Origin of the sequence: Paenibacillus sp. FSL R5-0527, from assembly GCF_038008055.1 — a bacterium.
GTDB lineage: Bacteria > Bacillota > Bacilli > Paenibacillales > Paenibacillaceae > Fontibacillus > Fontibacillus macerans.
This window is the reverse complement of record NZ_JBBOYI010000001.1, coordinates 5961911-6019581: the sequence shown is the minus strand read 5'-3', so window position 1 is coordinate 6019581 and position 57671 is coordinate 5961911. Positions and strand designations below refer to the sequence as shown.

The 57671-nt window shown below is 55.1% G+C and carries 46 protein-coding genes and 1 riboswitch (2 of these 47 running past the window's edge); of the genes, 34 read left to right on the top strand and 12 right to left on the bottom strand.

Features of this window, described 5'->3' with window-relative positions; all coding sequences use genetic code 11:
- On the bottom strand, nucleotides 1-1550 hold the 5' portion of the coding sequence (gene ppk1, locus NYE69_RS26715; protein WP_340928802.1) for a polyphosphate kinase 1. 562 nt of this gene lie to the left of the window's left edge; 1550 of the gene's 2112 nt are visible here — the first part of the coding sequence; its start codon is at nucleotides 1548-1550; its stop codon lies beyond the left edge, outside the window.
- Between the two features lie 264 nt (nucleotides 1551-1814).
- Between ppk1 and NYE69_RS26710 the strand changes: the two genes are divergently transcribed.
- The 4 genes from NYE69_RS26710 to NYE69_RS26695 all read left to right on the top strand — a co-directional run bounded on the left by NYE69_RS26710 (nucleotide 1815) and on the right by NYE69_RS26695 (nucleotide 3895).
- Complete coding sequence (locus NYE69_RS26710) at nucleotides 1815-2438, top strand: 50S ribosomal protein L25 (protein ID WP_316561259.1); 624 nt, start codon at nucleotides 1815-1817, stop codon at nucleotides 2436-2438.
- Between the two features lie 98 nt (nucleotides 2439-2536).
- Nucleotides 2537-2659: a hypothetical protein gene (locus NYE69_RS26705; RefSeq protein WP_316561258.1), complete on the top strand. Its 123-nt coding sequence runs from the start codon at nucleotides 2537-2539 to the stop codon at nucleotides 2657-2659.
- A 47-nt stretch (nucleotides 2660-2706) separates the two neighbouring features.
- Complete coding sequence (locus tag NYE69_RS26700) at nucleotides 2707-3426, top strand: DsbA family protein (RefSeq protein WP_240752003.1); 720 nt, start codon at nucleotides 2707-2709, stop codon at nucleotides 3424-3426.
- 19 nt (nucleotides 3427-3445) lie between these two features.
- Nucleotides 3446-3895 carry a disulfide oxidoreductase gene (locus NYE69_RS26695; protein WP_240752002.1) on the top strand — a complete coding sequence of 150 codons (450 nt, stop codon included), beginning with the start codon at nucleotides 3446-3448 and terminating at the stop codon, nucleotides 3893-3895.
- A 277-nt stretch (nucleotides 3896-4172) separates the two neighbouring features.
- Here NYE69_RS26695 and NYE69_RS26690 read toward each other — a convergent pair whose 3' ends face one another.
- Together NYE69_RS26690 and NYE69_RS26685 are read right to left on the bottom strand one after the other, a co-directional pair.
- A complete protein-coding gene (locus tag NYE69_RS26690) occupies nucleotides 4173-6050 on the bottom strand; it encodes a right-handed parallel beta-helix repeat-containing protein (protein WP_340928799.1) in 1878 nt (625 codons plus the stop codon).
- A gap of 683 nt (nucleotides 6051-6733) precedes the next feature.
- Complete coding sequence (locus NYE69_RS26685; protein ID WP_213510631.1) at nucleotides 6734-7615, bottom strand: AraC family transcriptional regulator; 882 nt, start codon at nucleotides 7613-7615, stop codon at nucleotides 6734-6736.
- A 132-nt stretch (nucleotides 7616-7747) separates the two neighbouring features.
- Here NYE69_RS26685 and NYE69_RS26680 point away from each other — a divergent pair, with 132 nt between their 5' ends.
- The 8 genes from NYE69_RS26680 (at nucleotide 7748) to NYE69_RS26645 (ending at nucleotide 24209) form a co-directional block, all read left to right on the top strand.
- Nucleotides 7748-9721: a glycoside hydrolase family 127 protein gene (locus tag NYE69_RS26680; RefSeq protein ID WP_316561256.1), complete on the top strand. Its 1974-nt coding sequence runs from the start codon at nucleotides 7748-7750 to the stop codon at nucleotides 9719-9721.
- A 258-nt stretch (nucleotides 9722-9979) separates the two neighbouring features.
- Nucleotides 9980-15805, top strand: coding sequence for a WIAG-tail domain (locus tag NYE69_RS26675; protein WP_340928796.1), 5826 nt, complete (start codon nucleotides 9980-9982; stop codon nucleotides 15803-15805).
- A 609-nt stretch (nucleotides 15806-16414) separates the two neighbouring features.
- Nucleotides 16415-16503, top strand: a riboswitch (cyclic di-GMP riboswitch).
- Between the two features lie 135 nt (nucleotides 16504-16638).
- A complete protein-coding gene (locus tag NYE69_RS26670; protein ID WP_316561254.1) occupies nucleotides 16639-18834 on the top strand; it encodes a chemotaxis protein CheA in 2196 nt (731 codons plus the stop codon).
- A 26-nt stretch (nucleotides 18835-18860) separates the two neighbouring features.
- Complete coding sequence (locus tag NYE69_RS26665; RefSeq protein WP_051985326.1) at nucleotides 18861-19355, top strand: chemotaxis protein CheW; 495 nt, start codon at nucleotides 18861-18863, stop codon at nucleotides 19353-19355.
- Nucleotides 19356-19383: 28 nt separating this feature from the next.
- Nucleotides 19384-21213: a methyl-accepting chemotaxis protein gene (locus NYE69_RS26660; RefSeq protein ID WP_340928794.1), complete on the top strand. Its 1830-nt coding sequence runs from the start codon at nucleotides 19384-19386 to the stop codon at nucleotides 21211-21213.
- A gap of 3 nt (nucleotides 21214-21216) precedes the next feature.
- A complete protein-coding gene (locus NYE69_RS26655; RefSeq protein ID WP_328272282.1) occupies nucleotides 21217-22032 on the top strand; it encodes a CheR family methyltransferase in 816 nt (271 codons plus the stop codon).
- A gap of 30 nt (nucleotides 22033-22062) precedes the next feature.
- Entirely contained in the window at nucleotides 22063-23097 is a 1035-nt protein-coding gene (locus tag NYE69_RS26650) for a protein-glutamate methylesterase/protein-glutamine glutaminase (RefSeq protein WP_326043840.1), read from the top strand.
- Nucleotides 23098-23252: 155 nt separating this feature from the next.
- Nucleotides 23253-24209, top strand: coding sequence for a 3'-5' exoribonuclease YhaM family protein (locus tag NYE69_RS26645; RefSeq protein WP_036620750.1), 957 nt, complete (start codon nucleotides 23253-23255; stop codon nucleotides 24207-24209).
- Between the two features lie 14 nt (nucleotides 24210-24223).
- On the opposite strand, the gene NYE69_RS26640 is transcribed toward NYE69_RS26645, so the two are convergent.
- Nucleotides 24224-25081, bottom strand: a complete 858-nt coding sequence (locus NYE69_RS26640; RefSeq protein WP_316561250.1) for a M15 family metallopeptidase — start codon at nucleotides 25079-25081, stop codon at nucleotides 24224-24226.
- 156 nt (nucleotides 25082-25237) lie between these two features.
- On the bottom strand, nucleotides 25238-25450 hold the full coding sequence (locus tag NYE69_RS26635) for a hypothetical protein (protein ID WP_340928786.1): 213 nt from the start codon (nucleotides 25448-25450) through the stop codon (nucleotides 25238-25240).
- 419 nt (nucleotides 25451-25869) lie between these two features.
- On the opposite strand from NYE69_RS26635, the gene NYE69_RS26630 reads away from it, so the two are divergent.
- The 9 genes from NYE69_RS26630 to NYE69_RS26590 all read left to right on the top strand — a co-directional run bounded on the left by NYE69_RS26630 (nucleotide 25870) and on the right by NYE69_RS26590 (nucleotide 33138).
- Entirely contained in the window at nucleotides 25870-26046 is a 177-nt protein-coding gene (locus NYE69_RS26630) for a hypothetical protein (protein ID WP_155621114.1), read from the top strand.
- A 179-nt stretch (nucleotides 26047-26225) separates the two neighbouring features.
- Nucleotides 26226-26603 carry a Na-translocating system protein MpsC family protein gene (locus NYE69_RS26625; protein ID WP_155621113.1) on the top strand — a complete coding sequence of 126 codons (378 nt, stop codon included), beginning with the start codon at nucleotides 26226-26228 and terminating at the stop codon, nucleotides 26601-26603.
- A 531-nt stretch (nucleotides 26604-27134) separates the two neighbouring features.
- Complete coding sequence (locus tag NYE69_RS26620) at nucleotides 27135-27917, top strand: ABC transporter ATP-binding protein (RefSeq protein WP_340928784.1); 783 nt, start codon at nucleotides 27135-27137, stop codon at nucleotides 27915-27917.
- Nucleotides 27918-27968: 51 nt separating this feature from the next.
- Complete coding sequence (locus tag NYE69_RS26615; RefSeq protein WP_340928782.1) at nucleotides 27969-28910, top strand: ABC transporter permease; 942 nt, start codon at nucleotides 27969-27971, stop codon at nucleotides 28908-28910.
- Between the two features lie 41 nt (nucleotides 28911-28951).
- Nucleotides 28952-29989: an ABC transporter substrate-binding protein gene (locus NYE69_RS26610; protein WP_124332572.1), complete on the top strand. Its 1038-nt coding sequence runs from the start codon at nucleotides 28952-28954 to the stop codon at nucleotides 29987-29989.
- Between the two features lie 21 nt (nucleotides 29990-30010).
- Nucleotides 30011-30667, top strand: a complete 657-nt coding sequence (locus NYE69_RS26605; protein WP_316561852.1) for a cysteine hydrolase family protein — start codon at nucleotides 30011-30013, stop codon at nucleotides 30665-30667.
- A complete protein-coding gene (locus NYE69_RS26600; RefSeq protein WP_340928779.1) occupies nucleotides 30664-32268 on the top strand; it encodes an MFS transporter in 1605 nt (534 codons plus the stop codon). The genes NYE69_RS26605 and NYE69_RS26600 overlap by 4 nt, the downstream gene beginning before the upstream one ends.
- Nucleotides 32269-32384: 116 nt before the next feature.
- A complete protein-coding gene (locus NYE69_RS26595; RefSeq protein WP_051985327.1) occupies nucleotides 32385-32660 on the top strand; it encodes a hypothetical protein in 276 nt (91 codons plus the stop codon).
- A gap of 64 nt (nucleotides 32661-32724) precedes the next feature.
- Nucleotides 32725-33138, top strand: coding sequence for a hypothetical protein (locus tag NYE69_RS26590; protein ID WP_316561351.1), 414 nt, complete (start codon nucleotides 32725-32727; stop codon nucleotides 33136-33138).
- 96 nt (nucleotides 33139-33234) lie between these two features.
- On the opposite strand, the gene NYE69_RS26585 is transcribed toward NYE69_RS26590, so the two are convergent.
- The 4 genes from NYE69_RS26585 to NYE69_RS26570 form a co-directional block, all read right to left on the bottom strand.
- The gene (locus NYE69_RS26585; protein ID WP_316561350.1) at nucleotides 33235-33951 is read right to left on the bottom strand and encodes a rhamnogalacturonan acetylesterase; all 717 of its coding nucleotides are present in this window, start codon (nucleotides 33949-33951) and stop codon (nucleotides 33235-33237) included.
- Between the two features lie 25 nt (nucleotides 33952-33976).
- Entirely contained in the window at nucleotides 33977-35464 is a 1488-nt protein-coding gene (locus NYE69_RS26580; protein WP_316561349.1) for a UxaA family hydrolase, read from the bottom strand.
- Nucleotides 35452-36891, bottom strand: coding sequence for a tagaturonate reductase (locus NYE69_RS26575; protein WP_316561348.1), 1440 nt, complete (start codon nucleotides 36889-36891; stop codon nucleotides 35452-35454). Before NYE69_RS26575 ends, NYE69_RS26580 begins: the two co-directional genes overlap by 13 nt.
- A gap of 165 nt (nucleotides 36892-37056) precedes the next feature.
- Nucleotides 37057-38052, bottom strand: coding sequence for a LacI family DNA-binding transcriptional regulator (locus tag NYE69_RS26570; protein WP_036620770.1), 996 nt, complete (start codon nucleotides 38050-38052; stop codon nucleotides 37057-37059).
- 164 nt (nucleotides 38053-38216) lie between these two features.
- Here NYE69_RS26570 and NYE69_RS26565 point away from each other — a divergent pair, with 164 nt between their 5' ends.
- The gene (locus NYE69_RS26565) at nucleotides 38217-40472 is read left to right on the top strand and encodes a helix-turn-helix domain-containing protein (protein ID WP_316561346.1); all 2256 of its coding nucleotides are present in this window, start codon (nucleotides 38217-38219) and stop codon (nucleotides 40470-40472) included.
- 156 nt (nucleotides 40473-40628) lie between these two features.
- Here NYE69_RS26565 and NYE69_RS26560 read toward each other — a convergent pair whose 3' ends face one another.
- The gene (locus NYE69_RS26560; protein WP_394373468.1) at nucleotides 40629-41462 is read right to left on the bottom strand and encodes a carbohydrate ABC transporter permease; all 834 of its coding nucleotides are present in this window, start codon (nucleotides 41460-41462) and stop codon (nucleotides 40629-40631) included.
- A 496-nt stretch (nucleotides 41463-41958) separates the two neighbouring features.
- On the opposite strand from NYE69_RS26560, the gene NYE69_RS26555 reads away from it, so the two are divergent.
- From NYE69_RS26555 to NYE69_RS26530, 6 genes are all read left to right on the top strand, one after another.
- Nucleotides 41959-42816, top strand: coding sequence for an ABC transporter permease (locus tag NYE69_RS26555; protein WP_316561355.1), 858 nt, complete (start codon nucleotides 41959-41961; stop codon nucleotides 42814-42816).
- A 51-nt stretch (nucleotides 42817-42867) separates the two neighbouring features.
- On the top strand, nucleotides 42868-44379 hold the full coding sequence (locus NYE69_RS26550; protein WP_316561354.1) for an extracellular solute-binding protein: 1512 nt from the start codon (nucleotides 42868-42870) through the stop codon (nucleotides 44377-44379).
- 27 nt (nucleotides 44380-44406) lie between these two features.
- Nucleotides 44407-45537 carry a glycoside hydrolase family 88/105 protein gene (locus tag NYE69_RS26545; RefSeq protein WP_316561344.1) on the top strand — a complete coding sequence of 377 codons (1131 nt, stop codon included), beginning with the start codon at nucleotides 44407-44409 and terminating at the stop codon, nucleotides 45535-45537.
- 16 nt (nucleotides 45538-45553) lie between these two features.
- Entirely contained in the window at nucleotides 45554-46957 is a 1404-nt protein-coding gene (locus NYE69_RS26540; RefSeq protein ID WP_316561343.1) for a glycoside hydrolase family 28 protein, read from the top strand.
- On the top strand, nucleotides 46951-48540 hold the full coding sequence (locus tag NYE69_RS26535) for a glycoside hydrolase family 43 protein (RefSeq protein WP_340928773.1): 1590 nt from the start codon (nucleotides 46951-46953) through the stop codon (nucleotides 48538-48540). Before NYE69_RS26540 ends, NYE69_RS26535 begins: the two co-directional genes overlap by 7 nt.
- A gap of 148 nt (nucleotides 48541-48688) precedes the next feature.
- The gene (locus NYE69_RS26530) at nucleotides 48689-49603 is read left to right on the top strand and encodes a dienelactone hydrolase family protein (protein WP_340928772.1); all 915 of its coding nucleotides are present in this window, start codon (nucleotides 48689-48691) and stop codon (nucleotides 49601-49603) included.
- Nucleotides 49604-49626: 23 nt separating this feature from the next.
- On the opposite strand, the gene NYE69_RS26525 is transcribed toward NYE69_RS26530, so the two are convergent.
- Nucleotides 49627-50508 (bottom strand): helix-turn-helix domain-containing protein, encoded by an 882-nt coding sequence (locus NYE69_RS26525; protein ID WP_340928770.1) that lies wholly within the window; start codon nucleotides 50506-50508, stop codon nucleotides 49627-49629.
- 111 nt (nucleotides 50509-50619) lie between these two features.
- On the opposite strand from NYE69_RS26525, the gene NYE69_RS26520 reads away from it, so the two are divergent.
- The 3 genes from NYE69_RS26520 (at nucleotide 50620) to NYE69_RS26510 (ending at nucleotide 55197) form a co-directional block, all read left to right on the top strand.
- Nucleotides 50620-53658 carry a glycoside hydrolase family 2 TIM barrel-domain containing protein gene (locus NYE69_RS26520; protein ID WP_340928769.1) on the top strand — a complete coding sequence of 1013 codons (3039 nt, stop codon included), beginning with the start codon at nucleotides 50620-50622 and terminating at the stop codon, nucleotides 53656-53658.
- A 379-nt stretch (nucleotides 53659-54037) separates the two neighbouring features.
- Complete coding sequence (locus NYE69_RS26515; RefSeq protein WP_340928767.1) at nucleotides 54038-54337, top strand: helix-turn-helix domain-containing protein; 300 nt, start codon at nucleotides 54038-54040, stop codon at nucleotides 54335-54337.
- The gene (locus tag NYE69_RS26510) at nucleotides 54304-55197 is read left to right on the top strand and encodes an IS3 family transposase (RefSeq protein WP_340928766.1); all 894 of its coding nucleotides are present in this window, start codon (nucleotides 54304-54306) and stop codon (nucleotides 55195-55197) included. Before NYE69_RS26515 ends, NYE69_RS26510 begins: the two co-directional genes overlap by 34 nt.
- 69 nt (nucleotides 55198-55266) lie before the next feature.
- Here NYE69_RS26510 and NYE69_RS26505 read toward each other — a convergent pair whose 3' ends face one another.
- Nucleotides 55267-55623, bottom strand: coding sequence for a DUF952 domain-containing protein (locus NYE69_RS26505; protein ID WP_340928764.1), 357 nt, complete (start codon nucleotides 55621-55623; stop codon nucleotides 55267-55269).
- Nucleotides 55624-55752: 129 nt separating this feature from the next.
- On the opposite strand from NYE69_RS26505, the gene NYE69_RS26500 reads away from it, so the two are divergent.
- The 3 genes from NYE69_RS26500 to NYE69_RS26490 form a co-directional block, all read left to right on the top strand.
- Nucleotides 55753-56661: an ABC transporter substrate-binding protein gene (locus NYE69_RS26500; RefSeq protein WP_340928763.1), complete on the top strand. Its 909-nt coding sequence runs from the start codon at nucleotides 55753-55755 to the stop codon at nucleotides 56659-56661.
- On the top strand, nucleotides 56643-56909 hold the full coding sequence (locus NYE69_RS26495) for a hypothetical protein (protein WP_340928761.1): 267 nt from the start codon (nucleotides 56643-56645) through the stop codon (nucleotides 56907-56909). Before NYE69_RS26500 ends, NYE69_RS26495 begins: the two co-directional genes overlap by 19 nt.
- Nucleotides 56910-57433: 524 nt before the next feature.
- Nucleotides 57434-57671, top strand: partial view of an MFS transporter gene (locus tag NYE69_RS26490; RefSeq protein ID WP_340928759.1) — the 5' portion only. 1022 nt of this gene lie beyond the right edge of the window; only the first 238 of its 1260 coding nucleotides appear in the window; its start codon is at nucleotides 57434-57436; the stop codon falls past the right edge of the window.

Sequence of the window (57671 nt, the reverse complement as noted above, 5' to 3'; positions counted from 1 at the left end):
AGCGTAAACGCCTGCCACTCGCCGGCGTCCGAGTATCCGGTGATCAGGTTGAACAATTGCGAGGCGTCCTCGCCGATCGCGGTATCGGTCGTAAACAAGCCGATATCGGTATACAGGCGCGCGGTAATGTCGTTGTAATTTCCCGTCCCCACATGCACGTACCGCCTTAAATCACGGCCTTCCTGCCGGACGACAAGCAAAATTTTGGCGTGGGTTTTAAGGCCCACCAGGCCGTACACGACATGGCATCCCGCTTTCTCCAGCGTGCGGGCCCAGGCGATGTTGCGCTCTTCGTCGAACCGCGCCTTAAGTTCCACGACGACGGTAACCTGTTTGCCCGATTCCGCGGCGCGGGCGAGCGCCCGGATGAGCGGCGAATTGCCGCTGACCCGGTACAACGTCATCTTGATCGCCATCACGGCCGGGTCCTCCGAAGCCTGGCTGATAAAATCCGTCACGGCGTCGAAGCTTTCGTAAGGATGATAGACCAGCACGTCCCGTTGCTTAAGCACCTCGAAAAAATCGTCTTCGGCATCGAATTCCCGGGGGTACACCGGATCGATCTGCGGGTAGCGGAGCTTCGGATACCCTTTGACCACGCCCGGCAGCTTGCCGAGGAAGCTTAAATCGAGCGGTCCGTCGATTTCAAATACGGCGTCCGTAATCTCAAATTCCTCCTTCAGCACTTCCAGCGCGTAAGGATGGATACCCTTTTGGATCTCCAGCCGTACGGGCGCTCCCCAGCGGCGTTTCCGCAGCTCTTTTTCAATTTCCTCGAGCAGATCCTCGGCCCCTTCTTCGTCAAACGCCAAATCGGCGTTGCGGGTTACTCTGAACTCGTGCACGGCGAGCGGGACATAACCGCTGAACAGCGTTTGAATATGGTGGCGGATCAACTCTTCGATCAGAATGAAGGATTGCTTTTTGCTGTTGGAATGATGCGGCAGCGGAATGATGCGCGACAGATTGGAAGGAATTTGCACGATCGCGAAATAAGGCTCTCTCTCCTCCTCTTCGTCCGGCTTCTGCGCTTCATTTTCCCGCTTCAGCACAACGGATAAGTACACAAACCCTGTATGGACCAGCGGAAATGGTCTGCTTTGGTCGACGGCCATCGGAGTCAGCACCGGGAAAATAATGTCGTGATAGTACGTTTCCATTGATTTGCGTTGCGTCGAGGTTAGCTCATCGTATTTTAGAAATACGATGTTCTCTTTGGCGAGCTGTCTCGACAGATCCCGGAACGTCCGGTACTGTTCGCCGACCATCGCCGAGATTCTAGCAATCAGGCGTTTGTATAGTCCATCGGGAGTATAGCCGGTGAAATCTTTTTTGGTGTAACCCGCGCGGATCTGATCCTGGATCCCGGCCACGCGCACGCTCATGAACTCGTCCAAATTGCTCGACACGATCGAGAGAAATTTGGCTTTTTCCAGCAAAGGCGTCGCCGGATCCTTCGCTTCCTTCAGCACCCGGCGGTTGAATTCCACCCAGCTTAAATCGCGGTTTAAATATCTTGAACCTTGGTTTTTCGTTTCTGCAAGCGCCATCTCTACCATGACCTCCATTGGCCGAAAAGCTGTCTTAAAATCTTCGTTTTAGTATGGTGTTCCATCTTTTATTTTACAATGCCGATATGCCGGCGAAATACCTCCTTTTGTAAAATCTATGTAAAAAATATAACTCCATGTAAAATCGCGCTTCCTAAAATGATCCGATGCTTGTACACTCCCGGCAAAAATGGAGTAAAATAGAAATGCGACGTCTTTTGACGCCTGCCATGAAGTTTTTATATTTCAAGGAGGTTGTTCAAGATGAATGCAAACCATCACGCGTATTATTTGAATGCCGCACCCCGAACGGAGTTTAACCGTTCGTCGCTGCGCCGGCTGAGACAAGACGGCCGGGTGCCCGCGGTGATCTACGGGGCCGAAACCGAAAATCTGGCGGTTCATGTGGATGTGAAGGAGCTTTTGAGGGTCGTCCGTACCGGAAGAACGGAGTTTTTCGACTTGAAGGTCGAAGGGGGACAGGTTTTTCCGGCGCTGATTAAGGAAATTCAGCAGCATAACGGGAAAATCGTCCATGTCGATTTTCAGCAGGTGACCAAAAACAAGCCGATCCGCGTAAAAATGCCGGTGCACTTGGTCGGTACGGCCAAAGGCACGAAGGTTGGCGGAGTTCTGCAAATCCAGGAGACGGAGCTGGAGGTGGAAGGGCTGCCGGATATTTTGCCGGCCAGCTTGGATGTAGATATTTCATCCCTGGATGCGGGCGATAAATTGCTGGCCGGGGACGTACGGCTTCCGGACGGCGTTGTTTTGCATTCGCAGGCGGACGAGCTGTTGGCTTCGATCGTCCTGTCGCGTTCAGCGGAGGCGGATGCGGCCCGGACCGGTGACGAAGAACCCGCGGGGGCCGAAGGGGCCGGCGAATAAAGGACCGACTAGAAACCGGCAAGATCATGGGCCTGGAGTTCAGGCTGCCGTTAGGCGGGCCGCTCCCTCGCGCGATCACGCAGGAAGCGGCCCGTTTTTTGAAAAATACCGGAAATTATAAAATTATCAGCGAAGTAGAAGATGAGGCACAGGTAGAGAGGGGAGGAGAAGAGGAAAGCTTGACGAAACCCGCTTTTGTAACTAGAATGGTTGCAGGATAACCGGGATTACATAAGTTGCAAGATTTTATTCAGAAAGAAGGGTTCGCATGCCGCCGAAAACGAAAACCAACGCCTTGGCCCAGCGCAAAGCCGAGCAGCTCAAGCAGCAGCAAAAACAAAAAACGAGAAGATTGATCTGGTTCAGCACGGTGGGAGTATTGCTCGTGCTGATTATCGCCGTCCTGGCGATCCAACCGCAACCGAAAGCAAAAACGGCATCGTTTGATTATGCGAACCTCCCTGTGCTTGGGAATGCCGAAGCACCGGTGAAGATCGTAGAATTTGGCGATTTCCAGTGTCCGGCTTGCAAAAGCGTAAATCAACTGATCAAACCGGAGCTGGTCAAAGACTATGTAGATCAAGGCAAGGCCGCGTTTTATTTTATGAATCTGCCCATTCTCGGGACGGATTCGCATACGGCGGCTTTGGCGGCGCAGTCGGTATTTCATCAAAACCCCGACGCTTACTGGACTTATTTCGATGCGATTTATGAACGCCAAGGCGATGAGAATAGCGGATGGGCTTCGGCGGAGTTTCTCGTCGCTCTGGCCAAAGAGCTGAAGCTGCCGATCGATTACGACCAGCTGCAGAAGGACATAACGGAAGCAACTTATAAAAATGAAGTCGATGAACAATACGCCAAAGGGGACAAGCTGGGCGTAAACAGCACGCCGACGTTTTTCATTAACGGTATTGAGTATGCGGGCAACGTTGGCGATTACGCCGCTCTGAAAAAATACATCGATCAGGAACTCCAGGGCAAATAACGAACGGGGAGGAACGGGCGTGCGGGCTTTTCTAAGGGATTACGGCATTTACCTTGCTTGGCTGGTCGCGCTGGTCGCTACGGCGGGCAGCTTGTATCTCAGCGAGGTGCTGCACTATGAACCGTGCCGGCTCTGTTGGTTCCAGCGGATATTCATGTATCCGCAGGTCATTTTGCTGGGCATCGCGGCTTACCGGAACGACCGGAGCATCATTCCGTACGTGCTGCCGCTCAGCATCATCGGCGGAACGATCTCGCTTTACCATTACGGTGAGCAAAAAATTCCGGGATTGGCGCGGCTGGTTCCCTGCAAAGTGGGGGTTCCTTGCAACGTGGATTATTTGGGCAGCGGCTGGCTTGGTTTTATTACAATACCGTTTATGGCGCTGACCGCTTTCGTTCTGATCGTCCTGTGCTTGCTGGCGGCGCGCCGCAAGGCCGAGGCGGAGGAACCGGAAGGGCGGATATAACCAGTAATTTCTATAATCTTAATAAAAAACCTGTCCCTATCACCCTTAGCAGGTTAATAGGGACAGGTTTTTTGACGTTTTACCCCAGCATACGCTGAAACCAATCATTCACCGGTGTATACAGCCAGATGATGAGATAAAGCGGACTGGGCAGCGGAATTATCCTTATCGTATATGGCGTACCCCTGGGCCTGGAGACGGCAGCTTTCGCCATAACTCTGGTGCTGCTGGTCGTTTATTACGTCAGGAAATGGCGGTCCGGTAAAACGCTGGACGTTTAAACAATCGTGTTGCCGATATTGGTGTCGTCTTTATTGAGCAACATTTTGCCATTGATCAGCAGGTTGTTTAGAACCTTGGTTCGTTTCGAGCTTTCGGTTACGATGGCGTTGGGTATAGATTTACCGTTATTGGAATAAATCATGTTTTGAGCGATGATCGCATCCTCGGCGTTATCAGCTAATGAAATACCGTACGCAGCGTCATCCTTTCTTTTGAAGGTGATACGGTTGCCGACAATCTCGGCGCGCTGCCCCCCCTTGATTTGAATCGCCGAATTGCCCGCAATGTCCGAAATTTCGTTGTCGGCGATTTTAACGGCTTTGCCGGCGCTGCTCTCTCCGTAAATGGCGACGGATCGGGAGCCGAGGATATAATTCCCTTTGAGCGTAACATCGCTGTTTTTGTCGAAGCTGATCGCGTAATTATTGGTTTGTTTTCCTGTGTAGCTGGCGCAGTCGATATAATTGCCTTCCGCGAAAACCGATGTCCCCTTTGTCCCCCAGTTTTTGATGGATATGCCGCCATTGCACTGGCCAAACGAATTGCCCCGCAGCACGACATTGGTGGACTTGTCCAGTTCGAGGCCGAAGCGTTCCGAATGGAGTGCCTTGTTGTTCAGGAATTGCACATCATTGCTCTCGTCGACCTTGTAAGGCAGGCCCGCCCCGCGGTGCACGATATTGTCCGCGATCAGCACGTTTTCCGCTCTATATACACCGATGCCCGTTCCTTCGCCGAGATGGGAGACCGCATTTCCCGTCACGACCACGTCTTTGCCGCGGGCGTCGATGCCGCTGCTGAAGCCTTTGATGGTGTTCCCGGTAATCGTCACGTTGTTGCCGTCAAATCCGTTCGACACCTTATCTCCTGCGATAGCTACGTTGATTTTGTCCGTTCGTACCAGCACGTTGTTGGAAATAATCGTATCCGTACCGTTGCTGTAAGAAAACGTATTATCCGAATGATTCCCGTCGATTACAACTTCGTAGCCGCTGAAGTTAAGAACGGACGCTTTCAGGTTTCCGCGGAACAGATTACCGCGAATGACAACTTTGCGCGGCTTTTCGTAATCGATAGCGCCTTCGCCGTATCCTTCTATATCAACCCCGACGCTTGGGTCGGTCGGTTTCACGGTGCCCGTGTTCGTAATTTCATTGTTTTCGACGAAGACGCCTTCGCCGGCCGTAATCGAAATGTTGTTCCGGCGCGCCCCATCCAGCGAGCAATTGCGGACGGTTACTAATTTCGGCTCATCATAGTCGGGGTCTATGCCCAAACGGCCCACCGAGCCAAGCATGACGCAGTCCCCGGTACATTTGCGGATTTTCATATTTTCTATCGTAACTTTTTTGCCTCCATGGACGTAAATGCCGAAGCCCCATTCATGCGTCGAATCCGGAAGTTTGCTGAAGTCATGCTGGTCCAGATCGCCGGTAATGATGCCGCCCGAAATCGTGACATTTTCCACTTTACGCAGATAAATACAGGAGTAACCTTTCGCAGCGTTTGGCTGAACCTTCAGTTCCGCTTCGTGATCCAGAGTCAGCTTCATATGGGATGGGACCTGGATGCCCGCCCCTTTCTCCGGAGTGTTTGGATAGGTGGTTCCAACGCCTTGAATCAAATACGTCCCTTTCGGAATAAACGCTTCGTTATACCCGGCGCTTTTCGCATGGGCGATCGCCTTGTTCAATCCTTCCGTCGTTTTTACCGCCTCGGTGCCGTCGGTTTTAATGCCCCACTGCGCCGGATCGATGACGTAGCAGGTGGTGTTTACGGCGGTAGCCTGCGCGGCCAAACCGTTCACTGCACCCTTTACATTTTCCGCGCTGTTTGCTGCCGGTTGCGTTTTGTTTTCATGCTGGTTGTTCATTATGATTCCTCCTTGTCTTTTGCCTCTTGATTTTTGGCTTGTTTGCCTTAGGGCCGTTTAAGGTATTCCGGTGTAAACTTCATCTCCTTTGCGCAAAGTCTTTAAGTACCCGTACGGTGTTTTCATTCGGGCTCCGAAGGGGGCAATCCCCAAGGTTCCCGTACTACCAAAGTAGCAGAACCCGCGAGCGGCGAAGGGCCATGAAGCGGACAAGGCAAGGACAAAAAGCGGACAAAGAGCGGCCAGGTAATGGATGGGATAAGGCGGGAGGGACAAGAGCAGGGGCCAGGGGGCGAAAGTTGCAAAACCGGTAAAACCGGCAAACCGGCAAAACTAGCAAAATTAGCAAAACCTACAGCTTATGTCGGACGATTTGGGTGTCAGCTCATAAAATAGCGGTACTTTATGTTCTTATTATCCGGATATAAGCATGTTCATCACCGTTAGCGGCATTTTTTGTACTTATTTTCCGGCGAATGACCCGGAACGCGGACATTTTCTTACTAGTCAAGAAAATAGAGACATAAATGGCTCCTATTTCTCTCAAATGGGTGCATAGCGCCGGAATAACGGCGTTTTTTGCCTTTATTTCTGGGGATCTGCTGTCCCGTCGCTCCGTCCCCCGTCGCTCCGCCGCCTCGCCGCCCCGCTATACTCGCGTTATTCTAGGAACCGCCTTGGACTTACGAAGTGTACTGTTTGCGGAACTGCCGCGGCGAGCAGCCGTTTTTGAGCGCAAAGCGGTTGGAGAAATACGGCGTGCTGCCAAACCCGACATAAGCGGCGATGACCGAGATCGGCCATTCGGTTTTCAGCAGCAGCAGCTTGGCCTGTTCGAGGCGGTAATGCAGCAGATAATCGTTCGGCGTCATCCCGTATACCTGCTTCATGCAGCGCGTAATGTAGTTGTAGTGGTAGTGCAGCGCCTCGGACATCTGCCCGCTGCTGATTTCCGCGCGGTAATTGTTCTTGATGAACGCTTCGGCTTTTTCCGCCACGGTGACGACCGGTGAAGCGTACGACTCCAGTTGCCTAAGGTCCATCGTACGCAGCAGTTCCCCGAACAGCTGCTGCCCGGTCCAAAAGGCGCTCGACTGGCGTTCCCCCGAATGATGCAGCAGTTGGCGAAACAGGCGGTAGGCCTGCTCGGGGTAGGGCATCGTCCACATTTTGGGCAACTGGATGGAATAAGGCGAGGCCAGGAACCGCCGATAGTGCTCTTCCGCGCCGGGGTACGGGAAATCCGGTTCCTCCCCGGGAATCTGCTGCCAGGAGCTAACCGTGTGAAAATGCAGCCAATAAAAAGCCGTAGGTTCCTCGCACGGTCCCGACGCATAATGATACTGGTCAGGGAGCAGCAGCAGCGATTGCCCCGCCGTCAAGCTCCACCGCCGCCCGGCTTCGCCGATATGCAGCGTCCCGCTCTCCATAACGAGCAGGTCGAAAATACCGAGATTCCTGCGGCTCGGATGCTCCTCCCCGGGCTCGTAAACGGTATACCCGCATTCGAGAAAATAAGGCAGGGGCGGAGCGGCGATTTGCACGATTTCCGCTGTTTTCAGCATCGGACGATCCCTCCGGGATAAGTGTGAAATATTATAACTTTTAAGTTGCTGACATCCATATTATGAAGCAAATCTATGAGATAGAATAGGGTTGGTTAGTATGATATTTCAAAAAAGAGGAGGATCTCTGGTATGTTCCAAACCGACAAAACGCAGCGGTCCGAAAGAGTGCCGTTAAACCGGGTGCGCATCCGGGACGATTTTTGGAGCTACTATATTGGGCTTGTGCGCGACGTGGTCGTTCCCTATCAATGGGAGGCCTTGAACGACCGGGTGGAGAGCGCCGAACCAAGCGGCGCCGTCCGCAATTTCCGGATCGCGGCCGGGCTTGAGCAAGGGGATTTCTACGGAATGGTGTTTCAGGACAGTGACCTGGCGAAATGGCTGGAAGCGGTGTCTTACTTATTGGAAGCGGATGCAAATCCGCAGCTGGAAGAAACCGCCGACGGGTTAATCGACATTATTGCCCAGGCCCAGCAGGATGACGGGTATTTGAATACGTATTTTACGGTGAAAGAACCGGACGGACGTTGGACCAATCTGACGGAATGCCACGAGCTCTACTGCGCGGGGCATATGATCGAGGCGGGGGTGGCGTATTACCGGGCTACGGGCAAAAGAAAGCTGCTCGACGTCGTCTGCAAGTTTGCGGATTATATCGGCACCGTGTTCGGAAACGAGCCGGGGCAGCTGCCGGGCTACGACGGGCACCAGGAAATCGAGCTGGCGCTGGTCAAACTGTACGAAGTAACGGGCAATGAGCGGTATTTGCGCCTGAGCAAGTATTTTTTGGATCAGCGCGGACAAAAACCGAACTTTTTTGAAGCGGAGCTGCAAAAACGGGGCGGCAAAACGCATTGGCCGGGAAGCGGCAAGCATGTGGACTTGGCCTACCATCAGGCGCATCTGCCGGTGCGGGAGCAGGAGACCGCGGCCGGGCATGCGGTGCGGCTCTTGTACATGCTTACCGGGATGGCCGATGTGGCGGCGCTGACGGGGGACGAGTCCATGCTCGCGGCGTGCCGCAAGCTGTGGGACAACATCGCCGGCAAGCAGATGTATATCACCGGCGGGGTAGGCTCGATGCCGCAGGGCGAGGCGTTCTCCTTCGACTACGATTTGCCGAACGATACGGTATATGCCGAGACATGCGCTTCAATCGGGCTTGTTTTCTTTGCCCAGCGGATGCTGCGGCTCGCGCCCGAATCGAAATACGCGGACGTCATGGAGCGGGCGCTTTACAATACGGTCGTCGGCGGAATGGCGCGGGACGGCAAGCATTTCTTTTACGTCAATCCGCTTGAGGTGGATCCGAAAGCCTGCCATGGCGCCAACCATAAATACGACCATATCAAAACGGTACGCCAGGAATGGTTCGGCTGCGCTTGCTGCCCGCCCAACGTCGCCCGGCTGCTCGCCTCGCTCGGGGAATACATTTATACGGTGCAAGGGGATACGGTGTACGCCCACCTCTACATCGGCGGGGAAGCCGAGCTGCAGGTTGGCGGAAGCCGGGTGAAGCTGGTGCAGGCGACCGATTATCCGTGGGACGGTCTGGTGCGCTTTACGGTCCACCCGCAGGAGGGCGGGGAGTTCGCGCTGGCGTTGCGCTTGCCGGACTGGTGTCCCGAAGCGAGCCTCACCGTCTGCGGTGAAACGGTGCCGCTGAACGGCAGCACGGTCAGGAACGGCTATGCGCGGGTACAGCGGCGCTGGCAGGAGGGCGACGTTGTGGAGCTGCGGCTTTCCATGCCGGTTACGCGCATGTACAGCCATCCGCTTGTCCGCGCAAACGCCGGAAAGGTCGCGCTGCAGCGGGGACCGCTCGTGTACTGCCTGGAGCAGGCGGACAACGGAGCGAACCTGCACGAACTGGCGCTGCCGAAAATGGCGGAGCTTACCGTCCGGAGGGAGGCGGAGCTGCTCGGCGGCGTAGTCACGATCGAGGCTGCGGCTGAGCGCCAGGACGAAGCGGCGTGGACCGGCGGCTTGTACAGTCCGCAGCCGCCTTCGGCCACGCGGCCGGCGGCGCTGAAATTTATTCCGTATTATGCCTGGGCCAATCGCGGGGAAGGCGAAATGACCGTGTGGGTTCGGGAGCAGTGACGATTCCCGCACCGATAGGCGCTTAGCCGCGGATGTCTACGGATTGCCGGACGCATTGCGCGTTTCATGTTGTGCGTTCGTTGTTCCATGTTCAAGAGGCGGATTCGCAAATATACGAGCAGGACGACCCAATAATTTTTTCTCTTTTTTGCCGGATCTTCGGCAGATACGGGGGAAGTCGTCTGTGACGAGTGCCTAAACGTCCGCATATGATACCAGAAGAGACGATCATCTTTTTGGTAAAGGAGCGAGCGGTCCTTGAGAAAAGGCAAAGGCACAAAATCCGGCAGGGCGAGAAAATCCTCACTCTACTATGTGGATAATCCGGATATGAACGAGTTAATGTTGTTGGAAGAAAGGAGAGCGGCACGGCCGGAGGAGCTAAAGGAAATAAAAATTCATCAGAGCGCCTCTTCGCTATTGTCCGCCCCCGAAGAGGAAGAACTGGAACTCCCTTCACCCGAAAAGGAGGCGGTAGAAGACCTTCCGCCCGGGAAGGAGGCGATCGCGGCCCCTCTGCCCAAGAAGGAGGCGGTAGCAGCTCCTCAGCCCGGGAAGGAAGCGATGACATTTCCTCCGCCTTGGCAGGAAGCGCCGGAATACCCTACCGGCGAGCGTGTGCCGCAGGTACAAGACAAACCGGTAGATAAAAACGTCCTGAAACAGGAACTGGGAATTATTTATACGGATGATATTATGGATGCGGCGGTAACCGGGGAAAAAATCGCGCCCCATACGATCGACGCTTCGCGGATTATGCGCGGCAGCATCGGTACCGCCTGGATCGCCGATTATGCAGTGGACACCATCAAATTGGCCGACGGAGCCGTCACTTCGAGCAAGCTTGCCCCTTTGTCCGTAACCGGCAGCCATCTGGTGGACAGCGCGATCGAGGGCAGAGCGATCAAGGATCGCTCCGTCGGCGGGGAAAAGCTGGCGGACGGCAGCATCACCTCGGATAAATTGGCCGACCGGGTCATCGCCGGGGAGAAGCTGGCGGACGGTTCCATCGAAAGCCGGCATTTAAGCGAATGGATCGTCACGACCAATTTGATTCAGAATCAAGCGGTGACAAGCGAAAAAATCCGCAGCGGGGCGATCGAATCGGTCAACCTGGCGAACGGAGCCGTGGATACCTCCAAACTGGGCGATGAATCGGTTACGACGTCCAAGCTGCGCGACGGCGCTGTGACGAGCGCCAAGCTGCGGGAAGGCGCGGTGGAAAGCCGGCATCTGGCGAAAAACACCATAACCGCCAGCCACCTCGCTCCCGGACTGATCGGCGGCGAGATGCTGGCTCCCGCCAGCGTCGGTACCAAGCAGCTGCGGGAGGGAAGCGTCGGCACCGGCCATATCTGCGACCAGGCGGTCGAATCCCGCCATATTCGCTCGGGAAGCGTCGGCACTGCCCATTTGCAGCCCGGCAGCGTCGGAGCGGAGCAACTGGCGGACGGTTCGGTTAAAGGCCGGCATTTGGCCGACAAATCGATCCTGTCCACGAAATTGTCCGATCAATCCATCGGCACCGCGCAAATCGTCGAACAGGCCGTCACTTCGTCCAAAATCGCCGATCAAAGCATTTTGCCGGGGAAAATCGCCGACGAGGCTGTGCAGACCCGCCATCTGGCCAAATCCGCGGTCCATTCGCCGCAGCTGGCGCCATCTTCCGTCACAGGAATGCATTTGGCGCCTGCCTCGGTCCAAGGGGAGCATGTGTTGCCGGAATCTATCCAGGAATGGCATCTGGCGGATGGGGCCGTCACGGGAGAAAAGCTGGCTGTCGGCGAGATTGCCGGACATCACCTGGCGGAGGGGGCGGTTACGGCGGCCCACCTTCAGCCCGGCAGCGTCACCGCCGACAAGCTCACGGAGGACAGCGTGACCAGCCGCAGCCTGGCTCCGGGCGCGGTGACGGGATACGCGATCGGCCCTCGCCAGGTATCGTCGGAGCATCTGGCCCCGGGGGCGATTCAAAACATTCATCTGGCCAAACAGAGCATTGACGGCAGCCTGCTGCAAAACGGGGCTATCCGGGAGGAGCATTTGGGGGCCGGATCGATCTTTTCTCCGCATTTGCAGGATCATGCGGTCACGTCCCTGAAGCTGTCGCCGGAAAGCGTTACGACCGACAAACTGGGCGATCTGGCGGTAACCACCGCCAAAATGGCCGACGGCAACGTGACGGCCGCAAAAATCGCCCCGCAGGCCATCCAGCCCCGGCATCTGGCTCCGGGCGCCGTGCAGTCGGAGTGTCTGGCCCCGGGTGCGGTTTTGCCCTTGCATCTGGCGGATAACGCTGTCTCTTCGGCGCATCTGCAAACGCATGCCGTTGACGAGAATCATCTTGCTTCCGGAGCCGTTTCGCCGCGGGTGCTGCAGGATGGCGCCGTTTCGGCCGGAAAATTGGCCGCCGAAGCGGTCCAGGCGCGGCATCTGGCGGAGGAAAGCGTCGAGGGCCGGCATATCGGCGAGGCGGTGGTCGCATCGCGCCATCTCGCGCCCGAAACGATCGACTTCTGGCATCTGTCGCCCGAACTGCAGCAAAGCGGACTGTTGCCGGAAGACGGTGTCGACGGGGAGGATATCCAGCCGCTGTCGATCGAGCGGTCGCATCTGCAGTCCGGGGCCGTGGATGCCGATGTGCTGGCCGGGGAAGCGGTCGGTTCGGAGCATCTGCAAAAAGGGGCGGTGCAAAGCGGCCACATCGCCAGTGAGGCCGTTCAGAGCGACCACCTGGCGCAAGAGGCCGTGCAAGCGGAGCATCTGGCGGAGGAGAGCGTAGAAGGCCGGCACATCGGTGAAGGGGCGATCGTATCCCGCCATATTGCGGCCGAAGCAATCGACTTCTGGCATTTGTCGGCCGAATTGCAGCAAAGCGGGCTGCTGCCGGAAGACGGAATCGATGGGAAGGATGTAAAACTCTCATCGATAGGCCGGGCGCATCTGCAGTCCGGAGCCGTGGATGCCGATGTGCTGGCCGGGGAGTCGGTTGGCGGCGAGCATTTACAGCGGGGCGTCGTGCAAAGCGGGCATATCGCCGCCGAGGCCGTGCGAAGCGCGCATCTGGCCCCTGAGGCCATACGTTCGCTGCATTTGGCGGAAGCCAGCGTAGAGGGGCGGCATATCGAAGAAGCGGCGATCGCATCGCGCCACCTCGCGCCCGAAGCGATCGAGAGTGAGCACCTGTCGGCCGAACTGCTGCGAAGCGGGCTGCTGCCGGCAGACGGGATCGATGGAAAGGATATTCATCCGTTATCGATATCCCGGGTGCATCTGCAGTCCGGAGCCGTGGACGGCGACGTGCTGGCGGAAGAGTCCGTCGGCGGCGAGCATCTGCGGCGGGGCGCGGTGCAAAGCGGACATCTCGCCGCCGAGGCCGTACAAAGCGATCATTTGGCCTCCGGGACCGTACGTGCGCAGCATCTGGCGGAGGCCAGCGTAGAGGGGCGGCATATCGGCAAAGCGGCGATCGCATCGGGGCATCTCGCACCCGAAGCGGTCGAAGGCTTTCACCTGTCGGCCGAACTGCTGCGAAGCGGGCTGCTGCCGGCAGACGGGATCGGCGGGGAGGATATTCATCCCTTGTCGATAAGCCGGGCACATCTTCAGTCCAGAGCCGTGGATGCCGACGTGCTGGCCGCGGAGTCGGTCGGTGCCGAGCATCTGCAGCGGAGCGCGGTGCAAAGCAGGAATCTCGCCGCGGAGTCGGTGCAGAGCGCCCATTTGGCTCCCGAGATCGTAAGATCGCTGCATCTGGCGAAGGAGAGCATAGAGGGACGGCACATCGAGGATGCAGCGATCGCATCCCGCCACATTGCCGCGAAATCGGTGCAGGGCGCTCATCTGGCTCCTGAAGCCGTAGGGCCGCAGCATTTGGCGGAGGCTAGCATAGAGGGGCGGCATATTGGGGAAGCGGCGATCGCATCGCGCCACATTGCGCGCGAAGCGATCGGGAGTGCGCACCTGTCGGCCGAACTGCAGCGAAGCGGGCTGCTGCCGGCAGAAGGGATCGACGGTGAGGATATTCACCCGCTGTCGATAGGCCGGGCGCATCTGCAGTCTGAAGCCGTGGACGGCGAGGTGCTGGCCGAGGGAGCGGTTGGCGGCGAGCATCTGCGGCGGGGAGCGGTGCAAAGCGGGCATCTCGCCGCAGAGTCGGTGCAGGGCGCTCATCTGGCCGCTGAAGCCGTAGGGCCGCAGCATCTGGCGAAGGGGAGCGTAGAGGGGCGGCATATTGGGAAAGCGGCGATCGCATCGCGTCACATAGCCGCGGAGTCGGTGCAGGGCGCTCATCTGGCTCCTGAAGCCGTAGGGCCGCAGCATTTGGCGGAGGCTAGCATAGAGGGGCGGCATATTGGGGAAGCGGCGATCGCATCGCGCCACATTGCGCGCGAAGCGATCGGGAGTGCGCACCTGTCGGCCGAACTGCAGCGAAGCGGGCTGCTGCCGGCAGAAGGGATCGACGGTGAGGATATTCACCCGCTGTCAATAGGCCGGGCGCATCTGCAGTCTGAAGCCGTGGACGGCGAGGTGCTGGCCGAGGGAGCGGTTGGCGGCGAGCATCTGCGGCGGGGAGCGGTGCAAAGCGGGCATCTCGCCGCGGAGTCGGTGCAGGGCGCTCATCTGGCCGCTGAAGCCGTAGGGCCGCAGCATCTGGCGAAGGGGAGCGTAGAGGGGCGGCATATTGGCGAAGCGGCGATCACTTCCCGCCACATTGCCGCCGAGTCGATCGATGTCCGGCATTTGTCGGCCGAACTGCAGCGAAACGGTCTGCTGCCGGCAGACGGTATCGGAGAAGAGGATATTCATCCGCTGTCGATAGGCCGGGCGCATCTGCAGTCCGAAGCCGTGGACGGCGAAGTGCTGGCCGAGGGAGCGGTTGGCGGTGAGCATCTGCAGCGGGGAGCGGTGCAAAGCGGGCATCTCGCCGCAGAGTCGGTGCAGAGCGCTCATCTGGCCGCTGAAGCCGTAGGGCCGCAGCATCTGGCACAGGGGAGCATAGAGGGACGGCATATTGGCGAAGCGGCAATCGCATCGCGTCACCTAGCCGCAGAGTCGGTGCAGGGCGCTCATTTGGCCCCTGAGTCCGTGCGGGCGCTGCATCTGGCGAAGGAGAGCGTGGAAGGCCGGCATATCGAGGAAGCGGCGATCGCATCCCGCCACATCGGCCCCGAGTCGATCGATGTCTGGCATCTGTCGGCCGAACTGCAGCGAAACGGGCTGCTTCCGGAAGAAGGGATCGACGGTGAGGATATTCATCCGCTGTCGATAGGCCGGGCGCATCTGCAGGCTGAAGCCGTAGACGGCGAGGTGCTGGCCGAGGAGTCGGTCGGCGGCGAGCATCTGCGGCGGGGAGCGGTGCAAAGCGGGCATCTCGCCGCAGAGTCGGTGCAGAGCGCTCATTTGGCTCCTGAGTCCGTGCGGGCACTGCATCTGGCGAAGGAGAGCGTGGAAGGCCGGCATATCGAGGAAGCGGCAATCGCATCGCGTCACATCGGCCCCGAGTCGATCGATGTCTGGCATCTGTCGGCTGAACTGCAGCGAAACGGGCTGCTGCCGGAAAAAGGGATCGGTGGCGAGGACATTCAGCCATTGTCGATAGATCGGGTACACCTTCAGGCCGGTGTTGTGGATGCCGACATTCTGGCCGAGGAGTCGGTCGGCGGCGAGCATCTGCAGCAGGGAGCGGTGCAAAGCGGGCATATTGCAAACGCGGCGGTCGGCAGCGCACAGCTTGCCGATGAAGCGATTGCCTCGCGCCACCTGAAAACCGGCGCGGTCGGCGCGGAGCACCTTGCCTTTACTCCGGTCCAGACGCTGCTGGACCAGCCGGCCAAACAGCTGTTTGGAATGTCGGCGTTTTTGTTGCAGCGCGATGAGGCCGAAACGCAAGTGAAGGTTGAATTTGAAGAGCCGTTTGCTAATCCTAACTTTGTTATCGTTGCAATGACGAACCATTCGGCTTTTTACGCCACGCTAAGCGAACAAACTCAGGAATCGGCCGTCATTACGATTTCCAGGCTGAAGGAAAGCCATGTCCACTACGGCTTCGTCATGTGGATTGCCATCGGAAACGCGCATTAGAGTGTAGGGCCGATAAGATCGTAGCAGGGCCGCCGAGTTTATTCGGCGGCTTTTTGCCGTGCCAGCCGGGCGGGGATTTATTCCTGTCTGTGCCTTATTCGTAGTGGGACTGACGGCATGGGCTGCGTATGCAGCGATGGGCCGTATCCATTGGAAAAATCCAATAGATTGACGGAAATCAAACACAATTTTGAACTCACATTGGAAGTATCCAATAAACTTCGCTTAAATCGCCCATTTTGCACCTTGCCGAGTCTCATCTATTGGAAAGTATCCAATCAAGCCTCCATATTTACGATTGAATTTCCATTTTAATTGGATATATCCAATGAGGTTTCGCCGGGGCTGTTTGTGGCTTCGCTGATCCGCCCTGAATCCGCCCTGAATCCGTCCTGAATCCGTCCTGAAGCTCCTGAAGCTGTCCCTGAAGTTCCTTAAAACTGCCCGGAACTGCGTCGGATTACCTAAGGCCTGGCCGTGATTCCGGCTGGAAAAACGGCTGCATATTTCGCCGGTCAATCGGGCTTTCTCACGGCTCAGACCGGCCGTTTTTAGTATTTACACAGCCTGCTCAGGCGTGTTAGTATGAAACCAACTAAAAAATAGCAAAGACTAGAAGGGCAAACTTGCCGAAAGACAAGGACGCAAAGCCACGGGCCTAAAGTACCAGCAACAGCTACGGCAGCCGGGTTTCTATAGTTGGATAGGCGTCCTCTCTTTCTTCGGGTTCTCTTTCTTCGCTAGAAGGTTCATGAAGAAGGAGTTTTTTTATGTCTGAAATTTGTCGAAAAAGCATCAATAATGTCGAATTATGTAAAACGGGGAGATAGTTTATGGCAGAACGAGAAAATAGCGATCCGTTATTAGAGGTCTATCTTCACGAAAATTCGCAGCTGCTCGAGCAGTTGGAACAGATCATCCTGGAATGCGAAGAGCTTAACGCTTTTCCGTCCGCCGCCATCCACGACATTTTCCGCATTATGCACACGATCAAAGGCTCCTCCACGATGATGAATTTCGATAACATCGCGGCTTTGTCGCACATCATGGAAGATCTGTTTGCGTTTATCCGCGAACATCAGCCCCGCTTGGCCGATTGCACGGCGTTGTCCGAGCTGGTGCTGCAGGGCGGCGATTTCATTAAGCTTGAGCTGTATAAGATCAGGCAGGGCGATTCTCCTGACGGGGACGCATCTTCGCTGAAAAGCAGCATTACCGGATATTTGGAAGAACTAAAAGCCGCACAGCATCCCGGGCCGGCTGTTTCCCCTCTTCGAGGCCCCGAGACCGGCAAACGTCAGGACGGTGAGGATTCCGCTTCCGGGGCTCATTTAAAAGCCGTTCTTTATTTTGATGACGATTACAACATGGAGAATGTTCGGGCATATCAAGTCGTTCACAGCCTGCAGGAAATGACCGAGCAATTCGCCTACTGGCCCGAGGACATTGCCGAAAATCCCGAAACAGCCTCGCTCATAAGAGAGCAGGGCTTCCAAATTCTGTTCCGGAACGGCGAATCCGCGGACACGGTAGCTGCTTACCTGTCGCAGGCGCCATCCTTAAAGCATTTGGAAATGATCAATTTGCCGGAACAAAGCCGGGCAGAGCCTGAGGCTGAGACGGCCGCCGCGGCAGAGACGCTTCAGCCGATACCCGAAGCGGAAGCGCGAACAGGAGAGTCTACGGCGGCACATTCTGCAGCGCACGCTGCAGCACTTTCTACGGACGCTGCACCAGCCTCCCCTTCCGAGCCGGGCGCCGCCGAACCCTCCCAGGTGCCGGGAGCGGCTGCCCGCACTTCGCAGGCGCCGGAGGCCAAAACGCAGGATATTGCCAGAGCTAATGCCTCGCAGCATTCCAGTTTCATCAGCGTGAATTTGGCCAAGCTCGACGAGTTGATGGACCTGGTCGGCGAGCTCGTCATCGCCGAATCGATGGTCACGCAAAACCCGGAATTGGCCGGACTGGAGCTTGAACAGTTTCAGAAGGCCGCTCGGCATCTGCGGAAGATCACCGGCGAAATCCAAGACAAGGTCATGTCGATCCGCATGGTGCCGCTGGTTAATACGTTCCAAAAAATGAACCGCATCGTACGGGATATGTGCAGAAAACAGGATAAGTCAGTCCGGCTGGAACTGCTTGGCGAGGATACGGAAGTGGACAAAAACATCATCGAGCACATCTCCGATCCGATCATGCACCTTGTGCGGAACGCGATCGACCACGGCATCGAAACGCCGGAGGAACGCTTGGCGGCAGGTAAGGAAGAATCCGCGACGTTGACCCTTGAAGCGAAAAACGTCGGCAACGAGGTATTCATTATCGTGCGCGACGACGGCAGGGGGCTGAACAAAGCGAAAATTTTACAGCGCGCCCGCGAGCGGCAAATGCTGTTCAAGGACGAGTCGGAGATGAGCGACCGCGAGATTTACAACTTGATCTTTCTCCCCGGCTTCTCCACGAAAGAGGTCATTACCGAGTATAGCGGGCGAGGGGTCGGCATGGATGTCGTGATGCGCAATATCGAAAGCGTCGGCGGGAATGTGTCGGTGGACAGCGCGGCAGGCGAAGGAACGACGATTACGATCCGCATTCCGCTGACGCTGGCGATTATCGACGGCATGAACGTGAAGGTGGGGAAAGCGAGATACACAATCCCGACGACGGCGATCAAGGAATCATTCCGCGCCGCCCCCGGCAGCGTGGTCACCGATCCCGACGGCAACGAAATGGTCATGGTGCGCGGGCAGTGCTACGGCGTACTGCGCCTTTACGAACGGTATAAGGTCAAGACCGAGATTACCGCGATGGAAGACGGGATTTTGATCATGGTGGAGCAGGACGGCACGCCGTTTTGCGTTTTTGCCGACGAATTGCTCGGGCAGCAGCAGGTTGTGGTCAAGAGCTTGCCGGCGTATATCCGTAAAATTCGGAACATCGGGGGCTTGGCTGGCTGCACGATGCTCGGGGACGGAAGCATCAGCCTGATCCTCGATGTCGGGGGACTCGTCAAGGCATCGGCATCATAGGACAACCAAGCAAAGGAGAGGGAGACATGGCGAATCAAGAGGCAAGCCTGCCGCTGGAGCAGGACGACGACACGCAGAAAGGAAAGTTCCTCACGTTTATGATCGGGAGCGATGTTTACGGCATCGAAATCAAATTCGTCACCGAAATCATCGGCATCCAGGCGATTACCGAGGTGCCGGAGTTGCCGGAGCATATCCGCGGCATCATCAATTTGCGCGGCAAAATCATTCCGGTCATGGACGTGAGGCTGCGCTTCAAAAAGCCGTTCCGGGAGTATAACGACCGGACCTGCATCATCGTCGTGGATATGAAGGACATTTCGATCGGGCTGATCGTCGACAGTGTCGCCGAGGTCGTCACGATTGCGGAAGAGGATATCGTTCCTCCGCCGGAGATCAAAAGCGGCAGCCAGCAAGGTTTTATCAAAGGGGTCGGAAAAGTCGGCGGCGAAGTCAAGCTGCTGCTGGACGGCGACAAGCTGCTTCATCATGATGAAGCGGAAAATTTAAGTCAACTGTAAACGAAAACCGCAACGGGGGTTATGGAAAATGATGAAGCTAACGATCAAAGCAAGATTAATCCTGTCCTTTAGTCTTTTGGTTCTCTCCCTGGTCGGCCTCGGAGTGTATTCGATCAATTCGTTAAACCAAGTGAATCAGCAGTCCACGGTCATCAGCGATACATGGCTCCCGGCGATGGATGCGGCCCATGTCATGAACACGGCCACTTCCGATTACCGGACCACCGAATTGCGGATTATTTTGGCGGAGAACGACCCGCAGGGATTGAAAGAGATGAAAGAGCGTTTAAATAATAAAGTCCAGGAATTGCAGCAGCTGATGACCGGTTACGAGGAGCGGACCCAAAACGACGAAGAGGCCGCCCGGCTGTATAACGTGTTTAAACAGGAGTGGGCCGGTTATTTGCAGATCAGCGACCAAATCATCGGATTGGTCGATCAGCATAAAGAGGCCGAAGCGCTGGAGCTCATGAGCGGAACCTCCGAGAAGGAATTCGATCAGGCTTCAAACGCTTTGCTCGATTTGGTGAAATACAATCAAACGAATTCGCAAAAAGCGAGCGATGATGGTGATAAAGCTTACGCCGGCACGATCACCATCCTGACTACACTTATTATCGTCATCACGCTGATCGCCATCGGCCTGGCTTTCCTGATCGTCCTCGGCATCACGAAGCCGATCCGCAAGCTGTCCGAAGCGGCCGAGGAAATGGCGCTGGGCAATGTAAACATCAACGTGGAGACGAAGAGCAAGGACGAGATCGGTCAATTGATGCAGTCGTTTGCCCGCATGATCGCCAGCATCCGCGAGCAGGCCCAGGCGGTAGAGATGGTGGCGAGCGGGGATCTGACCGTGCAGGTGAGAGTAAGATCGGAAAACGACCTCATGGGTAAAAAAATTCAAGAAATGATCGAACGCAACAACGAGATATTGACCAGCATCAATACGGCCGCGGACCAGGTGGCTTCCGGCTCGAAACAGGTGTCCGATTCCAGCATCGCGCTGTCGCAAGGGGCCACCGAGCAAGCCAGCTCGGTCGAGGAACTAACCGCCTCGCTGGAGGAGATATCCTCGCAGACAAAGCTGAACGCGCAAAACGCGAACGAAGCGAACAAGCTCGCGGCCGACTCGAAAAACAGCGCGCTCCAGGGCAACGAGCAGATGAAGGACATGCTGGCGGCGATGCGCGAAATCAACGACGCTTCCAGCAACATTTCGAAAATCATCAAAGTCATCGACGAAATTGCTTTCCAGACGAACATTTTGGCGCTTAACGCCGCCGTGGAAGCCGCCCGGGCCGGCCAGCACGGCAAAGGCTTCGCCGTCGTGGCGGAGGAGGTCCGCAACCTCGCGGCCCGCTCGGCGAACGCGGCCAAGGAAACGACGGATATGATCGAAGGCTCGATCGACAAAGTGCAGGAAGGCACGAGAATCGCCGACCAGACGGCCGCAGCGCTGCAGTCGATCGTGGGCGACATCGAAAAGGTGGCCAACCTGGTTGGCGATATCGCGATGGCCTCGACGGAGCAGGCGGCCGCGATCACGCAAATCAACCAAGGCATCTCGCAGGTGTCCCAGGTCATCCAAACCAACTCGGCGACCTCGGAGGAAAGCGCCGCCGCCAGCGAGGAGCTGTCCAGCCAGGCGGCTCTCCTGAAGCAGCAGGTTGCGCAGTTTAAGCTGAAGCGCAGCGGGTACGGAGGTTTTGCGGGATACAACGGCAGCCTTGAGGAATTGAATCCCGAAGTGCTTCGCGTCCTGGAAAACATGGGTCCAAAAGAGCGGAATCACGAGCCCTCCGGCGCTTCCGCGGCGCCCAAGATTCTCCTTAGCGACTCGGAATTCGGTAAATATTGAGGTATGATCCGCATTACGAACCAGGAGTTTCGGCAGCTGTCGGATTACATCCGGCTCCATTACGGGATTCATCTCAAGGAAGAGAAGCAGGCGCTGGTGATGGGCAGGCTGAACAACGTATTGATGAGCAAAAACTTCACCAGCTTTAAGGCCTATTTCGAATATATCGTCTCCGACCGAACCGGAGAGGCGGTCATGACGCTGGTGGACAAAATCACGACGAACCACACGTTTTTTATGCGGGAAAACGATCATTTTCAGTTTTTTCGCGACAAGGTGCTCCCTTACCTGGAAGCCACGGTGAAGGACAAGGACCTCCGCGTTTGGAGCGCGGGGTGCTCCTCGGGGGAGGAACCCTATACGCTGGCGATGCTGATGAATGAATATTTTGCCCGGAACAAGCCGCTGTGGGATTCGCAGGTGCTGGCGACCGATATTTCGCGGCAAATTTTGGACAAAGCGCAGAGAGGCGTTTACGCCAATGAAGATATCGCCGTTCTTCCTCCCGCCTGGCGAATGAAATATTTCACCGGGGTGGATCAACTGCACAGCGTCGTATCCGATAAATTAAAAAAAGAGGTTATTTTCCGCAAATTCAATTTGATGGAGCCGGCGTTTCCGTTTAAGCGGAAGTTTCACGTCATTTTTTGCCGGAACGTCATGATCTATTTCGATGCGCCTACCAAGCAGGCTTTGGTGGACAAGTTTTACAGGCATTTGGAGCCGGGCGGCTATTTGTTCATCGGCCATTCCGAATCGCTGCAGCGGGAAACGACGCCGTTCAAATACGTGATGCCCGCAGTTTATCGTAAAGAATAAGATTTGTGAAAATGAGGAGATCGTATGGGAGTGCCCAGGAAATTGCGCGTGCTGATCGTTGATGACTCCATGATGTACCGGGAAGTGCTCTCCCTGGGGCTTTCGTCGGATCCGAATATCGAGATTGTCGGAAAAGCGGTTGATCCGTTCGACGCCCGCGACCAAATCGTCAGCCTTCGCCCGGACGTGATGATTTGCGACGTGGAAATGCCGAAGATGAACGGGATCGAATTTATCCGCCGCCTGCTTCCGCAATACGCTTTGCCCGTCATCGTGGTGAGCACGATCAGCGACGCCGTGTTTGAGGCCATGAACGCCGGGGCCGTCGATTTTGTCGGCAAGCCGGATCCCCGGTCGCCCAGGAGCGTGGAGCTGTTTATCCGGGAATTGATTGAGAAGGTGAAGATCGCCGCCGTCACGAATGTTTCGCGGCCCGGGTTCCGCCCCGCCGGAACCGGCAACATCCCGGAGCAGACGTTCAACTCCGACCGCATTATAGCCATCGGCGCATCAACAGGGGGGACGGAGGCCATTTCGTATATTTTGAAACAGTTGCCTTCGACGTTTCCGGGCATGGTGATCGTACAGCATATCCCGCCGTTGTTTTCCAAAATGTTTGCCGACCGCTTGAATCACAGCACGAAATTTACGGTCAAGGAGGCGGAATCGGGGGATATCGTGGAACCGGGAAAAGTGCTGATCGCGCCCGGAGACCGGCATATGCGCCTTCGCAAGCTGGGCGGCCGGTTCAAGGTCGAATGCTTCGAAGGCGATAAGATCAACGGGCATTGTCCGGCGATTGACGTGCTGTTCGAATCGGCGGCCAAGGAATGCGGCTCCCGGGCAGTTGGCGTGATTCTGACCGGCATGGGATACGACGGCGCCAAAGGGCTGCTGTCCATGCGCCGTAAGGGCGCCCGCACGCTTGGGCAGGATGAGCCGTCGTCCGTTGTATACGGCATGCCTAAGGTCGCTTATGAGCTGGGCGCGGTCGATAAGCAGGTTTCGCTGGAGCGGATGGCGCGGGCGTTATGTTCGGCGGTGGTCGAGGCGGCGGACCAATAAAGCGCAAGAGCGCGGCCGGGCGGCGTTTTGCCTGCGCCGGACGCATTAAGGCAGAGAGTTCCTCCCGGGTGACGGGAGGGCTCTTTTTTTTGCTCCATGCCGGTTACCCGATCCCGTAGTATAATGGATGTATCATTTGGGGGAGGAATTTGGAAGTGACTTTAATCAAGCAGCTCAAGAACCAGGATGAATTCGTAGGCTTTTATCTGCTCAAGGAGCTGGAAGTGAAGCAGACGAACGCGAATCCGCCTAAGGATTATTTGGATATCGTATTATGCGACGCAACCGGGGAAATGCCGGCGAAATTTTGGGACGCTTCGCAGACGGACAAAGAGACGTTTTTTCCGATGGGGCTCGTGAAGGTACGCGGGGTTGTCCAGACCTACCGGGAAAAGCTGCAGGTCAAAATCATGCAAATCCGGCCGGCCAAAGCGGAGGATGGCGTAACGCTCACGGATTTCATCCGCTCCGCGCCGATTTCGCCGGACGATCTGATTTATACGATTCAATCGGTTATCGCGGACATCGACGACGACGAAATTCGCGAGATCGTCCGGTATTGCGTCGGCAAGGTGAAGGAGAAGCTGTCCCATTACCCGGCGGCGAAAACGCACCATCACGCCTATTTCGGCGGGCTTGCTTACCATATGGTGCGGATGCTGGAAATCGGCGATTTTCTGTGCCGGCAGCGGCCGTTCCTGAACCGCGATCTGCTGAAGGCGGGCATTATACTGCACGACATCGCCAAGCCGGAGGAGATGGTCGCGCAGCTCGGCATCGTGTCCGAATACAGCGTGCAGGGCAAGCTGGTCGGGCATATCGCGATGGCCTCGAGCTGGATCACCGAGGCGGCGATCCGTCTTGGCATCGATCCCGATTCGCCGAAGGTGCTGGGGCTGCAGCATTTGGTGCTCTCGCACCACAACCTGGGCGAATGGGGCAGCCCGGTGCAGCCGCAAATGGCGGAAGCGGTCGCGCTGCACCATATCGATGCGCTGGACGCCAAGCTGCAAATGGTGGAGGACGCGTTGAATACGACGCCGGAAACCGAGGAGTGGACGCCGTTCATCCGCGGTTTGGAGAACAAGGCGATCTACCGCTTGAAGTGGTGACGCCTAAGACCCTGTTATTCCACATCAAAATCGAAATAGGTCGAGGGATAAGGTTCGTTTTTTAACGTGTAATGCCACCATTCCTTGCTGTAAGGTTTAAAACCTTGCTTGACCATCGCGGTCTTCAGAATGTAGCGGTGTTTGCGCTGTTCCTTGGTCAGCCCTTTGGCTCCGTGCGCGGAAACCGCCCCCAGGAAATCGACGCGGCCGCCCATATCGACTTCTTCCCCGGTCCGTTTGTACACCATGGTCAGATCGACCGTGCTGCCACGGGAATGTCCGGATTTGGAAGAGAGATAGCCGAGTTTGAACAGGTTTTTCTTGTCGACGTCGGGGTAAAATTTCTCTTTCATCAGTGTGTCCTGCGGTTTTTTGGACCAGGCGATGAAATGGTCGACCGCTTTTTGCGGGCGGTAGGCGTCGATGATCTTGAGCCGGTACCCCTGCTTCTCCAAATCGTCGTTGACCTTTTTTAAAGCGCGGGCCGCCCTTAAGGTTGATATGGCAAAAGGGGCGTTATATCCGTCGATCCGCTCGCCGATAAAGTTGTCCCCGGTATAATAGCGGATGTCGTAAACCGCATCCGGGATCACTTCATCGAGATAGACGAATCCTTTTCCTTTGGGCAGTTGATTCCGCTTTTCGATAGATTTGGGCGGGGCCGTTTCCGCTTGCGCGGCTGCGGCTTTGTCCGGGCTTGCCGCGGTTATCCCGGTTCCGGCGGTATTCCAGCTGATCAACAGCAGCAGGGCGGACAGGCCAAGCAGGATAGTCCGCCGCAGGCTTCGCCGGGCAAATCGGTACACACTGGCGCGAGGTTGAGGTTGGTCGGAAGTATAGGGATCGGTAGAATTGCGGTTACGGGAAAACATTGTATGGCTCCTTTCGTGTCTGCTTTCAATGGGAAACATAATGACGTAATTTTCTTCATATCGTTTTTGTGAAAACGCTTTATAAAAGTGGCCGCTCCGGTTGTTTTTAGGTGGAGGGTTTCTCCTCAAACCGCAAAGCTTCCCGGAACAGCCGATTCAAATCAAATGAAAGACAGGGGAGTAGCGGTGAGATGATCGTTCCCTGATCGACGTATATAATTCCGTCACTAAAATCTGATGGGCTATTTTGGGCGAGGACAGGAAATCGTAACGTACGCCTCCGATAATTTCGAATCGCTCTTCGATCCAATAGCTGCCTGGAGTTTCTTTGACGAAAGTGCGCTGCTTGTCCTGCTTCTTTTCGCTCATGGCAGACCTCCTTAGGGCGTATTTACTTCTATTTTAATGCATGCGGATAAGGGCGTACAGCCTACTTGAAGTGAGGCGTGGGATGTGAGACTTTGATCACTACCACGAAAGAAAGTTCTATTATATTCTCGTAGGAGGGATTGTCTTGGCAAAGATCAGGATCGGGAAAATCAGCTTTTGGCATGTGCATGCTTGGGATTATGAAAGAGGCCGGGAACCATGCGCGGGCCGTTCCTCAGATAATCGCTGAGGCGCGGTCCGCTCCCATGTTCGCTTACGTTTTCATGCTCATGGTTGTGGCGGTTGTCTCCCAGAAAAGAAGCCAATTCAAAACTCCTTGAAAATGCCATTAATGCAAAATGCGGTAAATTGAAAGAAGATGAGATGATTGGGATTTTTTTGGAAAGGGGTTATCGCGTGTGAATGGTTCTTCTCTGGGAACGGACAAAGAGGCTGTTTTGGTGGAGATGAAGCGGTTGAAGCAGAAGGCGGACCGGCTGCTCGCGATGTCGATCAGGCTGGGCCAGCCCGGGCTGGTCGTGGAAGCGGAGCAGTTGTACCGGGAAATCGACAAGCTGTCGGAATATTCGGGATAAAGCGGATAATGTTATATGTATGTAATGTTAAATAACATATATAAAAATATGTTATTTTTTTTGACATAAATATATTGACAAGTCCTCGGAATCGCCTATAATTAAACATAAGATTCATCGTTTTAAGGATCACACCCGATTAATATGACATATTATCTTACATGAAATGGGGTGTGGGGATGATTACTTCGGCGGGCGAACTGAAGCAGGAAATTTTGAGGATTTACAACGCGATCAATAAGCGGATTTTTAACGTGGGTGTAAAACAGCAAAAGGTGGATTTCGTCGGCAACAAAATAGTGATCGTCTCCTTAAATGGACGAGTCCCGGTGTTGAAGCTTTTGGACGAGGAGTACCGTTTTTCGACAAGACAGCTTGATTATTTGCTGTTTCAGGTCTTTAAGCGGGAAATCAAGGCGGCGCTTGAGCAGCAATTTCAATTGAATATTGTCGCAGTACTCAAAGATTACGATGCCGAGACCGAATTTTCCGGTACGATCGTGGTCTTGGATCGCGACGTGGAGCATTATCTGAAGGAACCGCCGGAACTCCGGTAGCGGAGAGCCGGTTAATCGTCAGTTTGGACTCGTGGGCGCATCGAAGGATGCGCCTGCGGACCTGGGCTGGCGATTTTTCTGTACCCGAATTTGTTATTAAAAAAAGGGCTCAACCTAATAATCAGATCAACATTCGCTGTCCGGACGCTTTGCACGATTATCCCGTTTGATCCGAAAAGCAGAGAGGAAGATAAATTCAGGAGAGGAAAAAAGGTTTGGGAGCAGCAGACATGTTCGAGATTGTTAGTTCGAGATCGTTAAGTTCGAGATTGTTAGACAGGTTTGTGAGAAGGAGGATTAGGAGAAGGAGATTTAGGAGAAGTGAAGCAGACCTAACGGGAGGAATGGGGCAGGACACCGGGAAATGAAAGGGCCGTGATCAGCCCCCCCTCCCCCCTGAACAAGAGGGATAATCGTGCAAAGCAGCGTGCAGGGATACCAGGACACGAACGCTATCATAATTTATTTTGTCAAGCACTGATCTCGGCTTTGAGCCAAACAAAGATTTGCACTTTAAGGAGGATGGGGAGCATGCAGCCGAAAATCGAAATTTCCGGGGTCAGCAAATGGTTTCGCCGAAACGGTCAGGAGATTCCCGCGATGCGGGAAACGAGCCTGACGATCGAGGAAGGCCGGTTCGTCAGCATGATCGGTCCGAGCGGATGCGGGAAATCGACCTTGTTCAACATTATCGCCGGCCTGATTCCGCCCTCGACCGGGCAGGTGATCGCGGACGGGCGCAATATCGTCGGTAAAACGGGTTATGTCGGCTATATGCTGCAAAAAGACATGCTGCTGCCGTGGCGGACAATTCTGGACAACATCATCCTCGGCATGGAGGTGCGCGGCATTCCGCGCAAGGAGGCCGTAGAGCGGGCCTTGCCTTTGATGGAGAAGTACGGGCTGAAGGGGTTTGACAAGCATTATCCGCAGGAGCTGTCGGGAGGCATGCGGCAGCGGGCGGCGCTGCTCAGGACGCTGCTGTACGACCGCGACATCATTTTGCTGGACGAGCCCTTCGGCGCGCTGGACGCGCAAACCCGGCTGACGATGCAAAACTGGCTGCTGCAAATCTGGACGGATTTCGGCAAAACGGTGCTGTTCGTTACGCACGACATCGACGAGGCGATTTATTTGTCCGACGACATTTACGTATTTTCCCCGCGCCCCGGGCGCGTGAAGTCGAAAATTACGGTCACGATGGAGCGGCCGCGCAAGACGGAAGACATGACCTCGCCGGATTTTATGGAGCTCAAGCATCATCTGCTTGATGAGCTTGCGGCGGGGCACGCGGAAGAGGACATCGCTTTATAGCCGAGCTTAACATATCACATTTATCCAGGAGATTTAGGAGGCGATTCTACGATGGAAACGGTACGAAAATCGGCTTTTATGGTTCAGGCGCTGCCGGCGGATGCGGCGGAGACGGCGGATGCTGCGGGAAAGGCGGAAAAAGAGGGAAGGGCGGCCAAAGCGGCGAAGGCGGCCAAGGCGCAGGCCGCGTCCCGTTCCGCTCCGCTGATCCACGATGAGGAAGCGGCCGCCCGGAGGCGGGCCCGCGTGATCGGCTGGGGCAGATTTGCCGTGGCAGTCCTGTTGTTTGTCGTATGGGAGGTGTTTACCCGGCTTGGCTGGCTTGATCCTTATTACTGGAGCAGCCCGAGCGTTATTTTGCAAACGACCTGGGTACAGTTGACGGCAGGCACGCTGCTTTCCGACATCGTCTACACGTCCGGCTCCACCGTGCTTGGCTTCGTGTTCGGGACGCTGCTTGGCGCGCTGCTCGGCCTCTCCTTCTGGTGGTCAAAGAGCTATGCCGGCATCAGCGAACCTTACCTGATCGTCCTGAACGCCATGCCGAAGCTGGCGCTGGCCCCGGTGCTCGTCATTTTGCTCGGGATCGGCTTTTTTTCCAAAGTGGCGCTCGCTTTTTCGATGACGGTCGTCGTGGCCGCCCTATCGGCTTACAGCGGGGTCAAAAGCGTTGATCCGGACATGGAAAAGCTGATGTATTCGCTGGGCGCCAAACGGATGCAGGTGTTCACCAAAGTGGTGATTCCGTGGTCGATGCCGTGGATCATCAGCAGCCTGCGCATCAACATTGCGCTCGCGCTGGCGGGAGCGATCGTCGGCGAGTTTATCGCCTCCAGCCAGGGCGTCGGCCGGATGATCATGTACGCCGGCACGATTCTCGACATCAATCTCGTGTGGGTCGGCGTGGTCGTCCTGTCGGTGCTGTCCATGGTCATGTATTGGGGCGTGGTGCTGCTGGAAAAAGGACTGTCAAAGGGACTTGGCGTGAGGTAGTGCATCGCACCGTCATCCATTCAACTTGAGGGGGAAACCGTATGAAGAAAAGAATCGCATTGCCGCTGCTGCTGGCTTTGGCGCTGGCCGGCGGACTGCTCGCCGGATGCGGGGGCAAGAAGGACGAGCCGACGGCGGAAGCCGCGCCCGGCGGGGAAAAACTCAAAAAGATCGTCATCGCCGAACCGGTCCATTCCACAGGGTATTTACCGCTTTACCTGGCTCAGCGGGAAGGCTACTTCCAAAAACGCGGGCTCGATGTGGAGGTCATCCAGGCGTCCGGCGGGGCGCACGTGACCGCCGTCGTCAGCGGCGACGCCTGGGGCGTTATCGGCGGCACGGAGTCCAATGCGCTGGCCAACAACAAAAACTCCGACCCGATCGTGTCGGTCGTGAATGTCGTCAACCGGGCCAACGTGTACCTGGTCGCGAAAAAAGGGCTGGCGCCCAAAAGCGGATCGGAAGCCGATCTGAAGGAATTTTTCCAAGGGAAAAAAATCAACGCGGGGCGCCACGGCGGAACCCCGAACCTGCTGATCCGTTATTTGCTGCTGTATTTGGGGCTTGATCCGGAAAAAGACGTCACCCTGCTGGAACCGGCCGACGCGTCGACCGTGGTGACGATGGTGCAGCAGGGCGCGGCCGATATCGGCAACGGCGCCGAACCGCAAATCAGCGACGGGATCTCCAAAGACGTATGGGGCGAGCCGTTTTACAAGTTCCACGATTTCGGCGATTTCTCCTATTCGGTGCTGAGCGTCAAAAAATCGACGATCGCAAACGATCCGGAAACGGTGCAAAAATTCGTCGATGCGATCAAAGAAGCGCTGAACGCCGTCAACAACGACAAGGAGCTGGCGCAAAAAAATATGAAAGCCGAGTTCCCGACGCTGTCGGACGAGGCGATCCAGGCTTCGCTTGACCGGGCGTATGAGGACAACTTGTGGAGCCGGGACGGGTTTATTACGGAGGCGGCCGTTAAGCAGGATATGGACGTGCTGATCAAAACCGGCATTTTTAAAGGCGATTATGCCTATGACCAATTGGTGGACATGCAGTTTGTGAACAAATCCAAATAAACGATTGCGGGGTGAAGATTCGTGGACAACAATCTGGAACAAAAGCTTCTGCACAGCCGTCCGGCCGTTTTGGTCGTCGATGTGCAGAACGATTACTGCCATCCGGAAGGGGCGCTGGCCAAGGTCGGAAGCGACGTCAGCGGCGTGCGCGGGATGATGCCGAACCTGCATCGTCTGCTGGCGGCGGCCAGACGTTATGAAGTGCCGGTCATATTTATCCAGACGTTCCATGAAGAAGCGACCGATTCCGCGGCCTGGAAAGCCCGCTCGAACGGACGGTCGCTGGAGGTGTGCCGGACGGGCACCTGGGGGGCCGGGTTCTATGAAGTCGCCCCCGAGCCGGGCGAAACGGTGGTGAACAAACACCGCTACAGCGCGTTTGTCAATACGCGGCTCGATTCCGTGCTGCGCAGCCAAAAAATCGAAACCCTGATCATGACCGGGGTCAGCACCAACGTTTGCGTGGAATCGACGGCGAGAGACGGGTTTATGCTCGATTACCACATCGTATTGCTCAGCGACGCCTGCGCTTCTTACTCCAAGAAGGCTCATGAAATGACGATGGAAAACATCAGAGGGTATTTTGGCGATGTAGCGGAGTCCGGGAGCGTCATTGCTCTCTGGGAGCGGGAACGGAAAGCGCCGGAAATGCTGCTGAAGGTCGCGAAACAACGGTGACGGAAGCAGCGCTGCAAAAAAGCAAGGCCGCCGCAGGCCGCCCTTTGGGGAACCTCCCGCTGAACGGCAGGCGGCGCCTGCTCGTTCAATACATCATTTGCACCGGGGCTTTCTTGTCCAATCTTTCCGCCGGTCTGTTCAATATCGCGTTGGTGGACATCGCTCATGACTTTGGGGTGAACATGGCTGTCGCGCAATGGGTCGTTACGGTGTATTTGCTAGTCATCTCGGTGCTGCTGCCGATCATGGGGCGGCTTGGCGATACGTTCGGCAGGCGGACCGTGCACAACCTCGGGTACTTCTGCTTTGCCCTTGGGGCGCTCTGCTGCGCCCTGGCCCCGTCGCTCGGCTGGCTGCTCGCCTTCCGGGCCGTGCAGGGCGTAGGCGCCTCGATGTATCAGGCGACGAACATGGCGCTGATCGTCTCGGTGTTTCCGCCGGAGAAGCGGGGCAAAGCGCTGGGCCTGATCAGCACGTTCGTCGCCGCCGGCTCGATGATCGGTCCCAGCCTCGGCGGCGTGCTGATCCAATGGTTCTCCTGGGAGACCAGCTTCTGGCTGCTTGCCGGAGCCGCGCTCCTGGCTTGGGGGTTGGCCAAGCGGTTTATTCCCAAAGATCCGCCTGTGCTTGAAGGGCGGATCGATGCGACCGGAGCGTTCTTGTTCGCAGCCGCCTTGGCGGGGCTGGTGACGGCGATCAATCTCGGCTCCGCGTGGGGCTGGTTTTCTCCGGCGGTACTGGCTCTGCTGCTGCTGTTCGCCTCCGGCGCGGCCGGCTTTGCCGCCTGGTGCCTTTCTTCCCGGTGGGAAGCTAGACGTGTGAACGGGTCGGGCGGCGCGGCCGGAGGGAGAATATTTCGCGGGCGCGCAAGCTCTCCGTTCATCGACCTGCGGCTGCTTGCCGACGGGGCGATGAATACGGGCATCTGGATCACCATCGTCACGTATATGGCGGCCTTTTCGGCCCAGCTTGTCCTGCCGGTGTTTCTGCGCAGCGAGCTGGGCATCCCGCCCGCGTTGGCCGGGCTGATCATGATGGGCTATCCGCTCGCGCTGATCGTCGCTTCCCCGGTGTTCGGCAGCTGGTCGGACAAGCTGGGTCCTTTGCCGCTGCTGGCGGCGGGGCTGCTGACGATGGGCGGCGTGCTGGCGGTCCTCGGATTTTTGACGCCGGCGCATCCGCTGCTGCTGCTGATCGCGCTGATCGTCCTGCTCGGCATTTCCATGGGCATGATCACCTCGCCGAACAACAGCCTGGTCATGGGCCGGGCAGGCAGCGGCCAGCTGGGTTTGATCAGCAGCCTGCTCGCTTTGTCCCGGAACCTCGGCATGATGTTCGGGACAGCCGCGGGCGGCGCGCTACTCGCCGGCGGGGCGGGCAATGCGGGAGATTGGGGAAAGGCGGGGACAAATGCGGCCGGCGGCGCCGGAACGTCCGGAATGGCGCAAACGGCCGGGGCGGCGCAGATGCTGGAGCTGGCCGGCTTCCATACGGTTTTTGCCATTTGCCTGGTGCTGGTGCTGTTTTCCCTGCTGCTTCTGCTCTTCACCGTTCGTCAGGGCAGACATCGCCGTAAGGAGACGGTATCATCGAAAATTTAAAATAAACCACGAGAAACCTCGCCGGCGGCGAGGTTTTTTAAGATTTTTGAAGGAATTTGCTGAGTTATGTAGAAATTTCACATCTAGCATCGTATCAGGAAGCGGGGTGAAATGAATTGGATTTTTTCGATAAACTGAAAGCGGGCGTTGCCGAGGCGGGCAGCAAGGCCAAGACGGTGGTGGAAGTCAACCGGCTAAAGATGCAAAACAACACCCTGCAGGGTCAAATCGATCAGCAATATCAGGAGATGGGCAAACGGGTTTTCGAAGCTGCGCAGGGGGGCAATTGGCCTCTCGGAAAGGAAGCGTTCACGCAAAATATGGAACGGATTCTTAAGCTGAAGGCCGAAATCGATGGGAACCTGGCGCAAATCGCCAGCCTGTCTGAATGAAAATATGATGGGGAGCCTGGTGCAAGGTTGTCCACAAACATCCGATTAGGAGGAATTATTTCTAATGCAGCAATTTTCCGTGGTTCTCCGCGAGCTGCGAGCCTGGTTTGAGTCATTTAAATGGTATCCGCGGATTCAGGCCTATTCCCTTCATTTGCTGTTCGGCGGGTTAGGCGTCAAGTTTTTGTATGAATTGTTGGCGGCGGTACTTCCATACGGCGGCTATAGTTTTATCCATACGGTATTCTACACCATTCCGCTGGTATCATTGGCCAATTATGCTTTTCTGCTCGGCGCTTGGTTGACCTTAGTCTCGAAAAACGTAAAATACTTGCCTTACGGACTATGGGCCAATGCGGTATTGATGATTTTTCCGTTTACCGCGATCTCGCTTTCACTTCTGATCCCGGTCGCGGTGTATGCGTTTTTGGGATATGCTTTGTTTAAATACACGGCGTCGGTTTATGCTGAACAGTGACGGTTAGTATATAGCTTTAACGATAGATGCCCGAGGTTTCGGCCTCGGGCATCTATTCCGTTATCCATTCCGTTATCCAAAGTGTCCAGGGTCAGTTCATTTCGTCTCCTGCACTCTTTCCGCTAGTCCGCTTAAATGGGGCTTTAATTCCGGCAGCGAAAGGGAATGCTTGATCGCTTTGGCCACAAGCCTGGCGATATGGCGGGCCCCGGTGTCGGAAAAATGGGTGTCGTCCCGGATGCCGTCCGGATAGTTGGGATGGGCCCCTTCGGGCAGATGCATAAACAGATGGCGGGACCCTTCCTCGCCGAGCGCCCGGTACAACTGCTGCGATGCCGCAAAAATATCGAGCAGCGGCGTTCCGGTCTCCGCGGCGGCCTGCCTCATCGCTTCGGGATACGCCCCGACGGCTTCGGGGTCAGGGCTTCCGTCCGCGAGAAAGCGCCTGCGGCTGACCGAAGTCAGCAGCACCGGCGTCCCGCCGCGCTGCCTGGCGCTGGCGATAAACCGCTTCAGGTTGCCCGGGTACGCCTCTTCCGGATCGGCGTAACGGGAGGGGTCCTCCTGTTTGCCGTCATTGTGTCCGAATTGGATGAACAGGTAGTCCCCCGGCCGGAGATCCCGCTCAATGTCGGCGAGCCGGCCTTCGTCCAGAAACGATTTGCTGCTGCGCCCGTTGACGGCGCGGTTGTCGACGCGGACGGACGAATCGAAATAATCCTGCAGGTATTCGCCCCAGCCGGTCATCGGTTTCTCGGCGGCGCCTTTCAGCGCAGCCGTGGAATCCCCGGCGATAAATACGGTGATTTTCATGTTTACCTTCCTCCTGCGGGCCCGTTTACAACGTAACCCCGGTTTTGAAAATCGCCAGCTCGCGCACTTCGTTTTGCTCGTTGCGGGTTTTTTGGCCGCTGGCTACCGCGATCACATAAGCGATAAATTCCTCGAGCACTTCTTCCATCGGCTTTTCCAGCAGCGGGCCGGCGTTAAAATCCATCCAGTGCCCTTTGCGGGCAAACAGCTCGTTGTTCGTCGCCACCTTCACCGTCGGGACAAAGCTGCCAAACGGCGTTCCCCGCCCGGTTGTGAACAAGACGAGCTGGCAGTCCGCGGCCGCGAGTGCCGAGCTGGCGACCAGATCGTTGCCCGGCGCCTGGAGCAGGCTGAGGCCTTTTTTGCGCAGCTTTTCGCCGTACTGCAGCACGTCGACGACCGGAGCGGTTCCCGCCTTTTGCGTGCAGCCGAGCGATTTGTCCTCCAGGGTGCTGATGCCGCCGGCCTTGTTGCCCGGGGAGGGATTTTCGTACACCGGCTCGCCGTGAGACAGGAAATACTGCTTGAAGTCATTGATGAGGGCGACGATTTGCGCAAAAACATCCTTATTCGCGGCGCGGGCCATCAGCATGTGTTCGGCACCGAACATTTCCGGTACTTCGGTCAGCACCGTCGAGCCGCCCTGGGAGATGAGAAAATCGGAGAACGCCCCCAGCAGCGGGTTGGCCGTAATCCCGGAAAATCCGTCGGACCCGCCGCATTTCAGGCCCACGTTCAGCTCGCTGAGCGGCACCGGTTCGCGCCGGTCATGTTTGGCCGCCTCGTACAGCTCTTCCAGCAGCGCCACACCGGCTTCCGCTTCATCTTCCACCTCCTGGGCGACAAGGAATTTGATCCGGCTTTCGTCAATATCGCCAAGCAGATTGCGGAACTCGGCGACCACGTTGTTTTCACAGCCGAGGCCAAATACGAGCACGCCGCCGGCGTTGGGATGACCCACGGCATCCAGAAGTATGCTGCGGGTCATCCGATGGTCGTCGCCGAGCTGCGAGCAGCCGTACGGGTGCTTTAGCACAGTCACGTTGTCGAAGGGGCCAAGGTCCGGATGCAGCACCTTGAATTCGGCGATGATCTGCTCGGCGATGCCGTTGACGCAGCCGACCGTCGGTACGATATATAAATCATTGCGGATGCCGACTTTGCCGTTTCGGCGGCGATAGCCGTCAAAGGTCAGGTTGCGTTTGGGATAAGTGACGGGATGGAGGTCGGGCCGGTATTCGTACGTTTCTTCCCCGGCCAAACCGGTTTTTAAATTGTGGGTATGCACCCATTCGCCTTGGGCGATATCCGCCGCCGCGCGGCCGATCGGATAACCGTATTTGATCACGGCGGAGCCGGCCGCCAAATCGGCAAGCGCGATTTTATGGCCTTGCGGGATCGCTTCCCGGGCTTTGACGGACAAAGCATCAAACGCGATTTCTTCCCCGGCTTCAATCGGGCGCAGCGCCACCGCCACGGTGTCCCGGGGGTTCATTTTCATCAGTCGTTGCATGTGATTTCTCCTCCTAAACGCTGCCGCAGGACGGCGCGGCAGCCCATTTGGTCAAGCTGCATTAAATCGTCCTTCAGGGCTTCGGCAAGCTGCGGGATGTCCGACAGGTCCAATCCCCATAAGACTTCGCTCTTCAGGATTGTCCGGATAAACGAGTTCGGATCCGGGGTTTGCCAAGCCTCGTCAAAAACGGCCAGCACTTCCGGGCTGTCCTTCCGCTCCAGGCGGTCTCCCCGATAACCGAGCAGCAGGGCGGCGAAGGAGAGGGTAAGGAGCCCCGGCAGCTTCCGGCTTTCCTGAACATGCCGCAGCAGGACGGGCAGCAGACGGGTTGTGAATTTGGAAATGCTGTTCAAATAAATCGACGCCAGCTCATGCCGGACAAACGGGTTCATAAACCGTTCCCGCACGGCCCGGGCGTAAGCATGCAGCTCAGGTTTGGGCAAATGGAGCCCCGGTAGCAGTTCGTCTTCCATCAACCGGCGCACGAACGCGGAAAAATCCGCGTCCTTCATAACCTCTTCCACCGTTTGCAGCCCGGCGAGCAGCCCCAGCGAAGCCATCGCCGTGTGCGGGCCGTTCAGCAGATGGACTTTTTGTTCGCGGTAAGGCTTCAGATCCTTGGTGAAAATAACATCTAATCCCGCTTGGGCGAGCGGCAGACGCGCGGGCAGCCAGGACGGGCCTTCGATCACCCAAAGCAGGTACGGCTCGGACGCCACCATCAGCCGGTCCTGATAGCCCAATTCGCGCTCCAGTTCATTTGCTTGCTCCTGCGGAAAACCGGCGACGATCCGGTCGACCAGGGTGCAGCAAAACGTATTTTCCCGGTTCAGCCAGGTTGCAAATGGTTCGCCGAGCCGCCAATCCGCCGCGTAGCGGAGCACGATTTCCCGCAGTCTTTCGCCGTTGCGGTCGATCAGCTCGCAGGGGAGGATGACGAAGCCTTTTTTTCCGAGCCGGAAACGCCGGTAAAGCAGGGCCGTCAGCTTGCCGGGAAAGCTGCTGGGGGGCCGGTCGTTCAGCGTGTCGGCGGGATTGTAAGCGATTCCGGATTCGGTCGTGTTGGACGTGATGAACTCCAGATTATCGTCTTCGGCCAAAGCCAAAAAGCCTTCATAGTCGCTGTAAGGGCTGATTAGGCGGCTGACGCTCGTGATGATTTCGCGTTCCCGCACCGTTTTTTGTCCGGCGATGCCGTCGATCACGACCGTATAAAGGCAGTCCTGCTTTTCGAAATCCTCGCTCACCGGGCCGTTCCGGGGTTTGACCATCACCACGCTGCCTTGAAACAGCCCTTGCTTGTTCATCCGCTGCAGCTGCCATGCCGCAAAAGCACGCATAAAGTTGCCTTCCCCGAATTGAATCACGCGCTCGGGATAGATAGGCAAGTCCGGGTACATGGTTCTGGAAAGCAATCGTGCCATCCGTCATCGCTCCTTAGCTGAAATGTATGGTTTAATGCACACGTTAACAATTTTGCGTGAATTCTGAGTTGGTTTCAGAACCGTCCCGTCCATTCGGTACGTTGGTTCGTAGATTGTGGCATCCGTTAGAGTAGTTTGTGGTCTAACTTTTGCAGGTTTTCACCGTTAAACTTTCGCCACCGTTCCGCGCACCATTAACGACGTGGGAACCAGCAGCTGCTCCGGCGGGGAGTCCGGTTCCTGCATCAGTTCGATCAGTTTGCGCATGCCGAGCTCGCCAATGTCGGCAACCGGCCTGCGGATCGTCGTGAGCGCCGGGTTGGTGTATTTGGCAAACAGGATGTCGTCGAAGCCGATGAGCGAAACCTGGTCCGGTACGGCCACCCGCTGTTCGAAGCAGGCGTTCATCGCGCCGATCGCCATATCGTCGTTGGAGCAGAACACAAGCGACGGCGGCTTCGGCAGGGAAAGCAGCCGGGCCATCATCCGGTGCCCGCTTTCGATGCTGTAATCGCCAAGGACGATATAATCGGGCGAGATCGCGACGCCATGGGCCAGCAGGCTGTCGAGAAAACCTTGCCTCCGCTCCGCCGACGATTTGAAGCCGGGTTTGCCTTCGATGATCGCCAGCCTGCGGTGGCCTTGCGCCAGGGCGTAGTCGATCGCTTCCCGCACCCCGTCGCGGTCGCCTGCCGCCACATTGGGAATGCTGCGGTCCTCCAGCAGCCGGTTTAATACGACCAGCGGAATGCCCATGCTTTTAACGTGATAAATGAAGGCGTTGTCGGCGTCGCTTTGGCTCATGACGAGAATGCCGTCAAACCGGTGCGGAGAAATGCCGTCCAGGTGGCGGATGCTGTCGATCCCATGCACCGTCAAGCTGTAATTTTCGTCCAACGCGGCGTTGATGCCTTTGATGGCGTCGACGAGAAAGCTGGACGAGGTCCCTTGGTCGATGCTGGAAAAAAACAGTCCGATCGTATACGATTTTTTCATGACCAGGCTTTTGGCGTTGACATTCGGAACATAGTTCATCTCTGCGGCGATCTTTTCGATTTTGTCGCGCGTTTCCTTCTTGATCAGCGTACTTCCGTTCAGCGCCCGGGATACGGTGGTGTGCGATACGCCGGCGACGCGTGCGATGTCTTTGATCGTGACCATATAACCTCTTCTTCGTCAATTAAAATTTTCACGTTTTCATTCTAAATCGCGTTTTATTTTAAAGTCAAGAAAAATATCATTTTGCACACGTGAAAATAAATTGTCAGCAAAATCATGTAAGCGCTATAATAAAAATAATCCCTTGGGAGAAGGAGCGTCCGTCGATGCATAAAGGAAGCTTGTTCTATAAAATATTCATCCCGATTCTCGTGCTCGGCATTGGTCTTGTGGCCAGCTTTGCCGGTTACATTTATTTCAGCACGGTCAACTCCGTAAATGAGCGGATCGCCGGCGGCAAACAAAACTTTATTTTGCAGACGAAAAATAATTTGGAGCAGCAGATCCGGTCGATCGAATATGCGTTTGACACGTACAGCACGACGACATCGTTTAGCGAAATTGTCAAAAACCCGATCACGGAGCAGGATTTCATCGCGTACCGGAACGTGAACAGCCAACTGAACTACATCGCCACCTTGGGGATGGAGCGAACCGAATACGCGCTAATCAGCTTGGAGCAGAACTGGCGGATTTCGAACGGCAGGCTGACGAAACTGAGCGAAGCAGAAAGAAACGACCTTATCGCAGCTTATATACAAAATAAAAACCAAAGCCTGTTCTGGATCAAAACGGACACGGGGATCCGGTTCGTCAACACCTTGCCGGTGTTCTCCAAGAACAAACAGGCGATCGCCATGTCGGACATCTCGCTGGAGACGCTGGACCAGACGATTCAGACGGGTGACGGCAGCGGCGTTTATATTTTGAATAAGCAGGGCGAGCTCATGTATTCCGGCGGCCATCCGCAGGACCCCGGGCTCGCTTCCGGACAATTGAAAGAGGTTGTCTCCCGGATTGACGAGAACCATGAACCAACGGGGGTGCTGTCCCTGCAAAAGGCCGGCGGTCATACGTCCGCGCCGAAAATCATTTACGCCGTATCGGAATATAACCATTGGATCTATCTGACCTTGCTGGATCAAAAAGAAGTCGCCGGCGCCCTGAAGCTGGCCAAGTTCGGGATCATCACGATGGGGGCGGTGCTGACGCTGTTGATCGTCATTGTGGCTTATATCCTGGCCGTTTACTTTACAAGGCCGATCCGGCAAATCAAACGCAGCCTGTCGCTCGACGATCTGGCCGCCTCCAAAAATGAAATCGAAACGATTATTCATTCCATCGATACGATCATAACCGAAAAGGAAAGCCTGGAGAACTTGATGGAAGCGGAAAAGCCGCAGCTGGAAACGCAGCTCGTCATGAATCTGTTCCGGGGGCGCGTCTCGGCGGACGAACTGGCCGTAAAGCTGCCCAGGCTAGGATATCGGCCGGTGGAGGACCGCCTTTACGTAACGATGCTGATCCAATTGGACAATTTGGGCGAACGCGAGGCGTCGGATAAAGATGTGTTGCTGCTGGCGGTCAATAAACTGGTGGAAGAGCAAATTCCGCCGGAGCGGCGGATGCTGCCGATTATTTTGAACGATAAAACCCAAGCCACGATCCTGATGTTTACGGGCCAGACCGAACAGGAAATCCGCAAACCGCTGTTTGAAATGGCGACGGCCTTGATGAAAAGGGCCCGGGAATATTTAAAGGTGTCCATCAGCATCGGCATCAGCGATCCGTACGACAGTTTGCTCGGCAGCAAGGAAGCCTGTGAAATGGGCAAGCAGGCGCTGCATCACCGGCTTAATTTGGGCAAGGAATCGATCATCTTTTATGAGGATATTTCACAGGGCGTTTCGGGCCCGGTGCTGCTTTATTATCCGGCGGAGCTGGAATCCCGGCTCTTTGACGCGATTCGTCTCGGCGATGAGGAGCAGGTCAGCCGCTGTTTGTATTTGCTGCTCGCGGAGATGATGAAGAAAAACAAACATTCCATGAATTTCGAGGTAGCCCTGGTCCGGTTCGTGAACAATTTGATTGAGCTGGAGCAGCTGCTCGGCATCGAGGTCCTGCTTAAGCAGGACAATTACGCCCTGTATCATGTGCTGCTGGATACGCGGAATCCCGAAGAAATCGAACGGATGCTGGTGGACGAAATTATTTTTCCAATGGTCAGAAGCATGAAGGATAAGACGAACAAGCAATTCCGCAGCTTGTCCGAAGAAATCGCCGTCATCGTCAGGGCCGAATACGATCAGGAACTAACCTTGGAGCAAATCGCCGACCGGCTGCATTATAATCCGAACTATTTAAGCAACATTTTTAAAAAGGAACACGGCACGACATTTACCGAATATCTGATGAACTACAGGCTGGAAATGGCCAAAAAGTGGCTGGTCGAAACCGACATGACCGTCAGGGAGATCGCGGAGCGGCTTCAGTACCATAAACCGCAAAACTTTATCCGCTCGTTCCGCAAAAAAGAGCATGTCACCCCCGGCGAATACCGAAAAGCAAGGCAAGCGGTTTGACTTTAATATAAAGGAGCTTTTCCATGGCGGAAGAGCTCCTTTTTGACAGGTTAGAAAGTGAAAATCCCAGGATAGTTCCCCGTTCCCTCCAATGTTGGAGTCATGGCTATCAATGAACGACGTCAGGCCGTTTTTAGTCACTTAGCAGGGGAAGTGTTAGCCCTTGACCGAACCGAGCAGGGCCCCTTTCACGAAGTGGCGCTGCACGAAAGGATAGGCGATCAGCATTGGCAGGGTGGCGACGACGATCACGCCCATCTTGATCGCTTGGGCCGGCGGGACGATATCGACGACGCTGTTGTCGCCCTGCATGCCGCTGGACACGATGACGATCTGGCGCAGCAGCACCTGAATCGGCCATTTCAGGGAGTCGTTGAGATACAAAATCGCATTCATGTACGTATTCCAATACGCGACCCCGTAGAAGAGGGAGATGGTTGCGACTGACGGCAGCGACAGGGGCAGCATGATTTTGAAGAAGACGCCGAAATCGGTGCAGCCGTCGATTTTGGCCGATTCCTCCAGACTGTCCGGCAGCGCCTGAAAGAAGTTGCGCATAATGATCAGATTAAACGCGTTGATGGCGGTCGGAATAATCATGGACCAGTAGGAATCAATCAAATGTACGCTTTTTACGACGAGAAATGTGGGAATCATCCCGCCGCTGAACAGCATGGAGAAGACGACGATAAAATTGATGGTACCGCGGCCGAGCAGATATTTGCGGGACAATCCGTACGCCATTAAAGCGGTAAGGGCCATGCTTACCAGGGTTCCGACCAAGGTGACTCCGACCGATACGCCCAATCCTCTAAAGATCGTTGGCGTTGAAAAAATGTACTTGTAGGCGTCCAGGGAAAACGTGGTCGGAAACAGGATGAATTTCTTTGCTACAATTTCCTGGGTTGAAGCAAAAGAGCTGGCGATGACATTAATGAAAGGCAAAAGACAAGCCAGAGCAATGAGGGCCAACAAAGCGCCGTTGATCATCGTAAAGAACCGATCGCCGATGGAATGTTTTTTCCGTAAAGTTTGTGCCACTTGAGTTTCCTCCTCTTTATCGTTTGACATTTCCACCTTACCAATGAAAGGAGAATTACGTATATAATCTCCAATTGAGGTCTTGTTCGGACCGGAAAAAGAGGGCCAATAATCCGCATGCTCCTCAGCTTAGCCCGTAATCAGCAACTAAGGTGAAATCAGCAAAAAAGCCCGCTTCCGGCCGGTTTTGCAACCGCTGTCATCTGGTGATTATATACGGAATGCCCCCTATCCATTACGCTTAAAAACGTAAAAAGGGTAGTTCCGAGCCCAAGCTTCCGAAGCGGATTTTGCTCGAAGTCTACTCAGGAAGCAACGCTCACAAAACTAGGCTTATGCTTCCGAAGCGAGTTTTGCCCGAAGCTCATGCAGGAAGCAGCGCTCACAAAACTTTGAGGAGGTTGCTCTAGTGAAAGCCTTAAACCGCAACAAACTTTTGTATCTGATGATTTTCCCCGGGCTTGTGTACTTTATTGTTTTTAAGTACTTGCCGATGGGGGGGCTGGTGATCGCCTTTCAGGATTATCAGCCTTTCCTGGGGATTGCCGGAAGTCCCTGGGTGGGGCCAAAGCATTTCCTCCGTTTGTTTACGGAGCCCACGTTTTTTATGCTGCTGAGGAATACGCTGATCCTGTTTGCCATGAACATCGTATTTTTCTTTCCGCTGCCGATCCTTGTGGCGCTGATGCTGAACGAGGTGCGGAACAAATGGTTTAAAAACGCGGTGCAATCGATTATGTATCTTCCCCATTTCATGTCCTGGGTCATCATCGTGTCCATCACGTATGTGTTCCTGAATGTGGACGGCGGGGTATTCAATGAATTCCTGGCCGCGCTCGGCTTTAACAAGATCAGCTTTTTGACTTCTCCGGAGTGGCTGCGGACCGTGTATATTCTGCAGATCATTTGGAAGGAGCTCGGATGGTCGACGATCATTTATCTGGCCGCCATCACGGTCGTGGATACGCAACTATATGAAGCGGCTGAAATGGACGGCGCCGGGCGCTGGAGAAAAACGTGGCACATCACCTTGCCGGCGATCCGCCCCGTGATCATTACGCTGTTGATTCTGAAAATCGGCAGCACGCTGGATCTCGGCTTTGAGCATATGTATTTGATGCTTAATTCCTTGAACCGCGAGGTGGCGGAAATCTTCGATACCTATATTTATACCTCCGGCTTAAAGAACGGACAGCTGAGCTTTAGTACAACGGTCGGATTGTTCAAGGGCCTGGTCGGTTTGATACTGGTGATGCTCTCCAACAAGCTGGCCAAAAAGTTCGGGGAAGATGGAGTGTACTAATAAGTGCAATTTTCTATAGATTCATTAAAAGAGAGGGGTATAAAAATGAAAATGAAAAAGAAAATGAAGCAAATGGCGGTTTTATCGTTCGCCCTGATCCTCTTGTTGTCCGCTTGCGGCGGCGGGAAAAGCGCAACCACCGGCGCGGGCGAAGGAGGCGGCAGCCCGGGAGGCGAAGAACCGGCCACCATTACCTGGATGAATATGCTGCATACGCCTACTACGCCGACGGGCGATATCCAGAAGCTGATCGAGGAAAAAACGAATACGAAAATCAAATTTTCCTGGGTTCCCGACGCGAGCAAGGAGGAGCGGATCAATACCGCGCTGGCGTCCACCTCGCTGGCCGACATCGTCTCCCTGACGATTCTTGAAAACGCATCCGTACGCAATGCGCTTAAAGCTGGAATGTTCTGGGAAGTCGGGCCTTATCTGGATGAATTCCCGAATCTGGCGGCGATTTCCGAAGAACAGCGGCGGGCCGCTTCGATCGGCGGCAAGCTGTACGGGGTTCCTTTTCTCAAGGACGTGGCCCGCAATGGCGTGGTGATCCGCAAGGACTGGCTCGACAAGCTGGGCCTCGAAGTGCCTAAAACCACCGGCGAATTGATGGCTGTGGCTAAAGCTTTCACCGAGCAGGATCCGGACGGCAACGGGAAAAAGGACACTTATGGATTTATCGACCGCAGCGATTTGATTTACGGAGCATTTAAGACATTGAGCTCTTATTTTGGCACCCCCAACTACTGGGAAGTCAGCGAAGACGGTAAATTTACGCCGGAGTTTGAAACCGAGGGATACCTCAAAACGATGGATTACATGAAGGAATTATACGTTAACGGCTATATTAACCAGGATTTTGCCGTTACGGCCAAGAAGGACCAGCAGGACGGTTTCTCGCAAGGCAAAGCGGGCATTTATGTCGGCGCCTTGTTTGACGGCAAAAACTTGCTCAATAACGCGATCGGTATTCAGGATGGCATGGAAATAGCGCTTGTCAACGATATTACTTCCACCGGCAACGAAAGCGACCGGGCGATCTGGGCGGGGAACGGAGGAATCGGCGGTTTGCTGGCCTTCCCCAAATCGGAAGTCAAAGACGAGACGGAATTGAAGCGACTTCTAAAATTCGTAAACGATCTGATGGACGAAGAGATCTTCACCTTGATGACCTATGGTATCGAAGGCGTGCACTACACGGTGGATGCGGATATGGCCGTCACGATCCTGGATCAGAATAAATGGGAACAGGAAGTTCAGCCGTTCTCCTCTTCCCGCCCCAAGGAGCCCGGTTATAAAATCCACGATGCCGACCCGCTGAAGGTCGAAGCCGCCGCGCTGATTTTGGAAAATGAGAAATACGCGGTCTATAATCCGGCTCATTCGCTGGAATCGGAAACCTATACGACGATGGGGTCGGAGCTGCAAAAGATTATTACGGACGCCACCTATAAATACATTCTCGGTTCCCTCGATTTGAACGGGTTTAAGGCGGAGGTTGAGAAATGGAAGCAATCCGGGGGCGGCAAAATTATCAGCGAGTATGAAGCCGCATATAAATAAGCTTTCGACGGGAGGATGCAATGATCGATGAAGCAGATGAAATGGGCGGAAAAAACCGCGTTATCCGTGCTGGAACGAACGCCGAAATTGTACGAGAAGGGGTATAACGGCAAATGGTCCTACGATTACGGCGTGGTGCTAAGAGGGTTTGCGCTATTGTGGAAGCGGACGGGGGAGCGCAAGTATTTTCAGTATATCCGGGATCATATGGATTATTTTATCGGCGAAGACGGAAGCGTGCGGGGATACCGCCAGGATGAATACAATATCGATCACTTGAATAACGGCAAGCTGCTGTTTTTGCTGCACCGGGAAACCGGCCTGGAGAAGTACCGGCAAGCGGCCGCGCTGCTGAGATCGCAGCTGGCTGCGCATCCACGTACGTCGGAAGGGGCTTTTTGGCACAAAAAGATTTACCCTTATCAAATTTGGCTCGACGGTCTTTACATGGGGGCGCCGTTTTATTTGGAGTATTTGCTGACATTCGAAGACGGAAACGGCCTGGACGATGTGACGAAACAGTTTATTTTGTGCGAAAAGCATACGAAGGACGCCGGTACGGGACTGCTTTATCATGCCTGGGATGAAAAAAAGGTCCAGCCCTGGTGCGATCCTGCCACCGGATTGTCCCCGAATTTCTGGGGCCGCTCCCTGGGATGGTACGTCATGGCCTTGGCGGATGTGCTGGAACTGCTGCCGCAAGGGCATCGCGATTACTCCGAGCTTGTCCGAATATTCGTCGAGGTGCTGACGGCTTTGCGAAATTACCAGGATGAGTCAAGCGGCGTTTGGTATCAGGTCGTGAATATGGGCGGACGTAAAGGCAATTATTTGGAAGCGTCGGCTTCCAGTATGATCACTTTTGCCATCGCCAAAGGAATCCGGCTTGGAGTGCTGGATGCGGACGATTGGCGGAACACGTTGGATAAGGCTTTCCGGGGGCTGATTACGGAATTTGTGCTGGAAACGAAACAAGGCTGGGTGAATCTGAACAAAAACTGCCAGGTGGCCGGACTGGGCGGAGAGGATCGCCGGGACGGCACCTACGCTTATTACATCAGCGAGCCGATCATTACGAACGATCTAAAGGGAGTCGGGGCGTTTCTGCAGGCCTGCGCCGAGGTGGAATGGCTCGCGGACATGAAAGAGACCCCTTAAAAAGGAGGAAAAAGGGATGCATGTATACAACATCGCCGATTTCGGCGCGGTTCCGGACGGAAAAACATGGGTGACGGCGGCGATTCAAGCCGCCATCGAAGCCGCGAGCGCGGCGGGGGGAGGCACGGTGTTCGTGCCGGCGGGCAAATATTTGACCGGTGCGATCGAGATGAGGAGCAATATCGAACTGCATGTAAGCCCCGGCGCCGTGCTGTCGTTCAGTACGGACCCGGAGCATTACCCGGCGGTCGTCTCCAGATGGGAAGGCGTGCTTCAGCAGGTGCATATGTCGTGTATTTTCGGGCAGGACTTGGAAAATGTCGCGCTCACGGGCTACGGGACGCTCGACGGAAACGGCGGGCCGTGGTGGGACAAGAAGCGGAACGCGCCGGAGGAACTGGAGTTTCCCCGGCCGAAGCTGATCAGCTTTGACGGCTGCCGCCGCGTAACGTTAAGGGACTTGAACCTGATCAATTCCCCGAGCTGGACGGTCAATCCGATTCGCTGCTCCGATGTGACGATCGACAATTTGTCGATTCATAATCCCGCCGATTCGCCGAACACGGACGGCATCAATCCCGAATCGTGCCGCAATGTACGGATCACCGGCTGCCATATCGATGTGGGGGACGACTGCATCGCGATTAAGGCCGGCACCGAGGATACGGCGGAACGCGTCCCATGCGAAAATATTACAATTATGAACTGCACGATGGTGCACGGTCATGGCGGCGTGGTGCTGGGCAGCGAAATGAGCGGCGGCATCCGCAACGTCACGATCACGGGTTGCGTATTCCAGCATACCGACCGCGGCATCCGTCTGAAATCCCGGCGGGGACGCGGGGGGATCGTGGAAGATATCCGTATCGGCAATATCGTGATGGAGGACGTCATCTGCCCGTTTATCATAAATCTTTATTATTTCTGCGGTCCGCGCGGCAAAGACAAATACGTTTGGGACAAAAATCCTTACCCCGTGACGGAGGAGACGCCGTGTTTCCGGCGAATTCATTTTTCAAACATTACTGCGCGCCGGGTCCATGCCGCCGCCGGATTCCTTTACGGCCTGGCCGAACAGTACATTTCCGAAATTACGTTTGATCATATCGATATTTCCATGGCGGAGCACGCGGTGCCGGGCGTTCCGGCAATGATGGCGGACTTAAGCGAAATGAACAATCGCGGATTTTTCCTCGGGAATGTAAGACAAATCCGTTTTCACCATGTCACTATCGAAAATCACGAAGGGCCGGCTTTTTATGTGGAGAACGGGGAGCAGGTGACCGTGGAGCATTGCGAGTCCAGAAACACAAAACGCGAGGAACGGCTGCTGGAGCAGGTTGCGGTTCCGCCGGCGAATTTGGACGCGGAAGCGGATTCGGGTAAGGATTCAGGCAAGGAGGCGCGAGGATCATGGTAGCGGAAGGAACAATGACAGCTTTTGTCCAAAACCCGATATTGCCGGGATTTAATCCGGACCCTTGTATATTGCGGGCAGGAGATGTTTATTACATCGCGGTTTCTACTTTTGAGTGGCTCCCCGGGGTTAGAGTATACGAGTCGGCAAACATGGCTGATTGGGAGCATTGCACGGATATATTGACCCATCAGGCAGATTTGCGGGGAAATCCGAAAAACTGCAGCATTTGGGCTCCGCAGCTTAGCTGCCATGACGGTTTGTTTTATCTCCTGTATACCGATGTGAAAAGCACGAAGCGCCCTTTTAAAGATTGCCATAATTATTTGATCACGGCGCCTTCGATCCACGGGCCTTGGTCGGAGCCGGTATATCTCAACAGCAGCGGCTTTGATCCGTCCTTGTTCCATGACGACGACGGCCGCAAGTGGCTGCTTAATTGCTTGTGGGATTACCGCATCGGCGAGGGCAATAAATCGAGCGGCATCGTGATTCAGGAATATGATCACCGTCTGGGCAAACTGGTCGGCGAACCGAAGAAATTGTTCGATGGTACGCCGCTGAAAAAGACGGAGGCGCCCCATATCTACAAGCGCGGCGGCTATTACTATCTCATTACGGCCGAGGGGGGGACCGGAACCGGGCATGCCGTTACAGTGGCGCGCTCCCGGGAACTGCTCGGCCCCTATGAAGTCGACCCGCTGAATCCGATGCTGACCTCGCGGAACGATCCCGGTCTGGCGCTGCAGTGCGCCGGCCACGGCAGCTTGGTGGAGACGCCCGATGGAGACTGGTATATGGCGCATTTATGTACGCGGCCTGTCGAGGGGAAGTATGCCATTCTGGGGAGGGAAACCGCGCTGCAGCAGGTGTATTGGGATGAACACGGCTGGCTCCGCCTGACCGGGGGAGGGAACGCGCCGCAGCTTGCCGTGCCGCTGTCCGGCGGGGTTATGCCGCAGGCTCGCGGGACGGATTTTGCCGATGATTTTTCCGGGTCCGGACTTAAGAAAAATTGGAACACGCTGCGCATTATGGCCGAAGATAGCTGGTGCTCATTGTCCGTAAGAAAGGGCTGGTTGCGAATTGTCGCCGGCGAATCGCCGCAAAGCCTGTTCCGTCACCATATCGTGGCGATCCGCCAGACGGACAAGTCTTTCCGCGCGGAAACGCTTGTGGAATGCGCCCCGGTTTCTTATTTGCAAATGGCCGGGCTGATGCTCTATTTAAACGAGGACAACTATTGGTATGCCTATGTCAGCCATGAGGAAGGCCGGGGCAAGGTGCTCCGGCTGATGTGCTGCGAACGGGACGAATTCTCGCTCGACCCCGTTTTGATCGATGTGGACCGGTTCGCGGCCATTCAATTGGCGGCGGACGTATCCGGAGTAAACGGGCGGTTCTTTTACCGCATGAACGAGGAAGAAGAGTGGCAGCCCTTAGGCGAGGCCCGGAATATCGGCTTCCTCTCGGGCGGGTTTACCGGCAATTTTATCGGCATCGCGGCACACGATATGAACCGGTTTGGCGGCAGCTATGCCGATTTTGGATATTTCAGGTATACAGGCAGGGATAAGCGCGGCTAAAAGAAGGAAAGCGAGCAACCGTCCGGAGTGAAAGCAGGGTAGCGCAAGTATGAAGGAGGACGAAACGCAAACAAAGCTGACGGAACGCAGACAAAGCTGACGAAACGCAAACAAATCGGATGGACAATTTTAAGGAGGGCGATTGCAAGTGGATTGGAAGCCGGTCGAGGCGCGGGAAAAATTGCACAGTTTGCTGGGGGATCTCCCGGCGGAAGGGCCGATTTCGGCAAAGCTGTTGAAGTCGGAGGAACGTGACGGCTATTTGCTGGAAACGCTGGTGCTGGATCTGAACGGAATTGACCCGGTCCCAGCTTATGTGGCTAAGCCGAAAAAGGGGGAAGGGCCGTTTCCGCTTGTGATTTTTAACCATTCCCATGGCGGCAATTACGGCAATGGCCGCAACGAGCTGATCCGCGGCAGTACTTACCTTCAGGAACCGTCGTTTGCCAAGGAGCTTACCGGGATGGGCTGCGTCGCCGGCTGCATCGATATGTGGGGCTTCAACGAGCGGGGCGGGAAGACCGAAAGCGAGCTGGTCAAGGAGATGCTGTGGAACGGCCAGGTCATGTGGGGGATGATGCTGCATGACAATCGCCGCCTGCTCGATTATATGTGCGCCCGGGAAGACGTGGACGCTTCGCGGGTCGCCACGATCGGCATGTCGATGGGCGGGCTGATGGCCTGGTGGCTGGCTGCATTGGATGAACGGGTCAAGGTCACGGTTGATATCTGCGGGCAGGTGGACGCCCGGACGCTGATCGCCAAGCGGGGGTTGGACCATCATGGCTTCTACTCCTATGTCCCCGGGCTGCTGAAGCATTTTACGACGCTGGACGTCCAAAAGCTGATCGTGCCGCGACCGCGGATGAGCCTTACCGGCCGCAACGACCGGCTGTGTCCGGTTGAAGGAGTCGAGTTATTGGCTGCCGGTTTGCGGGAAGCTTACGCGGCTGCGGGGCGGCCGGAGCATTGGCAGACGGTCGTCACCGGGGGCGGCCATATGGAAACGGCGGAAATGCGGGCGGCCTGGCGGGAGTTTTTGTTGTTGCATTTGGCGGCCTGACCATTTATCTCGCCCATTCGTGTTTAGTCTGCCTGTTCCGCTCCGCCGCCGCGATCCGCCGAAGGCAGCCGGTGGAACTCGCGCTTGTACAGCCGCGTGAAATAAACCGGCTCCAGGCCGACGTAGGACGCGGCCTGCCGGACGGTCAGCTCGGGGTGATCCTGCAGCAGCAGGCGCGCGGTTCTGAGCCGAATCTGCTGCAGATATTGCAGTGGCGTCAGGCCGATCGACCGGCGGAACAGGCGGGTCAGCTGCTTTTGCGAATAGCCGACATGCTCCGCCAGCCGGGCGATGGTGATCGGCCGGTTCATATGGTCGTGCAGGAAGCGGACGGCCACGTCGACAACCGTTTCCCGGTAGGAAGCGGGCGGCGGGGTGTGGAGCGGCGGCTCGGAGTCCGGGGTAGCGGGCCTGCCGGCGGCGGTATCCTTCACGATCGCCAGCAGCAGGGACAGCAGCAACTCCGTCGTTTGCCACGGATCGTTGTCCGCGCCGGAGCGCTCCCAGATTTCCCGGAGCGGGCCGGTGAACAGGGAGACGTCCGACAGCTGCAGCTTTTTAGGAGCATGATGAAACCCCCACCGGCTTAGCAGGTCTCCGAAATTCTCCACCATCGTAACGTACCCGACGAACCAGGGTTGTTCTCCATACGGCATATACTCGTGCACGCAGCCGGCGGGGATGTATAATAGCTGGCCGGGGCCGAGGATGTCCCATTTGTCCTTATTCACCTGCAGCCGGCGAAACCGCCCCGAGCCGGAGAGGGTCAGAAACAGCTGATGGGCGGAAAAACCTTTCATCCGCGTGATCGGCGGCTGGATTTCCGTACCCGCGGTATAAACCGATAACGGCAACAGCTCGCGCAGGGAATGTGTCAAATTGCTTCTAAGCGGAAGCAGTTCCATAGGATGGCACCTCTTTTGTCCATTTTGTATGGTGTTTTGTCCGATTTGTCGCTTCCGCCCGATTATAGCTCACATCTATAATGAGAGCAAACCTGTTAGGAGTGTGAAGCCATGATCGAGTTGGAAAAATACTGGGAAAACCTGTCTACCCTGCACGTAAACCGCCTGCCGGCGAGAGCTTCCTTTATTCCATACGCGGATGCGGAAGCGGCCAGGACGGGAAAACGCGGGCGTTCGCCTTTTTACCAGACCTTGAACGGCGCCTGGAAGTTCCGTTATCACCGCAGCTTGCGTGAAATCGGCGACCGTTTTCTTGAACAAGACGCGGATCCCGCCGCTTGGGACGACCTGATCGTGCCCTCCTGCTGGCAGACGAACGGCTACGACCAGCTTCATTACACGAACGTCAACTATCCGATTCCTTATGATCCGCCCTTTGTGCCGGACGACAATCCCGCGGGCGTTTATGTAAGGGAATTCAATTTGGCTTCCGCGTGGACGAAGCGGGAAACCTATATCGTGTTTGAAGGGGTTAACGCCTGCTTCTATTTATGGGTGAACGGCCATTTTGCCGGCTACAGCCAAGGCAGCCGCGTTCCGGCCGAGTTCGACCTTTCTCCGTACGTCCAGGCCGGCCGCAACCGCATCGCGGTTCTGGTCCTGAAATGGTGCGACGGCACTTATCTGGAGGATCAGGATGTTTGGCGCTTCTCCGGCATTTACCGCGATGTGTATCTGCTGTCCCGGGACAAAACGCATGTGCGCGACGTGTTCAACAAACCGCTGTTGTCGGACGATCTGGCTTCGGGCAAGCTCCGTTCGGAAATTGAAACGACCGGCGGCATCACGGTGAAAGCCGAACTGCGCGACCCGGACGGGAAGGTTGTTGCGTCGCAGGAGGCCGAGATTGATGGCCGAGGCGCCATCGAGCTGGACGTCCCGCAGCCGCAGCTGTGGAACGCCGAGGCGCCTCGGTTATATGAGCTTTTGTTGTATGCGGGAGCGGAGGTGCTGCGGTTCCGGGCCGGTTTTAAAAAGGTGGAGATCGCGGGCGGCGTCTTCCAAATCAACGGCCGCGCCGTCAAGCTCAAAGGCGTCAACCGCCACGATTCGCATCCGGCGCTCGGGCAAACCGTTCCGCTGAACCACATGATCCGGGACCTGAAGCTGATGAAGCGGCACAACATCAATACGATCCGGACTTCTCATTATCCGAACGATCCGCGGTTCCTCGACCTTTGCGACGAATACGGGTTTTACGTGATCGACGAGGCGGATTTGGAATGCCATGGGGTGACGCAAACCGGGAAAATCGAGGAGGGTTCTTTTCATAAATTGACGGTGGACCCGGCTTGGAAGGAAGCTTTTGTCGAGCGGGCGGTGCGGATGGTTGAACGGGACAAAAACCACGCCTCGGTCATCATCTGGTCGATGGGCAATGAATCCGGCTACGGTCCGAACCATATCGCCATGGCCGAATGGACGAAAGCGCGCGACGCGTCGAGACCGGTCCATTACGAGGGCGCGGCCGCCCGTTATCATGGCGATCCGCATACGGAATGCCTGGACATGGACAGCCGGATGTATGCGTCGGTGCCGGAGATCGAAGCGTACGCCAAGGACGAAAACAACGCGAAACCGCTGTTCCTGTGCGAATACAGCCATGCGATGGGGAACGGCCCGGGCGATTTGCGGGACTACTGGAACGTCATTTATGCCTATCCGAAGCTGATGGGCGGCTGCGTATGGGAATGGTGCGACCACGGCATCGCGGCCAAAACGCCGGACGGCGAAAGCTATTTTGCTTACGGCGGCGACTTTGGCGATAAGCCGAACGACGGCAACTTCTGCATCGACGGTCTTGTGTCGCCGGACCGCAAACCGCATACCGGGCTGCTGGAATTAAAGCAGGTGATCGCGCCGGTGCTGATCGAAGCGGAGGATGCGGAGCAGGGCCGGTTCCTGGTGCTGAACCGCTACGATTTTATCGACCTGTCGCACCTGGCGGTGAGCTGGAAGCTGGAGCGGGAAGGCGAAACGCTGCAGCAGGGCCGGACGGGTCCGCTTGCGGCGTTGCCAGGGGAATCGCAGCCGCTGACGATCCCTTTCGCGCTTCCGCAGGAGCTTCCGGGGCCGTTTGTGCTGACCTGCTCGGTGCGGCAGCAGCAGGAAAACCGCTTTGCGGAAGAAGGCCACGAGATCGCCTTCTATCAATTCGAGTTTTCGGGAGCGAAGGCGGCCGTGCCGGAGGTTCAACCGCGGCAAGGCGAGCATTGCGCCGAGTTTATGGACGTCAAGGAGCACGGCGGACTGCTGACGGTAACCGGCTTCGATTTCGAGCATGTTTTTGATTTGCGGACCGGGGCAGTTAATCATATGTCGAAGCACGGTGTGCCGCTGCTGCATCAGCCAGTTCGGTTCAACATCTGGCGGGCGCCGATGGACAACGACATGTATATCCGCAAAGCCTGGGAAGCGGCGGGACTGGACCGCGCCGGTATGAAGGTGTACGGCAGCCGATGGCAACAACGCCCTGACGCGGCGGTTGAGGTCTGCACCGATTTTTCGCTGGGCGGCTATACGTTTAGTCCATTCCTGCGCGGGCAGGCGGTATGGACGTTTGCGCCGACCGGTGAAGTGAAGCTGGCTGTACACGTTGACGTCCGTGAAGACCTTCCGTACTTGCCGCGGTTTGGTCTGGAGCTGACGATGCCGAAAGGAACCGAGGAGATTGAGTATTACGGCTACGGTCCGCATGAAAGCTATGTCGACAAGCGGGCCAGCGTCCGCAAAGGCAAGTACCTGCTTACCGTGGACGACATGTTCGAATCTTACATTATGCCGCAGGAAAACGGTTCCCGCTACGGGACGGAATGGGCGACCGCTTCCAGCGAACTGGGCATGGGGCTGGAATTCCGCTCGCCGCAGCCGTTCTCCTTCCAGGCTTTGCACTACACGCCGGAGGACCTGACCGGGGCCCGGCACATCTACGAGCTTACGAGACGCGACGAAACGATCGTGTCGATCGACTACAAAATAAGCGGGGCCGGCTCGGGCTCATGCGGGCCGCAGCTCGCCGAGGCTTACCAGCTTAAAGAGAAATCGTTTGATTTCGAGCTGACGGTGGCGCCGGTGTTTAAGGAGGAATAAGAGTTAAAATTTCTGAATAGGCAGAGGGGGTACGCTGCCTGCATTTTTTGTGGAGGACGAGGAAATAACGGTAAAAATGGAGCTTATTTTCATCGAAAAGGGAGCACAAATGCAATAGAGGAATTTTTTACTGCTATTTTAGAAAAACGAGGTCAAAAGGAGCTTTTTCCAAGGTTGGTTTCCAAATAGGACCCAAAAGTTCCGCTATTTTACGATGTAAGGTGAAAATCTCAAAAATAACGCCTAAAAATGTCGCTATATTTGGCAATAGAAGCTGAACATCAAAAGACCGTCGGAGCAAATTGAAGTGCACCCCATAGAATAGACATTGGAAAAACCCCTTGGTTAATCCGATGAAATTCTAGGGGGTGCATTTTTTATGGCGATAAAAGGACAGAAGTTTAAACATTACCCAGAGTCAGTAAAACGTGAGGCAATGCGGCTTCATGTGGAAGAACATTGGTCTCGTAAGAAGGTGGCAGCTCATTTAGGGATTGCCGAGGATCGAGTTAAAAAGTGGGCACGAATGCTTCGTAGACAAGGGGAAGAGGTATACATTGACCGCAGAGGTAACCCACACAGAACAGAAACAGAGGAAGCGCGTAAGGTTCATCGACTTGAGATGGAGGTAGACGTGCTAAAAAAGTGGTTAGAAATCTTGAACAAGGAGGTGCGCTGATTAAACATAAAGTCGTGGATGCACTTAGAAACCGCTATTCCATTGAGAGCCTGTGTAAGTACCTCAGGATATCCAGAAGCGGTTATTACAAGTACCTACAGCGCAAAGATTCAGACCGCGACCTAGAGTGCAAAGCTCAAATCCAGTGCATCTACTTAGAACGTAACGGTACCTGGGGGTATCGACAAATCCAAATGGAGTTGTATCGACGTTATCATGTTGTTGTTAATCACAAGCGCGTACTAAGACTCATGCAGCTTATGGGACTGAAAGCTGTTATTCGACGTAAGCGGAGTTATGCTTCTAACTACCAAACAGCTGGGTCGGACGGACGTGTGGCAGAAAACCTTCTTCGTCGAAACTTCAAAGCAGATGCACCGAACCAAAAGTGGGTAACGGATGTAACGCAGTATAAGGTTAAAGAGCAAAAGATTTATCTGTCGGCTATAAAAGATTTGTATAACAACGAGATCGTGGCTTACCACCTGAGTCCTCATAACGACAACGAGCTTGTTCTTGAAACATTCCGTAAGGCGTTTGAAATACGAAAAGACGTGACTGGGCTGATCGTTCACAGCGACCAGGGATCCCAATACACGTCTCATGCTTACCACGACATGCTGCCACAGGTTGCCGTCCAGATCAGCATGTCACGCCGAGGTTATTGTATAGACAACGCCTCGATGGAGAGCTTCTTCTCACATCTAAAAACGGAAGGGCTCTATCCTTATGATATTCGAACTTTAGACGAGGCACAAACCAGAATTATTTGCTATATAAACTTTTATAACGAAGAACGACCGCAAAGAAAGCTAAAAAAACTGACGCCTGTTGAGTACAGACGCCAGTTTTCGGCATAGGTGTTTTTTTCAATGTCTACTTAATTGGGGCTTGACCAAATTTCCCCGGCGGTCTTTTTTACCGCTAGCCTACGGTTGCAAGTAATTTTTTAATTCCTCATTTAAAACAAAATCCCCTTGCTCATCCCTCAAAAACGGCAAGACTTTAATGACGGCGCTCAGGTTTAATTCGCCATAGATATGCGGATAAACTTGCCCATAGTTGCCGTTGTCCTCCCATTTTATCGGCGCTTCGACTTTGGCGGTGTCAATGCACAAGAGGAGCAACGGTCCATGAGTATCCTTGAAATTTGGGGCGACCCGCCAAAAAGTTTCAATCGAGGAACAATGGATAAATCCATCGCGCTCAATAGATTGTTTTCCGTAATATAAACGATCCTTGACCTCCTCCCATGTTGTTTGCTGCAAACAATGCAGTATGACCATTTTACGCTCCCCTTTTTATAATGAAATATATGGAAAAAAAAGTTTGAATCAAGGTATTATCTTTATATTCTTCCATCAGCTATGGAAATACCCTTCTGCTGAATATTACAAAAAAGGGGCAATATTAAAATGCTTAGGAAAATCTTCACCCTGTTTATGCTGTGTATATTATTTACCGGGTGTACTGCAAAAGAAGAGCAAGAGCAAGCCAATGTCACCTTAAAAGTTCTTGCTTGGAATGAAACCGTCTTTAATCGGCAATACGGTAATTTTTTTCTGGCGACGCATCCGAATTACACCTTGGAGGTCATTTCAATCATTGAAAATATGGAACCGATGACCGATATTACGAAAACCATCGAAGAGCTTCTTGTCAAGGAAAACCCGGACGTCATATCCATCCCCATGGAATCCTATGTAGTGTTAAAGGATGAAGGAAAACTGTCCTCATTGACAAAACCGCTTCAAGGAGCAAACTTTGACCTAACCGGTTTTTCCCCGGCAATCATCGATTTTTTACGGGACGAACAAGGGGAATTGTACGGATTGACGCCGGTCTTTACCGGACAAGCGCTTTATTATAATAAAAGTCTTTTTGATCAATATGGGATTGCATACCCTCATGATTTCATGACTTGGGAAGAGATGTTCAAGTTGGCGGAGCAGTTTCCTGCGGTTAATGAAAATCACGAACCTCAATACGGGCTTTATCATAAAGACTCGTCCAATCCTTTTATGATGGCGTTGAAAGTCGGAGAATCCAGCGGTTTGTCTTTTAATAATAGCGAGCATATTACCTTAAACACGGAATCCTGGAAGCAAATTTTCGAAAATGTCACGGATTACTTTAAAGCCAAGGTTTGTTACGACCCTAACCAGGTCCCGAGCAGCGACTCTATGAAAATGAAGGATATTAAAGATATGGAACCTATATCGTATCCTTTTTTACGCGGAAATATAGCCATGGCTTTGGACGAGTCTACCTTCAATATATTTGCGGTGAAAGTTACGCCAAGTTATTGCCGCAAATCGATATGACCGTCCTGCCGACACGGCCTAATCTGGACGCGATGGATGAACCGTTGAAAACCTTTTACAAACTTGAACAGGTTAATGTTACGCTCACTAATCAATTACGCAAGTTTCCCGCTTCTTTTTTGCTCAAAATAGACGAAATCTCGCAGAAGCATATGGAAAAAATCATGTCGGATCAGAGTGCGGTTCGGGAATCGCTTCAATCGATGGAGGAGGAGCTTGAACAGGCGCTTAGGCAATCGGACAACTGAGCGATCGGCGCTTGGCCGCGGGACAAGTTCGATAGCGTAAAAGAGCGCTAAAAAAATCTAATGGTTGTGAGCGACGCTATTTGGGAAAAAACGAGCGGATACAAAATGTAACGGTCGCCAGCGAGCTTAGTTCCTTTTTTTTGGCGGTAATGGGGCGGTTTCGCCTAAATAAGCGCGGGTGGCAACCGTTAGCGTAGAAAAAGTTCCGTATAGCTTGATCATTCGAGATTAACACGTTAGTCAAGCACCGATTTTTTTGGTTAAGCCCCATCTCGAACTTAAATTTTTTAAGTAAAAGTGTTGCATTACAAACGGCTTTGTTTATTTTTTTAACCACGAATGGTAATTGAATTAAATATTTATTGAAATAGTAGGAATATATTTTCATTTTTTATGAGTGAACTATAATTAACTTAAAAAGTGCTGATGAACCAAATTCATTTACTCTGGAATTATACGTCCAAACCCACAATGGGTGCATACCGAATTTTTTCTGCCGCCCTAAAGTTAAACGAGGTAAACTTATGACAAATTTAAATACAGCTCCATCACGAAAGGCTAAGGAGCAGGGGCCGGCGAGTCAATCTCCTGCTTTCCAATTGCTGCAACTGCCCTTTTCTTATCTTCGTTTTTTAATCGGGATGTTTATTTCACGAGTGGGAGATTCGTTGTTTACTTTTGCAATTCCATGGATCTCCTACAAATTAACTCAATCCAGCATCGTAATGGGCTCTATGTATGCGGTGAGTGTTCTCCCCATTG

What these genes read in the sequence shown, in the direction of transcription:
- NYE69_RS26555 (WP_316561355.1), top strand. Translation starts at nt 41,959, where the DNA reads ATGATTTTCCCCGGGCTTGTGTACTTTATTGTTTTTAAGTACTTGCCG.
- NYE69_RS26655 (WP_328272282.1), top strand. Translation starts at nt 21,217, where the DNA reads ATGATCCGCATTACGAACCAGGAGTTTCGGCAGCTGTCGGATTACATC.
- NYE69_RS26610 (WP_124332572.1), top strand. Translation starts at nt 28,952, where the DNA reads ATGAAGAAAAGAATCGCATTGCCGCTGCTGCTGGCTTTGGCGCTGGCC.
- NYE69_RS26535 (WP_340928773.1), top strand. Translation starts at nt 46,951, where the DNA reads ATGGTAGCGGAAGGAACAATGACAGCTTTTGTCCAAAACCCGATATTG.
- NYE69_RS26525 (WP_340928770.1), bottom strand. Translation starts at nt 50,508, where the DNA reads ATGGAACTGCTTCCGCTTAGAAGCAATTTGACACATTCCCTGCGCGAG.
- NYE69_RS26500 (WP_340928763.1), top strand. Translation starts at nt 55,753, where the DNA reads ATGCTTAGGAAAATCTTCACCCTGTTTATGCTGTGTATATTATTTACC.
- NYE69_RS26640 (WP_316561250.1), bottom strand. Translation starts at nt 25,081, where the DNA reads ATGTTTTCCCGTAACCGCAATTCTACCGATCCCTATACTTCCGACCAA.
- NYE69_RS26710 (WP_316561259.1), top strand. Translation starts at nt 1,815, where the DNA reads ATGAATGCAAACCATCACGCGTATTATTTGAATGCCGCACCCCGAACG.
- NYE69_RS26570 (WP_036620770.1), bottom strand. Translation starts at nt 38,052, where the DNA reads ATGGTCACGATCAAAGACATCGCACGCGTCGCCGGCGTATCGCACACC.
- NYE69_RS26590 (WP_316561351.1), top strand. Translation starts at nt 32,725, where the DNA reads ATGCAGCAATTTTCCGTGGTTCTCCGCGAGCTGCGAGCCTGGTTTGAG.
- NYE69_RS26540 (WP_316561343.1), top strand. Translation starts at nt 45,554, where the DNA reads ATGCATGTATACAACATCGCCGATTTCGGCGCGGTTCCGGACGGAAAA.
- NYE69_RS26670 (WP_316561254.1), top strand. Translation starts at nt 16,639, where the DNA reads ATGGCAGAACGAGAAAATAGCGATCCGTTATTAGAGGTCTATCTTCAC.
- NYE69_RS26505 (WP_340928764.1), bottom strand. Translation starts at nt 55,623, where the DNA reads ATGGTCATACTGCATTGTTTGCAGCAAACAACATGGGAGGAGGTCAAG.
- NYE69_RS26580 (WP_316561349.1), bottom strand. Translation starts at nt 35,464, where the DNA reads ATGCAACGACTGATGAAAATGAACCCCCGGGACACCGTGGCGGTGGCG.
- NYE69_RS26685 (WP_213510631.1), bottom strand. Translation starts at nt 7,615, where the DNA reads ATGCTGAAAACAGCGGAAATCGTGCAAATCGCCGCTCCGCCCCTGCCT.
- NYE69_RS26660 (WP_340928794.1), top strand. Translation starts at nt 19,384, where the DNA reads ATGATGAAGCTAACGATCAAAGCAAGATTAATCCTGTCCTTTAGTCTT.
- NYE69_RS26560 (WP_394373468.1), bottom strand. Translation starts at nt 41,462, where the DNA reads ATGATCAACGGCGCTTTGTTGGCCCTCATTGCTCTGGCTTGTCTTTTG.
- NYE69_RS26665 (WP_051985326.1), top strand. Translation starts at nt 18,861, where the DNA reads ATGGCGAATCAAGAGGCAAGCCTGCCGCTGGAGCAGGACGACGACACG.
- NYE69_RS26520 (WP_340928769.1), top strand. Translation starts at nt 50,620, where the DNA reads ATGATCGAGTTGGAAAAATACTGGGAAAACCTGTCTACCCTGCACGTA.
- NYE69_RS26625 (WP_155621113.1), top strand. Translation starts at nt 26,226, where the DNA reads ATGATTACTTCGGCGGGCGAACTGAAGCAGGAAATTTTGAGGATTTAC.
- NYE69_RS26635 (WP_340928786.1), bottom strand. Translation starts at nt 25,450, where the DNA reads ATGAGCGAAAAGAAGCAGGACAAGCAGCGCACTTTCGTCAAAGAAACT.
- NYE69_RS26515 (WP_340928767.1), top strand. Translation starts at nt 54,038, where the DNA reads ATGGCGATAAAAGGACAGAAGTTTAAACATTACCCAGAGTCAGTAAAA.
- NYE69_RS26615 (WP_340928782.1), top strand. Translation starts at nt 27,969, where the DNA reads ATGGAAACGGTACGAAAATCGGCTTTTATGGTTCAGGCGCTGCCGGCG.
- NYE69_RS26585 (WP_316561350.1), bottom strand. Translation starts at nt 33,951, where the DNA reads ATGAAAATCACCGTATTTATCGCCGGGGATTCCACGGCTGCGCTGAAA.
- NYE69_RS26680 (WP_316561256.1), top strand. Translation starts at nt 7,748, where the DNA reads ATGTTCCAAACCGACAAAACGCAGCGGTCCGAAAGAGTGCCGTTAAAC.
- NYE69_RS26545 (WP_316561344.1), top strand. Translation starts at nt 44,407, where the DNA reads ATGAAGCAGATGAAATGGGCGGAAAAAACCGCGTTATCCGTGCTGGAA.
- NYE69_RS26700 (WP_240752003.1), top strand. Translation starts at nt 2,707, where the DNA reads ATGCCGCCGAAAACGAAAACCAACGCCTTGGCCCAGCGCAAAGCCGAG.
- NYE69_RS26565 (WP_316561346.1), top strand. Translation starts at nt 38,217, where the DNA reads ATGCATAAAGGAAGCTTGTTCTATAAAATATTCATCCCGATTCTCGTG.
- NYE69_RS26575 (WP_316561348.1), bottom strand. Translation starts at nt 36,891, where the DNA reads ATGGCACGATTGCTTTCCAGAACCATGTACCCGGACTTGCCTATCTAT.
- NYE69_RS26550 (WP_316561354.1), top strand. Translation starts at nt 42,868, where the DNA reads ATGAAAAAGAAAATGAAGCAAATGGCGGTTTTATCGTTCGCCCTGATC.
- NYE69_RS26690 (WP_340928799.1), bottom strand. Translation starts at nt 6,050, where the DNA reads ATGAACAACCAGCATGAAAACAAAACGCAACCGGCAGCAAACAGCGCG.
- NYE69_RS26620 (WP_340928784.1), top strand. Translation starts at nt 27,135, where the DNA reads ATGCAGCCGAAAATCGAAATTTCCGGGGTCAGCAAATGGTTTCGCCGA.